41 protein-coding genes, 1 rRNA gene, 1 pseudogene and 2 riboswitches are annotated in these 40998 nt (G+C 40.2%); of the genes and pseudogenes, 9 read left to right on the top strand and 34 right to left on the bottom strand.

Annotated elements, in window-relative coordinates; genetic code table 11:
* The 3 genes from AC3WTL_RS23920 to AC3WTL_RS23910 form a co-directional block, all read right to left on the bottom strand.
* A 16S ribosomal RNA gene (locus tag AC3WTL_RS23920) occupies positions 1–60 on the bottom strand; the annotation flags it as partial.
* A 253-nt stretch (positions 61–313) separates the two neighbouring features.
* Positions 314–1141 carry a hypothetical protein gene (locus AC3WTL_RS23915; RefSeq protein ID WP_492370146.1) on the bottom strand — a complete coding sequence of 276 codons (828 nt, stop codon included), beginning with the start codon at positions 1139–1141 and terminating at the stop codon, positions 314–316.
* A gap of 224 nt (positions 1142–1365) precedes the next feature.
* Positions 1366–1575, bottom strand: coding sequence for a cold-shock protein (locus AC3WTL_RS23910; RefSeq protein WP_048011448.1), 210 nt, complete (start codon positions 1573–1575; stop codon positions 1366–1368).
* A gap of 274 nt (positions 1576–1849) precedes the next feature.
* Between AC3WTL_RS23910 and AC3WTL_RS23905 the strand changes: the two genes are divergently transcribed.
* Positions 1850–2143 (top strand): DUF6509 family protein, encoded by a 294-nt coding sequence (locus tag AC3WTL_RS23905; RefSeq protein WP_048011447.1) that lies wholly within the window; start codon positions 1850–1852, stop codon positions 2141–2143.
* 30 nt (positions 2144–2173) lie between these two features.
* Here the strand turns inward: AC3WTL_RS23905 and AC3WTL_RS23900 are convergent, their stop codons facing one another.
* Positions 2174–2566: a cytosolic protein gene (locus AC3WTL_RS23900; protein WP_248348675.1), complete on the bottom strand. Its 393-nt coding sequence runs from the start codon at positions 2564–2566 to the stop codon at positions 2174–2176.
* A gap of 157 nt (positions 2567–2723) precedes the next feature.
* On the opposite strand from AC3WTL_RS23900, the gene AC3WTL_RS23895 reads away from it, so the two are divergent.
* Positions 2724–3569, top strand: coding sequence for a GNAT family N-acetyltransferase (locus AC3WTL_RS23895; protein WP_248348673.1), 846 nt, complete (start codon positions 2724–2726; stop codon positions 3567–3569).
* A 7-nt stretch (positions 3570–3576) separates the two neighbouring features.
* On the opposite strand, the gene AC3WTL_RS23890 is transcribed toward AC3WTL_RS23895, so the two are convergent.
* The 13 genes and pseudogenes from AC3WTL_RS23890 to ku all read right to left on the bottom strand — a co-directional run bounded on the left by AC3WTL_RS23890 (position 3577) and on the right by ku (position 16811).
* Positions 3577–4074, bottom strand: a complete 498-nt coding sequence (locus AC3WTL_RS23890; protein ID WP_227888333.1) for a metallophosphoesterase family protein — start codon at positions 4072–4074, stop codon at positions 3577–3579.
* Between the two features lie 99 nt (positions 4075–4173).
* On the bottom strand, positions 4174–4374 hold the full coding sequence (locus AC3WTL_RS23885) for a cold-shock protein (protein ID WP_009332506.1): 201 nt from the start codon (positions 4372–4374) through the stop codon (positions 4174–4176).
* Between the two features lie 139 nt (positions 4375–4513).
* The gene (gene cshA, locus AC3WTL_RS23880) at positions 4514–5968 is read right to left on the bottom strand and encodes a degradosome RNA helicase CshA (RefSeq protein WP_048011444.1); all 1455 of its coding nucleotides are present in this window, start codon (positions 5966–5968) and stop codon (positions 4514–4516) included.
* Between the two features lie 297 nt (positions 5969–6265).
* Positions 6266–6466 carry a cold-shock protein gene (locus AC3WTL_RS23875; protein ID WP_009332508.1) on the bottom strand — a complete coding sequence of 67 codons (201 nt, stop codon included), beginning with the start codon at positions 6464–6466 and terminating at the stop codon, positions 6266–6268.
* A 213-nt stretch (positions 6467–6679) separates the two neighbouring features.
* Positions 6680–7561, bottom strand: a complete 882-nt coding sequence (locus AC3WTL_RS23870; protein WP_252219129.1) for a bifunctional 5,10-methylenetetrahydrofolate dehydrogenase/5,10-methenyltetrahydrofolate cyclohydrolase — start codon at positions 7559–7561, stop codon at positions 6680–6682.
* Between the two features lie 83 nt (positions 7562–7644).
* Positions 7645–7727: riboswitch (ZMP/ZTP riboswitch) on the bottom strand.
* A gap of 702 nt (positions 7728–8429) precedes the next feature.
* The gene (locus AC3WTL_RS23865) at positions 8430–9026 is read right to left on the bottom strand and encodes a hypothetical protein (protein ID WP_252219132.1); all 597 of its coding nucleotides are present in this window, start codon (positions 9024–9026) and stop codon (positions 8430–8432) included.
* 75 nt (positions 9027–9101) lie between these two features.
* A pseudogene (locus AC3WTL_RS23860) lies at positions 9102–10060 on the bottom strand (nucleoside hydrolase).
* Positions 10061–10158: 98 nt separating this feature from the next.
* Positions 10159–11823: a glycerol-3-phosphate dehydrogenase/oxidase gene (locus AC3WTL_RS23855; protein ID WP_248348666.1), complete on the bottom strand. Its 1665-nt coding sequence runs from the start codon at positions 11821–11823 to the stop codon at positions 10159–10161.
* Between the two features lie 194 nt (positions 11824–12017).
* Complete coding sequence (gene glpK, locus AC3WTL_RS23850; RefSeq protein WP_248348665.1) at positions 12018–13508, bottom strand: glycerol kinase GlpK; 1491 nt, start codon at positions 13506–13508, stop codon at positions 12018–12020.
* 35 nt (positions 13509–13543) lie between these two features.
* A complete protein-coding gene (locus AC3WTL_RS23845) occupies positions 13544–14368 on the bottom strand; it encodes an MIP/aquaporin family protein (RefSeq protein ID WP_492370145.1) in 825 nt (274 codons plus the stop codon).
* Between the two features lie 172 nt (positions 14369–14540).
* Complete coding sequence (locus AC3WTL_RS23840; protein WP_282956724.1) at positions 14541–15086, bottom strand: glycerol-3-phosphate responsive antiterminator; 546 nt, start codon at positions 15084–15086, stop codon at positions 14541–14543.
* Between the two features lie 66 nt (positions 15087–15152).
* The gene (locus AC3WTL_RS23835) at positions 15153–15812 is read right to left on the bottom strand and encodes a phosphatase PAP2 family protein (protein ID WP_222498066.1); all 660 of its coding nucleotides are present in this window, start codon (positions 15810–15812) and stop codon (positions 15153–15155) included.
* 144 nt (positions 15813–15956) lie between these two features.
* On the bottom strand, positions 15957–16811 hold the full coding sequence (gene ku, locus AC3WTL_RS23830; RefSeq protein WP_048011436.1) for a non-homologous end joining protein Ku: 855 nt from the start codon (positions 16809–16811) through the stop codon (positions 15957–15959).
* A 143-nt stretch (positions 16812–16954) separates the two neighbouring features.
* On the opposite strand from ku, the gene AC3WTL_RS23825 reads away from it, so the two are divergent.
* A complete protein-coding gene (locus AC3WTL_RS23825; protein WP_197247787.1) occupies positions 16955–18793 on the top strand; it encodes a DNA ligase D in 1839 nt (612 codons plus the stop codon).
* 17 nt (positions 18794–18810) lie between these two features.
* Here AC3WTL_RS23825 and dapF read toward each other — a convergent pair whose 3' ends face one another.
* The 7 genes from dapF to ribD form a co-directional block, all read right to left on the bottom strand.
* Positions 18811–19794 (bottom strand): diaminopimelate epimerase, encoded by a 984-nt coding sequence (gene dapF / locus AC3WTL_RS23820; protein ID WP_248348662.1) that lies wholly within the window; start codon positions 19792–19794, stop codon positions 18811–18813.
* Positions 19795–19920: 126 nt separating this feature from the next.
* The gene (locus AC3WTL_RS23815) at positions 19921–21165 is read right to left on the bottom strand and encodes an EAL and HDOD domain-containing protein (RefSeq protein ID WP_248348661.1); all 1245 of its coding nucleotides are present in this window, start codon (positions 21163–21165) and stop codon (positions 19921–19923) included.
* Positions 21166–21464: 299 nt separating this feature from the next.
* Positions 21465–22763 (bottom strand): NCS2 family permease, encoded by a 1299-nt coding sequence (locus AC3WTL_RS23810; RefSeq protein WP_048011431.1) that lies wholly within the window; start codon positions 22761–22763, stop codon positions 21465–21467.
* Positions 22764–23026: 263 nt separating this feature from the next.
* On the bottom strand, positions 23027–23503 hold the full coding sequence (gene ribH / locus AC3WTL_RS23805) for a 6,7-dimethyl-8-ribityllumazine synthase (RefSeq protein WP_197208669.1): 477 nt from the start codon (positions 23501–23503) through the stop codon (positions 23027–23029).
* A 14-nt stretch (positions 23504–23517) separates the two neighbouring features.
* The gene (locus AC3WTL_RS23800; protein ID WP_197213934.1) at positions 23518–24711 is read right to left on the bottom strand and encodes a bifunctional 3,4-dihydroxy-2-butanone-4-phosphate synthase/GTP cyclohydrolase II; all 1194 of its coding nucleotides are present in this window, start codon (positions 24709–24711) and stop codon (positions 23518–23520) included.
* Between the two features lie 25 nt (positions 24712–24736).
* Positions 24737–25390: a riboflavin synthase gene (ribE, locus tag AC3WTL_RS23795; protein ID WP_248348660.1), complete on the bottom strand. Its 654-nt coding sequence runs from the start codon at positions 25388–25390 to the stop codon at positions 24737–24739.
* Positions 25390–26487: a bifunctional diaminohydroxyphosphoribosylaminopyrimidine deaminase/5-amino-6-(5-phosphoribosylamino)uracil reductase RibD gene (ribD, locus tag AC3WTL_RS23790; protein WP_252219134.1), complete on the bottom strand. Its 1098-nt coding sequence runs from the start codon at positions 26485–26487 to the stop codon at positions 25390–25392. Before ribD ends, ribE begins: the two co-directional genes overlap by 1 nt.
* A 143-nt stretch (positions 26488–26630) precedes the next feature.
* Positions 26631–26793, bottom strand: a riboswitch (FMN riboswitch).
* Between the two features lie 132 nt (positions 26794–26925).
* On the opposite strand from ribD, the gene AC3WTL_RS23785 reads away from it, so the two are divergent.
* Positions 26926–27747 carry an EcsC family protein gene (locus AC3WTL_RS23785; protein WP_248348657.1) on the top strand — a complete coding sequence of 274 codons (822 nt, stop codon included), beginning with the start codon at positions 26926–26928 and terminating at the stop codon, positions 27745–27747.
* Between the two features lie 18 nt (positions 27748–27765).
* Here AC3WTL_RS23785 and AC3WTL_RS23780 read toward each other — a convergent pair whose 3' ends face one another.
* From AC3WTL_RS23780 to AC3WTL_RS23740, 9 genes are all read right to left on the bottom strand, one after another.
* Positions 27766–28341, bottom strand: coding sequence for a TlpA disulfide reductase family protein (locus AC3WTL_RS23780; RefSeq protein WP_248348655.1), 576 nt, complete (start codon positions 28339–28341; stop codon positions 27766–27768).
* A gap of 88 nt (positions 28342–28429) precedes the next feature.
* Positions 28430–29215 carry a hypothetical protein gene (locus tag AC3WTL_RS23775; protein ID WP_248348653.1) on the bottom strand — a complete coding sequence of 262 codons (786 nt, stop codon included), beginning with the start codon at positions 29213–29215 and terminating at the stop codon, positions 28430–28432.
* Between the two features lie 162 nt (positions 29216–29377).
* Positions 29378–30718, bottom strand: a complete 1341-nt coding sequence (locus tag AC3WTL_RS23770; RefSeq protein WP_252219136.1) for a S8 family serine peptidase — start codon at positions 30716–30718, stop codon at positions 29378–29380.
* 269 nt (positions 30719–30987) lie between these two features.
* A complete protein-coding gene (locus tag AC3WTL_RS23765; RefSeq protein WP_048011422.1) occupies positions 30988–31833 on the bottom strand; it encodes a patatin-like phospholipase family protein in 846 nt (281 codons plus the stop codon).
* 93 nt (positions 31834–31926) lie between these two features.
* Entirely contained in the window at positions 31927–32703 is a 777-nt protein-coding gene (locus AC3WTL_RS23760; RefSeq protein ID WP_248348649.1) for an ABC transporter permease, read from the bottom strand.
* Positions 32700–33605 (bottom strand): ABC transporter ATP-binding protein, encoded by a 906-nt coding sequence (locus tag AC3WTL_RS23755; RefSeq protein ID WP_048011420.1) that lies wholly within the window; start codon positions 33603–33605, stop codon positions 32700–32702. Before AC3WTL_RS23755 ends, AC3WTL_RS23760 begins: the two co-directional genes overlap by 4 nt.
* 2 nt (positions 33606–33607) lie before the next feature.
* The gene (locus AC3WTL_RS23750; protein ID WP_248348647.1) at positions 33608–33805 is read right to left on the bottom strand and encodes a PLDc N-terminal domain-containing protein; all 198 of its coding nucleotides are present in this window, start codon (positions 33803–33805) and stop codon (positions 33608–33610) included.
* Between the two features lie 132 nt (positions 33806–33937).
* The gene (locus AC3WTL_RS23745; protein ID WP_226618449.1) at positions 33938–34900 is read right to left on the bottom strand and encodes a helix-turn-helix transcriptional regulator; all 963 of its coding nucleotides are present in this window, start codon (positions 34898–34900) and stop codon (positions 33938–33940) included.
* A 132-nt stretch (positions 34901–35032) separates the two neighbouring features.
* Positions 35033–35371, bottom strand: coding sequence for a DUF4870 domain-containing protein (locus AC3WTL_RS23740; protein WP_048011451.1), 339 nt, complete (start codon positions 35369–35371; stop codon positions 35033–35035).
* Positions 35372–35596: 225 nt separating this feature from the next.
* On the opposite strand from AC3WTL_RS23740, the gene AC3WTL_RS23735 reads away from it, so the two are divergent.
* The 4 genes from AC3WTL_RS23735 (at position 35597) to AC3WTL_RS23720 (ending at position 39119) form a co-directional block, all read left to right on the top strand.
* Positions 35597–36376: an undecaprenyl-diphosphate phosphatase gene (locus AC3WTL_RS23735; protein WP_252222462.1), complete on the top strand. Its 780-nt coding sequence runs from the start codon at positions 35597–35599 to the stop codon at positions 36374–36376.
* A 23-nt stretch (positions 36377–36399) separates the two neighbouring features.
* Positions 36400–36984, top strand: coding sequence for an undecaprenyl phosphate transporter UptA (gene uptA, locus AC3WTL_RS23730; RefSeq protein WP_248348645.1), 585 nt, complete (start codon positions 36400–36402; stop codon positions 36982–36984).
* A 139-nt stretch (positions 36985–37123) separates the two neighbouring features.
* Positions 37124–38245, top strand: a complete 1122-nt coding sequence (locus AC3WTL_RS23725) for an amidohydrolase (RefSeq protein ID WP_048011416.1) — start codon at positions 37124–37126, stop codon at positions 38243–38245.
* Positions 38246–38558: 313 nt separating this feature from the next.
* Entirely contained in the window at positions 38559–39119 is a 561-nt protein-coding gene (locus AC3WTL_RS23720; protein ID WP_252219144.1) for a GNAT family N-acetyltransferase, read from the top strand.
* Positions 39120–39185: 66 nt separating this feature from the next.
* Here the strand turns inward: AC3WTL_RS23720 and AC3WTL_RS23715 are convergent, their stop codons facing one another.
* Entirely contained in the window at positions 39186–39344 is a 159-nt protein-coding gene (locus AC3WTL_RS23715; RefSeq protein WP_197087758.1) for a hypothetical protein, read from the bottom strand.
* Positions 39345–39553: 209 nt separating this feature from the next.
* Between AC3WTL_RS23715 and AC3WTL_RS23710 the strand changes: the two genes are divergently transcribed.
* A complete protein-coding gene (locus AC3WTL_RS23710; RefSeq protein WP_222498048.1) occupies positions 39554–40921 on the top strand; it encodes an MATE family efflux transporter in 1368 nt (455 codons plus the stop codon).
* Positions 40922–40998: the final 77 nt, after the last annotated feature.

Here is a 40998-nt window from a genome sequence, read left to right as displayed (position 1 = left end):
TTGCATGTATTAGGCACGCCGCCAGCGTTCGTCCTGAGCCAGGATCAAACTCTCCATATAAGAGTTGATTAAGCTCGAGTTGTCTTTTCGAAAAAGACTAATGATTTAAACGTTGACGTTTCTGTTCGTTCAGTTTTCAAAGATCAATCAGTCACTATCTCTTAAAGCAACTTTATTATAATACTATTTACAACTTCCAATGTCAACAGAATTTAAAAATTACTTTTAAAATATGTTTTGCGAAAGCTGTTCTTAAATAATAGCATCGTCCATGTTCCAGGTCAACCGTTTATGCATGGTACATTATTCCAATTTAAAACGATGGGAACATATAATGATTTAACTTCCTGATGAGCATGAGTAAAAGCATATGTATCACACTAAAGAATACAGGATTCCAATAAGAGTTTATTACTAAGATGTCCATCTTTTCCATTATGATATGGAATGCAAAATCAGCAATAAATAATAATACAAGCCATTTAAACCGATAAAATTTAATTATAACAATGGTCAGCAGCAGGGCATAAATAATCCATATCAAAACACTGAAAGCTACATGGTCCTGATAAGGAGAATCAAACCATCCGACTTTATAATGATGAGAGCCCACGACAGCAGTCAAACCAAAAGAGATTCCTTGAAAGATTGTGGTAATAGCCATATACACAGTAATATATTGAATAAAAAAAGATGGGTCTTCGACTCTATTCCTCCACCATTTTATAACAAAGACAGACGCGAACAATATTACCGGGGTAAACCAGGATTTCCACCAGTTATGTTCATAGATGCCAAGCCACAGAAATAGCTCTTCTATTCCATAAATGGAGGCTATTATTAAAATGATCCACTTGAACGGGATTCTAAAAGCCGCTATAGTCATCAAAACACTGGGAATAAAAAAAGCCTGTGAAATACTTGAACCAAAAACATCATCATACCAACGGATTGAAAAGAAATTCGGATAATAGGAGTAAGCGTCACCTAAAATCAATACGATATATTCCATTAAAAAAGAAAGTCCCATAATAAAGAAATAAACAGCCAGATTAAAACGAAAGTCTGTTTTCTTATAAGTTATATAAATAAGACCCACGCTAATGAGCACTAACCCAAGAAACCAAAGCAAATTTGACATTCTTCCACATCCAGTTTTTTTTCGCTCGTTTCCATTATTTTGTTCATCTCGGACAAACATATACTTCTCCCTGGAACAAGAAAATTGTTAATAAAAAAACGTAATATCCGAATACAAGCGCTGTCTGCGGAACAAATATACAAATGAGAAAGTATTTTAGTCGAGACTTACTCTTAATTTATTATACAAAAAATAAAAGGGCGATTTTTAGATCGCCCTTGCAACTATTTAGAAAATATGCTGTTATTGTTAACGACTTGCAATTCTTTAGTCGTTTCTTTCATTTCACTTTTGCAAATAGGACAAAGAGGCACCTGGCTGCTTTTGAAGTTGTCCCTTACCCAGCAGTTGCAGGACTCAGATGTGCACTCCCAAATTTTCACTTCTTCAACCTTGATTTCTTCCATGTTTTTTCTGCCAAATCCCATTGCCATATACAGGCACCTCCCAAAGAGTAAGACCCTTACCCAAAATAAAAATCACTTGCTATATAAAGTGACGAACCACTGGCTCTATATAACAAGTGTTTAAGGGCAATATTATATTCTTTTAACTAAAAATAGTATAACATATTTAAAAGCTTCTGTCAAAAAGTTCTAAACCCGCAGCTATAATCATTGAAAGATCAAAAAATTGTTAAATACTATTAACCCAATCCGGGAAAAGTGTATAATGACATGTACAGCAGCGATAGAAAGGGTGAAGACCATGAATATTACAAGTTATACTGTTGAGTACATACAGGATCCTACTGGCATTTTAACAGGTGACCGCTACGAATTCTTTTTAGATATTGATGTGGATGAAGAAGATGAGTTATATTCAGAGAATGGCATTAGGCTAAGAGTGCTTTATTTTAAAAATGGAGAAGACGAGAGAATTCTCAATTATCATTTTGTTGAAGGCAGTTCTGGAACAGTTTTGGATTTCGCTTTAGACGAGGATGAAGAAAAAACAATTTCAGCTTTCTGCCGGGACAACCTTTCCCAGGCAGAAGAATAAGAGCAGGGTTCCCCTGCTCTTTTACTATATTTAAATTCCCTTTCCCTCTTCAATAATGTGATACATGAGATGCGCTAAATGCTGTATAGGTGTATAAGATTCTTCCCTGTCCACATTATTTCCTTCATTAAAATCCAGGTCATTCAGATAAAGAGCTGTGAATTGGTAGAAGTCTTTTAATTCAAAAGCATAGCACGCACTGGGTTCTTCCGATTCCCCTTCATATTGCAGAACCATGTAAGACTCTTTACCTTCCTTGTCGACAGCATCAAAAAATATAAAATAGCCCACATTTGAGTTCAATTCAAATAAATGCCTTGTTCCGCCTTCTGTATATTGCTCAAAGTCATTTTCATTCAACTTCTGGACAACCATTTGCTGTATATTGTCTTCCTTTTGGAACTTCACTGTGAAATTTTTCATTCAATCTCCCCCTTAATTCATACAATCCTAACATATTGCTATATTTATTAACATAATTTCAATAAGCACTCAGGACGAATTCAATTTTAGGTCTATTCGTTTGAACCGTTTTCTTATATTATTGGTTTATCAATTTTTTATACAGGAGGCCGCCTGATTGCTGACAAAAAAACAATTAGACGATATTCGTTCTCTACAGCAAATATGCGAAGAGACAGAGAATATCGAATTAAAATTAAATTGGGATACTTTGAGATCGAGACCCGCGGATGAGAAACATGACTATTTCCATTATAATAAAAACGGAAAATTATTGGGGTACCTTGCTCTTTATAGTTTCGGAGGCCCGGTGGAATTATGCGGAATGGTCCATCCGGATCATAGACGCAAGGGCATCTTCTGCAGTCTGTTCAATGAAGCGGTAAAACAATTGACTCACGCAAGCAAATTGCTTATTAATGCACCAGCCTCTTCTGAATCTGCGAAAGGTTTTATAAAGTCATTGCCTTGCAGCTATTCTTTCTCCGAGTATCAAATGAAACGCCATAAAAGCAAGGAAATCAGAACAATAAACCAGGATGTAACCCTGGAGGAAGCAGTGAGCAGTGACCTGGATTTCATTAATCATCTGGATACAGTATGCTTTGATGTTCCAAAAGAAGAGGCAGCGGCGTTTAATAATAATATCTTTAACAGCGAAAATGAGAAAACATTTATAATTGAATACAAAGGCGTAAAGTCCGGCAAAATCAGGATTCAAATAGAAGAAGATGCTGCCTGGATTTACGGCTTTGCTGTCGATCCTTTATTCCAGGGAAAAGGAATCGGCAGGAGCACCCTCACTAATGCTGTTAACCATCAGCACAGCAAGGGAATCAGCTGGGTGCATCTTGAAGTCGCTGCAGAAAATGACCATGCTCTAGCATTATACAAATCATGCGGCTTCGAATCATACGGCACACAGGATTATTATGAATATGACCTTAATACAATTAAGATTTAATGAGGTATTATTCCTTTGAATCGAAAAATACATGATTAAATATTAACTCATCTGTAATTTCCAGGATGCCGAACGAATAGTTCGGCTGCCTGCGCTTGTCAGTTGGAGACCCGGGGTTAAAAAGAATAATCCCATTATGATGTTTCTTAACCGGAATATGTGAATGCCCGAAAATTAGTGCATCAACTTCTTCATCATCGAAAGCCTCAATACTTCTTTTTTCAGTTGTTTTCCCCTTCCCATGCCCATGGACAACACCTATTTTAAAACCTTTTATTTCAAGCAGAATTTTTTCCTTCAAAATAGCGCAAAGTTCATCATTGTCAGTATTTCCATATACTCCCTCAACCGGCGCACGTTTCTTTAATTCCTCATAAAGTTTGATGCTCTGCCAATCCCCTGCATGAATAATTAAGTCACAGCCGTTCAGTTCATCCAGCAATACTCCTGGCAGATGTTTTGATTTCTTTGGCATATGGGTATCGGATAAAATAAGGATTCTAATCACTATCAGCCCTTTCTCCTTACTGTTATACCTTATTTACCCCTTATTTACTCCAAAAATTAAAAGAGAGCCCCCATCAAGGGACTCTCTTTTCAATCATTATAACTTTGTTACATTTACAGCTTGCGGTCCACGCTGGCCCTGCTCTATGTCAAAGTTAACTTCCTGGCCTTCATCAAGGGTTTTGAAACCTTCTGTCTGGATTGCAGAGTAATGAACAAATACATCTTCTCCGCCTTCAACTTCGATAAAACCAAAACCTTTTTCTGAGTTAAACCATTTTACTTTGCCTGTTGCCATGTAAATTTCCTCCTAATATCAATAACTCACAGAGTGATAAATTACCCTGCATTTACTAATATGGGTAAAAACTTCAATTTTTATAATAAAAAATTCAAAAAGCAGTGAAAAAAATCTTTTTTTCGCTATTCAGGCCGCATTACCCCTTATTGCTATTGCTGCGCGGCTTACTGCTCCGTCTGTCCCGGCCGCCTTTAAAATCTCTTCTATCGCGTCCGCCGCCTCTGGATCTGTCGCTGAATCTTCTTCCTCCGCGATCACCTTTAGGTTTTCTGACACGGATAGGTTCGACCGCAGTTAATTTAACCGGTGTTACATCAGGACCTTTAGTCAGCAATTTAAAGGCTGCAGCAAGCAAAGTAACAGAATCTGTATCTTCAAGAAGATTTTCCGCCACTCTCTTGAAGTCTGCATATTCTTCTTTTTCAATAACTTCCATAAGTTTATTAATAGTCGCCTGCTGATTGCCTGCAACAACATCCTTAAAGGAAGGAACAGGCTTTTTCGCCATCTTACTCTTTGTAACATTTTCAATTATTTTCAGGTGGTCAATTTCTCTTGGAGAAACGAATGTAATCGCAAGCCCCTTGTTTCCAGCACGGCCTGTACGTCCAATCCGGTGAACATAGCTTTCAGGATCCTGCGGGATATCGAAGTTATAAACATGGGAGACGCCTGAAATATCAAGGCCTCGGGCAGCAACATCAGTCGCCACCATAATATCGATTGTCTGCTCTTTAAATCGGCGGATTACCTGATCTCTTTTCGCCTGTGGAATATCGCCATGAATTCCTTCAGCCGAATATCCTCTCTTAATGAGTCCTTCCACCACTTCATCCACACGCTTTTTGGTTCTGCCAAATACAATCGCCAGCTCAGGTGATTGGATATCCAGAAGATTGCAAAGCACATCAAATTTTTGTTTTTCATGCGTTTCCATATAATACTGTTCAATATTTTTAACTGTCATTTCTTTCGCTTTCACTTTAACCATTTCAGGCTCCTGCATGAATTTTTCAGCAAGGGTCTGAATTCTTCTCGGCATTGTAGCAGAGAAAAGCAGGGTTTGGCGCTCCCCTTTAATTTCACTTAGAATTCTTTCGATATCCTCGATGAATCCCATATTGAGCATTTCATCCGCTTCATCCAGAACAACCATTTTGATATTGCTTAAGCGTATTGTTTTTCTTTCAATATGGTCAATTAATCTTCCTGGTGTAGCTGCAATGATATGCGGGTGTTTTTTAAGTGCACGTATTTGGCGGCTAATATCCTGACCGCCGTAAACAGGAAGTGTCCGGACACCTTTTACCTGTCCTATACGGTTTAATTCTTCAGCTACCTGTACGGCAAGCTCCCTCGTTGGAGCAAGGACAAGGCCTTGAATTCCTTCGTTTAAATCAATCTGCTCTAAAAGCGGTACACCGAAAGCAGTGGTTTTTCCAGTTCCAGTCTGCGCCTGGCCGATCATGTCCTTCCCCTGCATTCCGATTGGAATCGCCTGTGCCTGAATTGGTGTTGGTTCCTCGAAGCCCATATTGGAAAGAGCTTTTACTATTTCATTACTTAAGCCAAAATCTGAAAAAGTTGTCAAAATATGTGTTCCTCCTTGAATTATATATGTTATTAGGTACTGAAAGACTGTTTTTGTATAAAGACAATGACACTTTACTAGGCTTTCCAGTTTGCATCTCTTTTTTACATTTCCGTTTGCACTAATTTTAAACTTTTTGTAATTGAAGAATTTTAATTGGGTGAAATGAAAAATACATATCCTAAAAGCAGGTGTTGCAGAAGATCTGTTTTGAGGAATGCTGAAGGCTACAAAGTGGATAAGCAAACATAAAAAGGTGATGCATGATTAGACATGCATCACCTCATTTAAGCAAAATTATGCTTTTGTTACGTTAGCAGCTTGAGGTCCACGGTTACCTTCAACGATTTCGAAAGTTACGTCTTGACCTTCTTCTAAAGTTTTGAAACCTTCAGTTTGGATTGCGGAGAAGTGTACGAATACATCTTGGCCTTCTGAAGATTCGATGAATCCGAAACCTTTTTCTGCATTAAACCATTTAACTTTACCTGTGTTCATTTGTGTTGCCTCCCAATAAGTTGTTTTTCACTATAATGTACCATATAAACTTAAACATAAAAAAGCCGCAGCTGCCAGAAATGAGGATGAACGATCGCCTACATTTCTTTGCAGCTACGTCTACTTATCCAAAAAGTATATTACGAACTTTACAGCGTTAACCTAATAATAAACGACACCCATCTATAAGTCAATCCCTTTGGAGATCAATTTTCAATTAGGGATAAATTGACTACTTACGATTTTCTTATTAGATAGTGTCTTTTCCGCAGCCTGTACAGTATGTTTCAAAAGCATGGAAATCGTAACAGGTCCTACTCCACCAGGTACAGGTGTAATAGCAGACGCTTTTTCAAAACAGCTGTCATACTCTGCATCTCCAATATTTCCTTCATTATAACCGGCATCAAGAACAATAGCCCCTTCTTTAATCCATTCACCCTTAACAAAGTTAGGCTTTCCCACAGCTGCAACTACAATATCAGCCTGCTTTACAATCCTGTGCAGGTCTTTGGTATATGAATGGCAGGTTGTGACCGTTGCATTTCGATTGAGTAAAAGGGCAGAAACCGGCTTTCCAAGGATCGGGCTTCTGCCGATGACAACAGCATGCATACCTTCAGCATTCAATTTATAATAATCCATAATTTCCATAATAGCTGCAGGTGTACAAGACGGATATTCACCAAAGCCGAAAGCAGTTTGACCATATCCAAGGCTCGTAACACCGTCAACGTCTTTTTCAATTGCAATAGCTTCAAAAGCTTTGCGTTCATCTATATGTCCAGGTACGGGATGTTGGAGAAGGATTCCATGTACAGAAAGATCATCATTCAGTTCTGCAATTTTCTCCAGCAGTTCTTGTGTTGTTGTATCCTTTGGCATATGGATACGTTTTGATATAATGCCCAGTTTTTCACACGCATTCCCCTTCATTCTTACATACGTTTCAGACGAAGGATCATCTCCCACTAAAATAGTGGCTAAACAAGGCTCAATACCTTTTCCCTTTAAATCTTCAATTCGATTCTTTAATTGGTCTTTTACATGCTTTGCCACAACAGTTCCATCAAGAATAATCTTTTTTTCCGCCATGCATATTCCTCCTATAGGAAAAGCACCTATTCGGCTTGCGGGCTTTTCCATTTTGTTATGAAAAAAGAGACAAGGGTATCCCTTATCTCTGCCCAGACGACCGGCTATACATAGACGCAGCTCCCCAGCGGTTGATTCCGCATTGTCGTCAGTCACTGCGATTTTGAAAAGCTATTCTTATGAGTAGATAATAGCACAAAAACACAAATAATTAAACTTAAATTTATTAAAATGTTCGTGTTTTTTACAAAAAGTTTCCTTGAGTATACGCTGCACGAAGAAAATGTGAATGCATTTACGAGGATTTCGCACCTTTCGCTCCAATCTGCTCAGTAGATAAGATACAAAAAAAGCAACAGACCTTGCGAAAATAGCCTTGTAAAATAAATAAAAAAGGACAGCAAATACTGTCCTTATAAGTGATATATTTGAGTTAATTATTTATTACCTAAAACAATGAAAGCCCTGCCTCTCTTCCATCCTTGCGGCTCCTAGACCGCGCCAGTGGGAATCAGGTCGGTCGGAATCCTTTCCGACTTAGATGCTCTCTGAGATTTTAATATTAAATGGTAAGAAACTTACTGAAGTAAAAATACGGAGAAGTGTCTGGTTTACAGAAGATGATTAAGAAGAACATTCAGCGTTAAGCTGTCCACACAAATTATTCTTAATTACAAACACATACTTACTCTTTCAAAATCCTAAAGAGCATAAAACATAATAAAAAGCCGCAGTTCCACTAAATAGAAGGTTCGGCTGCCGAACATTCCAAGTGGATTAACGACTTCAAAATATACCTCAAATACTTCAATCACTATATTATCTTATAGGCGGTTATCTGTCAAGAAAAAATCTTGTCACCAGCAGATCAGCTTTCTCCTTTGTACTCGGTTACATCAAAATAATCGGTTGTATCTTTATAATCATTAAAGCCTATATCCAGATCATGAAAATACCGGTGCAATTTGATTAATACGTCCTTTTCCTTGGTGCCCGACTGCACAGTTTCTGCCAGACTTGTTATTGTTCCGAGGTCCTTCTGCAGATCCTCATTCTCTGCTGATATTTTTTTTAGGGAGTTTATGATTAGCTCAGCTTGTTTTCTTTGTTTCGGCCAGCTGACTTTCCGGTCTCTTCCCCAGCCAAGTGTTTCATTATAAAAAGTATGATTGGAGGCAATAAAGTCTCCTAAATCTTCGTACATTAAACCCTGTGCGGGCGCCTCCGCATTTGCCGAGGTCTTTTGCATCTTAGATTCATCCTTATTTAAAAAGACAAGCACACTGTAAGCCAGGGCAATGGCTATGACCATTCCAAGAATTGAAAGGGTCATGTTTAATTTTTTATTTTTCAGCAATTTGAAAGCCTCCATTTGATTTTGATTAATGCTGCCGAAGTTAAATGGAATTATTGCCATTTTCACTTTTTCCAGAAGAATCTTCCACTCACTGCAAATGTTTTCCATGTTAGTACATTCTATGTGAACTTCTCATTCCCCTTCAACACAAATAAAAAAGCTTTTAACACAATGTGTCAAAAGCTATTTCTGATTTTTCTGTGAGAGAAAAACCTCCATAAAATCAATGATAAATGGTTCCATGTCAAGCTCCATCGCGATATTATCAATTGTTTCCGGCGGTTCCTCTTCCGGCTTAGGCCTGAAATCAGCTATGCTTTTTCCTTTGGCCTTTCCAAACTGTTCAATTCTCACTCTTCGTTTAACATATTTGACAAGATCGGGATTTGTAAGAACACTTAAAACAAGAACATCATGGAGAGGTGCACCCTGAATTCCCGAACAAGCTTTTGGTAAGCTTCGTAATAATAATCATAAGCAGGTTTGATTAAATCTTTAAAAGGTGACTGGGTATTATTTGCTATAAAATTAATCGTCTCAGGCCGGATAATCGCTTTATTTGTTACATTCAAAGGAAATATATAAATGTTTTTGGCTTTTTCCAGCACTGAATCCGCTGCGATGGGGTCAGCATAAAAGTTGGCTTCTGCCTCTGGCGTTACATTTCCCGGAACCAGAAACGCACCTCCCATTAAATAAAATGCATTTACATCTTGATATGCATCCTTTCCATAAAGAATGAGCGGCAGTGCCAAATCAGTCTGCCTTCCAACACCAACGATCACAAGGTCATTTTTGTATTGATTTACAATTTCAATAATTTTGTCTATATCATATACCTTTATTTTGCTGCTAAAATTCTCCGGAGGCCGAATGGGCCCCAGACCTTCCTCCCCATGAATTTCAGGATAAAAGACAGCAGTCTCACCGGATAATGGACCGCTTGCTCCTGCTATAATGGGAATGTCCTCTCTGCCGGCAAGGTTCAGTAAATAGGCAGTATTATTAATGGATTCTTCTTTGGTTATGTTGCCATAAGCGCTGACTACACCAACTAAATTAATATCAGGATGCTGAAGGGCATACATTAGGGCAAGTGAATCGTCAACCCCAGAGTCAACAAACATGAGAACATTGTACATAACCCATCTCCTCTACCTATTTATAATATAGTATGCCTGCGGAATGTCCCTTTTGTTTAAATTCTCCAAGAAAAAGAAAACTCCCCGTCCGGAGAGTTTTAGTCCTGATCAGCAGGCTTCATTGCAGATCTAAGTTCCTCGTTCAGCTGGTTCTCAAAATTTCTTTCAGCAGCCTTATCCCATTTAAACGCATCAGCCATATATGAAATTACTTGCCTTTGATAATTTCTTACCGTTTCGATATCAAAAAGAAGCGCTCCTGTTCTGCGGTTAAAAAAGTCAACAGGTGCTGCAGCCATTTCATGTTCAATTGCATATTTCAACTTTGCCCACAATACAATCGGCAGGCCGTAATTCTCAGCTTCACTCTTATCCGCTTCAATCATATTAAAAATGATGCCAACGTTAGAACCATATATATTTACAAGGTGTTTGGACTGCTCAGCTGATAAACCAATACTTGTTCCTTTTTCAGTCTGGAACCCAATAAATTCACGGAATTTGGATGATCCCCCCACATTCCCTCCAGAAATGGGCAATGTTTTTGTAATACTGCAGCTAAATGTCCTATTCGATTCCTGCTTGAATTTTTCAGCAAGCATATCAACAATGGTTTCGGCCATTTTCCGGTACCCGGTCAGTTTCCCGCCGGCAATTGTCAGCAATCCAGTATCTGACTCCCAGATTTCATCTTTACGTGATATTTCGGAAGGGTCTTTTCCTTCTTCCCAAATAAGCGGACGAACACCAGCCCAGCTTGATTCAATATCATTTTCCGTTATTTTCACAGAAGGAAACATAAAATTAATGGCGTTTATGATGTATGTTCTGTCACTTGAAGTCATTTTTGGATTTACGGGATCTGAATCATAGAAAGTATCTGTTGTCCCCACATATGTTTTTCCGTTTCTAGGTATGGCAAATACCATCCTTTTGTCAGGAGTATCAAAGTACACAGCCTGTTTTAACGGGAACTTGGATTGGTCAATTACCAAATGAACACCTTTAGTCAGACGCAGGGTCTTTCCTTTCCTGGAACCGTCTTTCTCACGAATAGAATCAACCCAGGGACCAGCAGCGTTGATGACTTTTTCCGCTCTGATTTCATGAATCTTGCCGGTCAGCTGATCTGCAGCAGCAGCTCCGCAAACTTTACCTCGTTCATCATATAAAAGGTTCTCGACCTTCAAATAGTTAACTGGAAGAGCGCCTTTTTCTGCAGCAGCTTTCATTACCTCTATAGTAAGACGGGCATCATCTGTGCGGTATTCAACATAATAGCCGCCGCCTTTTAGTCCATCTTTTTTTATAAGCGGTTCTTTTGATAATGTTTCCGGGACACTGAGCATACTTCTTCGTTCAGATTTTCTGACGCCTGCAAGAAAATCGTAAACTCTAAGGCCGATAGAAGTTGAGAATTTTCCAAATGTGCCTCCTTTATGCATTGGAAGCAGCATCCACTCCGGTGTAGTTACATGTGGCCCATTTTCATATACAATCGCCCGCTCTTTTCCGACTTCAGCTACCATTTTAACTTCGAATTGCTTAAGATACCTTAATCCTCCGTGAACCAGTTTGGTTGAACGGCTGGAGGTTCCCGCTGCAAAATCCTGCATTTCAACGAGGGCCGTTTTCATTCCCCGTGTGGCCGCGTCAAGAGCAATCCCAGCTCCCGTTATGCCGCCGCCAATAATCAGAAGATCAAATTCTCCGGCTGTAAGTGTATTTATCATGTCATTACGATTTAAATTAGAAAATGTCATGGTTGTCTCCTCCTTTTTGAAAAGGCTAGTAGTTGTAACTACCCTTTTAAAGCAGGGAATAAAAAAGAGACCACAAAATACATTATCAATAAAACGATAATGATTTTGTGGTCTCTCCGCATCTCCTGCCGAACTATTAACTTAGGATCATTATAACATACAAGATATGATTTGTGTAAAAAACTTGCTTCTGATTATTTAAATGCAATAGCTGCCTTTACAGCCTTTTTCCAGCCCTGATAAAGATTTTCACGCACTTGATCATCCATCGAAGGATAATATGGTTGGTCAATTGCCCACTGCTCAGCGATTTCCTCCTGTGATTTCCAGAACCCGACAGCCAATCCCGCAAGATAAGCTGCCCCCAGAGCGGTAGTTTCATTAATCACCGGCCTCTCAACAGGAACATCTAAAATATCTGACTGGAACTCCATCAGGAAATTATTTTTCACGGCCCCCCCATCAGCTCTAAGCGTCTTAAGTTCAATGCCAGAGTCCGCTTCCATCGCAGAGAGGACATCTTTTGTCTGATATGCCAGTGCCTCAAGTGTCGCCCTGATAAAATGTTCTTTGGACGTTCCCCGTGTAACTCCGAAAACTGCTCCCCTTACATCACTATCCCAATATGGCGTCCCGAGGCCAACAAAAGCCGGAACTACATAAACTCCATCTGTAGAGTCCACTTTTTTAGCATAGCTTTCACTGTCCTTTGCATCTTTAAGCATTCTCATCCCATCTCGGAGCCATTGAATAGCAGAGCCCGCAACAAAAATGCTGCCCTCCAATGCATATTCAATTTTCCCCTCAAGTCCCCAGGCAATGGTTGTTAGAAGCCCATGTTCAGACTGTACGGCTTTTTCACCTGTATTCATAAGCATGAAACAGCCAGTGCCGTAAGTGTTTTTAGCCATTCCTTTCTCGAAGCATGCTTGTCCAAACAGCGCAGCCTGCTGGTCCCCCGCCGCACCAGCGATAGGTACTTCCTTTCCGAAAAAGTGATAGTCAATGGTCTTAGCATACACCTCGGAAGATGGCTTCACTTCAGGCAGCATCGCTTTCGGGACTCCAAGAATATTTAGGAGCTCTTCATCCCACTTAAGTTCATAGATATTAAACATTAATGTCCGGGAGGCGTTGGAGTAATCGGTCACATGCGCTTTCCCTCCAGATAGCTTCCATATTAGCCATGTATCAATGGTTCCAAACAATAATTTTCCCTGTTCCGCTTTTTCCCTTGCCCCTTCCACATGATCCAATATCCATTTCACCTTTGTTCCTGAGAAATACGCATCAATTAATAGGCCGGTTTTTTCTCTGAACAAGCCGTTATAGCCTTTTTCTTTCAAGTCATCACAAATCTCGCTGGTCTGCCTTGACTGCCATACAATCGCATTATAAATCGGTGCTCCCGTTTCTTTATCCCAAACAACAGTAGTTTCCCTCTGGTTTGTGATGCCAATGCCGGCAATTTGCTCAGGCTTTATGCCGGATTCTGAAAAAACACCTGCAATCACCGATAAAATTGAACCCCATATTTCATTAGCATTATGTTCAACCCAGCCAGGCTTTGGAAAATGCTGTGTGAACTCTTTTTGTGCCGTGTGGACAATTTCGCCTTTTTTATTGAATAGAATAGCTCGTGAACTTGTAGTCCCCTGATCTAATGATAAAATATATTTTTCCATAATGAACTCCTCCCAATCTCGTTCAATACTCTTATTTATGCAGCAACTTTAGAAGAATCAACTTCTCCAGGCTGTTTTTTGCCAAAAATATACGAAAGAATTAATACTATTATATTAACACCCAGCACTGCCCAAACAATACCTGAAGCTTTGCCATCGAACATTACTTGATAGAAGCTTGAGCCCATTAATCCCCCTAGGATTGGTCCAGCTACCGGTATCCATGCATATCCCCAGTTCGATTTCCCTTTGCCTGCAATGGGAAGAAGAAAATGAGCAATACGCGGTCCCAGGTCACGGGCAGGATTAATTGCATAGCCCGTTGTCCCGCCGAGCGACATGCCGATAACAACGATAAGAAGGCCCACAGCAATCGGATTTAACCCTTCAGTAAATTGATTTGCTCCTATAAACATCAAACCCAATACAAGAATGAACGTCCCAATTATTTCACTCAATAAATTTGAAAATGTATGGGGAATGGCAGGACTTGTTGAGAAAACAGAAAGCTTTGCACCCTGGTCTTCTGTTTCTTTCCAATGCGGCAGATAGTGAAGGAACACAATCACCCCTCCCAAGAACCCACCCAGGACCTGAGCCAGAATATACCCGGGCACGTCTTGCCACGGGAAATCACCGCTAAGCGCAAATCCGATGGTTACAGCAGGGTTCAAGTGTGCACCGCTGATCGAGCCAACAGCAAAAACCCCCATCGTTACAGCAAGCCCCCAGGCAATCGTAATAACAATCCATCCTCCATTAATAGAAAAAGTCTTTTTTAAATTCGCCCCGGCAACAACGCCTCCTCCAAAAACAATCAAGATCATCGTTCCAATCATTTCTCCCATAAATGCAGACATCTGAAAATCCCCTTTCCATTTTGGCTGATCGGAAACAAAAAAGGAGATTCACGACAGATTAAGCCTAAAAAGGCTAAACTGTGTGAATCTCCTAATCTCCGACACATAAATTAACTTGTTAAACCGAGTATACAAGTCTATGAAAACGTTGTCAAACGTTTCTAGAACATTTTTATGAAAACCTTTCCCATATTTCTATTTTTGATGTAGTAATGGCAGCTGCTCCTGCTTTAAGCGCATTCTTCACTTCTTCTTCTGAGCGGATGAGTCCTCCGGCAAATATAGGCGTATTCAAACGTTCATTTACCTCTTTTATCATCCATGGCATGGCACCCGGCAACACTTCTATGTAATCCGGTCTGGTTTTCTCGATTAATTTATAACTTTTTTCAAGTGCGTGCGAATCGATAAGGAAAATCCTCTGGACTGCGATCACTCCTTTTTGCTTCGCTTTCAGGATTACGCTGGATTTAGTAGAAATTAACCCGTACGGCTTGTATTCCTGGCAAATATATTCCACAGCATAGTCGTCGCTTTTCAAGCCATGGATCAGGTCAACATGATAAATCATTTTTTTGTTTTGCGCTTTAGCCATCTGCGAAACATTTTTCAGCTGTGAAATATGCATATCGAGAAATACACCAATTTCATAAGGGCTTTTCAGGAACTTTTCAAATTCTTTCATATTGGATGATGCCGGCAAAATTTTTTGATTCATTCGTTCCACTCCTATTTCTGTTATTTCCCTATGTTATTAAGAATGTGCGTATTTCTCAATACCCATTTATAAATCTTTACGGTACTCATAATAGCGGAATCCAATAATCATGATGGTCAGCCAGGCACCCCCGGCTGCAAACCCGGCTATTACATCACTTGGAAAATGAACACCTAAATAAATACGGCTTAATCCAATCATTATGATAAAGCTGCTCAGCATCAATGTCCATGCAGCCTTCCAGCGCTTTCTTTTTGCCAGATGAATGATCATATAGGCAAGTGAGCCATAAAAAATAAAAGATCCCATTGAATGTCCGCTCGGAAAACTGAATCCCTGCTCTTCAATCAGAGGTCTGATATCCGGACGTTCTCTTTTAAAAATCCATTTTAAGAGCAGGTTAAAAAGTGCTCCGAGACCCGATGAAAGAACCATGAACCATGCAAGTGATCTCTTTTTAAACAGGAACAAAAGAACAGCTGCTGCAAGTACCGAAAAAGCCAGCCACTTTACCGACCCCAAAAAAGTAACTACACTCATAAACTCCGTGAGCCGGGGAGAAATAAATGCCTGGACATACTTGATCACAGACTCATCGAAATGAATTAGCTCCTCTTCCTTCAGTTCATCCACTATTTCGATAAATAGCAGCAAAAATCCGGCTATGATAGAGGCGGCAAGCGTTAAGTAAAATATGTTTTTACGTGTTATATTTCTCCAGTTCATTCACTCATATCCTTTTTAGTTAGAATTACCACAAAACATCATGAACGGAACATTTTTTTCGGATCAGAGTGAGCCGCATCCTCGAAATTACGAATCCGCCCAGCAAAAAACCGAGTCTGCATCAGCAAATTCGGTTTCGGTTCATCAAGCTTGCTTTTTAGCCTTTGTTTTTGTTGAAGCACGTTTCTTTTTAGCTGCAGGTTTTTTCTTTGTTTCCGCATCAGCAGGTTTAGTTTTATCAATTGATGCCTGAAGGGCAGCCATGAGGTCGGTAACATTTGCCGCAGGCTCTTTTTCAACAGGCGTGACGATATCTTTGCCAGTCCGTTTTGCTTCTATAAGCTCCAAAAGAGCTGTCCGGTAGTCATCATTATATTTTTCAGGTTTAAATTCTGTGGTTAATTGATCAATCAGCATGATGGCAGTATCGATCTCCTTATCTGTCACTTTGTCTTCTGCAGGCACATTTGGCACATCCGCAGCCTTGCGTACTTCATCAGGATAATGGATCGTCTCCATGACAAGAGTATTTTCATATACACGGACAACAGCCAGCTGTTCTTTGGAGCGGATAATGATTTTTGCCAAACCTACTTTTTCAGACGTCTCGAGCGCTTTTCTTAAAAGGGAGTAAGCTTTCCCTCCCCCGTCCCCTGGAGACATATAATAGGTGCGATTGTAGTAAATTGGATCAATTTCCTGTATTTTTACAAAGTCCATAATTTCTACAGCTTTATCCTCATTTTCCTGTTTAAGCTTTTCTAAATCCTCATCCTCTAAAACAACAAACTTTCCTTTTGTGTATTCATAAGCTTTTACAATATCCTCGTTCTTAATTTCCTTTTCACAAACAGGACATGTTTTCTCATACTTAATTGGCGAATGACATTCCTTATGAAGATTTCTCAGCTTGATATCCTTATCTTCTGTAGCCGAATGCAGCTTAATTGGTATATTCACCAGCCCAAAACTGATGCTTCCTTTCCACATTGTATGCATAGTCAGACTCCCATTCATTTTGATGTAATAGTCATAATTTGTGTATTAATAAAAAAGGAGATACGCAAAAAGAATTGGAAACTGAGTAGTTTTAGCGGCAACTGCCAAAACTATAATGACGATTGTAAAGGAGGCCAAATAGTATGAGACCTATGCTTCCTACATTAACTTTCGATGTTCCGGAAGAGAAAGAATGGCTGTTTGAAGCAAAATATGATGGTTTTAGAGGGATCCTGCACTGGGACAAGGAACCCAGACTGACAAGCAGAAACGATAAACCTTTATTAAACCTTTTCCCGGAGATTAATGCTTTTTTGGAACAGCACAAAGATAAATTTGAACAATACCTTCCGCTTATATTAGATGGAGAGGTAGTCTTGCTGGAAAATGCCTATAAAGCTCATTTTGGGTCGATTCAGGTCAGGGGGAGAATGAGATCTGAAAAAAAGATTCTTGAGAAAGCCAAAACAGCTCCCTGCCGTTTTCTTGTTTTTGACATCCTGATGATAAATGGCAGAAAAATTGCCGATAAAGAGTACTCTGCCAGAAAATCAGAGCTTGAAGCTTTGTTTAAAAGCTGTGATTTGCCCTTAAAACCTGACGAGAAGGACTCCAGGCTGATTCAATTAGTTCCCCCATACCCCAGTTTTAAGGAGCTATGGGAAAAAATCGTTCTTCATGACGGTGAAGGAATTGTGGCCAAGCAGATGAAGAATAAATGGGAAGAAGGAAAGAGAACCTCTTTATGGCTGAAATTCAAAAACTGGAAATACGTTTCCTGTTTTATCACTGCTTATGAAAAATCTAATGGATACTTTTATGCCGGGGTATATCAGGGGGATACTGTCATAGGAATCGGACAGTTTCTTTTTGGCTTGAAGCCTGATGAAAAACAAGCCTTATTTCAAATAATTAAAGAAAATAAAGCAGATGAAAACAGCCAATTCATATATGTAGAACCTGCAATCTGTGTGGATGTTAAATACCTCGAGATCTATGAGGAGCAAATGCGGGAGCCGCACTTTCACCAGTTTCGTTTCGATTTGAAGCCTGATGCCTGTACATATGATCAATTTATACAGCAGCAGAAAAACCTGCCTCCAGAAATAGAAATCACCCATCCGGAAAAACCATTATGGGAAACTCCGGCTATTCAAAAGATTGATTACATTCATTTTTTAAGAGAAGTTGCACCCTATATGCTGCCATTTTTAAAAAACAGGCTTTTAACCGTTATCCGGTATCCGCATGGGATTTTTGCAGAGCCCTTCTACCAGAAAAATTGCCCGGATTACGCACCGGATTTTGTCGAAACGGAAATGTCAGAAGGTATTGATTATATTGTCTGCAATAATCTAAAAACATTGTTGTGGCTTGGCAACCAGCTTGCTTTTGAATATCATATACCGTTCAAAACGATCGCAAGCTCCGGACCAAGTGAAATCGTTTTTGATTTGGACCCGCCGTCCCGGGAGGCTTTTCCTCTCGCCATTAAAGCCGCTGTTTATATTAAAGAGGTGCTGGATCAGCTTAAATTAATCAGCTTCGTTAAAACATCAGGCAATAAAGGGCTGCAAGTTTATATTCCTTTGCCGGAAAATGCTTATACCTTTGATGATACACGGCTTTTCACTGAGTTCATTGCCCAGTATCTCCTAAACAAAGACCCGGATTCTTTTACAATTGAAAGGTTGAAGAAACACCGGGGTGGGCGGCTTTATGTGGACTATATCCAGCATGCAGAAGGTAAGACGATTATAGCCCCTTATTCACCCAGAGGAAATAAATCGGCGACTGTTGCAGCTCCGCTTTTTTGGGAGGAAGTTAACGAAAAGCTCACTATGGAAAGGTTTCAAATAACCAATATGATTAAAAGAATAAACAGTGATGGCGATCCTTTTAACACTTATTTTCAAACAAAGGAAATTCAGCCGTTTTCACCAGTGCTGGAGTTTTTAAAGGAACATAATAAAAAAGGATAAGGCCTTGATGCCTTATCCTACAACCACTCTTTAAGTACTGCCTGAGCAAATTCCTGAAGTTTAGCATACTGCTTAATTTCTCCAGTATATTCCTCTTTCGGGGAAAGGGAAAACTCTGCAGGGTTATCCATGTCAGTCTCTGCTTCACAGCGGTAAACATAGCTTGCATTTCCAATTAAGTCAATGGATTGCCTGCCATTCTCTTCATGGACTACACAGCGCACCTTTCCGCCATTATTATATACCTCTACAGGCTCTTCGATTTTATTAAGCCCATTCATGCAAGTGACAAGTGTCGAAGCGGACATGGCAGTACCGCAAGCATTGGTAAATCCTACTCCCCGTTCAAATGTTCGTACATAAATCTGCCCTTTTTCTAGCGGCTTTACAAAGCTGACATTTACTCCATCAGGAAAGAATTCATTCGGTCCATTCAAATATTCGCTGATCTCTTTTTGCAGGTCTGATGCTATTTGCTCTTTCTCCACAATGGAAACAAAATGAGGATTAGGGACTGCTAAGGCTGTAAAAGCTAATTCATCTGAAATCCCGCTCACTTTTTCATTAATTACAGTATCTTTATCAAGAACTAAAGGAAGATCCTTCAAATCGAATGAAACAGGTGAGATTTCAACAAGATAAGTCGGAATGTCCTCAAATATATCTTCTTGCTTTTTCACCTGTAAATCAGCTTTCATGGTCTCAATGATAGCTTCTTTCAGCCCAAGAAGTTCACAAACATAACGGGCGACGCATCTTAACCCATTTCCGCACATTGAGGCTTCAGATCCATCCGGATTAAAAACACGCATCCGGGCATCTGCTTTATCGCTTTTTAGTACGAAAAGAATTCCATCTGAGCCCAGCTCGGTGCTGCGGTCGCATATAGCTCTGGCAAGCTCTGCACGATTCTCTTCTGTAAAATGATACGTATTGGATATCTCATCTATAATAAAGAAATCATTTCCTGATCCATGACATTTCAAAAGTTCAATATTCAATGTAATACCTCCAGATCAATAGTAATTCAACTTATAGATAAGAGTGCCATAAAAGCTTTTATTATTCAATATTTGTTTTCTATATAATATAGACTCGGAGAATATAGTTCTACAAACCTTAAGGCTTTAGTTTGTGATCTTTTCAGGGTTCAGCAGCTGACTGGACCAGGCTAATGCTTCTGAATAGATCTTAAAAATGGTTTTTTCATCAACATTCAGCTTCTCGCACATTTCACTGATTCTGCACCATTGTGCTTTCTCGACTGCAACAGCAAGATCGAGTATCTCCTTAAGATTATTATTTTCTCCGCGGAGGGCTTCACAAATATCATCCTGCAGGGGAAGCTCATTAAGAATTTGCTTCATCGGGATCTTAAGCAATGAGTCCATTAATGAAAACATTCCAGTCATAAAATAGCTTGATGAAACGCTTTTTCCGGTCCTGAGTCTGCCAATTTCCTCACACATTTTTGCACGGGTCATTGATAACCTGACGGTCTCTTCAGCCATTTGGGAATGATGAACGATATTTTCCCTTACTGCCAGTACATAGATCCACTTTTCAAGCTCTATCAGACCCAGGAGAACGATGGCCTGCCGGATCGAATTTATCTTTTGCTTAGGACGGTAAGCCGGTGAATTTATTAGTTTCAGCAATTTATAAGACAGTGATATGTCACGTTCTATTAACTCGGTTATACGGTCAAGACTTGGCTCCTCTTTTGACAGGTTTTGGATCATCTCATAATAGGATTGAAAATATGCTGGTACATCATGTGTAGACATAATGACAGGCTTTTCAAAAAAGTACCCCTGAAAATAATCATACCCCTTGTTTTTGGCTTCCTCGTATTCCTCTCTGGTCTCAACCTTTTCTGCTACTGTTTTTATTCTGAGCTGGTTAACAAGCAATTCTATTTTTTCCCGCATCTCCTTTGGGGTATTTAGAAAATCCACCTTAATGATGTCTGCATATTTCAGCAATTGCCTTGCAAAGGGGTTGGTTTCATTAAATACATAATCATCCAGCGCTATCTGATAGCCAAGCTCCTTTAAATCCTTGCATATCCTGACAAGTTCCGCGCTCGGCTCTACCGTTTCAAGGATTTCGACAACAATCTCCCTGGGCCTAAAATAAGCAGGCACCCTTAGCTTTAGTAATTTTTCCGTAAAATTTATAAAACATGGTTTCCCTTCAGATAGCTGATCGATTCCTATATTTAAAAAACTATTAATAATAACTTCAGCTGTAGCCTGATCTTCATCTATATCAGGGAAAGCGTTCACCTGATTATTTCTATACAGAAGTTCATAAGCGAATACTTCTTCCTTTGAGTTGAAAATCGGCTGTCTAGCTACAAACACTTCCATTGACATACCTCCGAAAACACCTAATACTATAGTCCTATTTTAACTCAGGTTAGTTATTACGCGTGTCGAAACTTGTTGAATAAATAGAAATTTTTATAGTTTTAATTAAAATTTCCCTTTTTTTGCAGGCTCCTTTTTTATTTTTTTTCAGCTATTAAAGTTGTCCGTTGATTTCCGCTCCAGGCTGCTCGCTCCAATCAACTCAGCAAATAATATATATAAAGCAGCAAACCTTGCGAAAACAGCATTTCCGTAAAAAGAAAAAGGATGCCCGATATAAAGGCATCCCATAATCTATATTAACTAATCACATGAAAAACAAAGTTGAATAAAAACAAAGCAGCTATGACATATAAAGCAAATGAAACTTCCTTTGCTTTACCTATCGAAATCTTTAAGATTGGATAAAGAATAAATCCAATGGCAATGCCGTCCGCAATACTGTAAGTGAACGGAATCATGGCAATGATAAAGATAGCCGGAAAGCTTTCGCTCATATCCTTTAAATCAAGATTGCGGATGTTTTGAAGCATCAGTCCGCCAATAATGATCAGAATAGGGGCAATCGCGCTGTTGGGGATCAACTTAATAACAGGAATAAAGAATGCGGATAGCACAAACAGCATCCCGGTTGTAACTGCTGTCAATCCTGTACGTCCCCCGGCAGCCATACTTGCTGCACTTTCAACCGTTGCAACAGTCGGGCTTGTCCCAAAAATACCGGACAATAATGCTGAAACAGAATTTGCCTGAAAAGCACGCTTAAACTGTTCCGGCCTGTTAATAAAACCAACATGACCATGGACTAATCCGATATTTTCAAATACCAGAACCATTGTCAAAGAAAAAATGGCAATCCAAAAAGTGACGGAAAGCAAGTTATCAAATGACATTGCTCCAAATACTTCCATATAATCAGAGAGCGCGAACGACTTTTCATCAGTCTTCTGCACATCTATCAGCCCAAAAGCCCATGCGATCAGTGTTCCTGCTACAACAGTAATTAAAAAGTTTCCAGGCACATTCCGCATGAATAAAATGATGGCCAGCAGGAACGTTAAGATGGTTGCAAGCACTTGCGGGTCTCCCAGCTCACCTAAAGCAATAATGGAGTTTGTCCCTTTTTCAACGATTCCGCCTTTTTCAAGTCCAATCAGCATCAGGAAAAGCCCCAGTCCCACTGTTATCGCTTCTTTAAGTGAATGTGGGATTGATTCACTTAATGTCTGTGCAAATCGCGAAAAAGCCACGAAAACAAAGATCAGACCGGATATGAACACTACAGCCAATGCTTCCTGCCAGGATAAGCCCATGGACTGGACCATAGTATAGGAGAATAAAGCATTGATTCCCATTCCAGGCACAAGGAGGATCGGTACATTTGCCCAAAACCCCATAATCAAACAGCCGACCACCGAGGTTATAATGGTTGCAAAAATAGCTGCTTCCAATGGTATTCCTGCTTCAGAGAGAATAAGAGAGTTAACTGCGATAATATAAACAATCGTAAAAAAGCCGATTGCCCCAGCCATAACCTCCCTTTTAACAGTTGTTCCATTTGAATTCAGCTGAAAAAGCCGGTTAAACCACTTATTCATAAATACTACCTATCTATTCAATTAGCCCTCTCCCTACCCGCTCTCCCCGCAGAAGTAAACACGGGTGAGCCACAAGCAGTATTTTAACAAAAAAAATTCATTCTGCCAATAGAAAGGTCAGACGTCTGTTCAGATATACCTAAAAAAACCGGCGGGAATTGTCCCGCCGATTTTGATAGAAACAGGTCAGCATAACTGCACCTGCATAATTATATGATCAAGTCGATCGTAGTAAGCGTTCCGTTTGAATAAAAAATGATACCTTATTCACCATCGGATAACTGTCTATACAAATTGCCCATTTCAATTGCTCCGACAGCTGCTTCCCATCCTTTGTTTCCAGCTTTAGTGCCGGCACGCTCAATAGCCTGTTCAATCGTGTCAGTTGTTAGAACTCCGAAGATAACAGGGACACCGCTCTGCAATGCTGTCGCTGAGACCCCTTTAGCCACTTCGCCGCTGACATAATCAAAATGCGGAGTTGCTCCGCGGATAACTGTGCCAAGTGTAATAACTGCATCAAATTTTCCGGACTGGGATAGCTTTTTAGCTGCAAGCGGGATTTCAAATGCTCCAGGAACCCATACTACTGTCACGTCTTCTTCACTCACTCCATGGCGCTTAAGTGCATCTTCCGCTCCACTTAAAAGCTTGCCCGTAATGAATTCATTAAAACGCGACACGACAATTGCCATTTTTAATCCTGTTCCTACTAAATGTCCTTCGATTACCTTTTTCATCTTAAATCGCTCCCTTAAAATTGTAATAAATGTCCAAGTTTCGTTTTCTTCGTTTTTAAGTAATTCTCATTTTCAGATTTGGCAGGCATTTGAAGAGGAACCCGTTCTGCTACCTCCAGCCCATAGCCGCCCAAACCTGCAATCTTGCGGGGATTATTGGTTAACAGGCGCATTTTTTTCACTCCCAGATCCCTTAGGATTTGTGCACCTACCCCATAGTCGCGAAGATCATCCTTAAACCCGAGCTTATGATTTGCCTCAACGGTATCATATCCCTCTTCCTGCAGCTTATAGGCTTTCAATTTATTAATCAGGCCGATGCCGCGTCCTTCCTGTCTCATGTATAAAAGAATTCCCCGGCCTTCTGCCTCAATCTGTGCCAATGCTGCTTCAAGCTGCGGTCCGCAGTCACAGCGGTTAGACCCGAATACATCTCCGGTCAGGCACTCTGAATGAACACGAAGCAATACGGGTTCATTTTCATCAATTTCTCCTTTTACAAGAGCAACATGGTCTTTTCCATCGACAGTGTTTGTATAGCCTACTGCTTTAAAATCTCCAAATTCTGTTGGAAGCTGAATCTCCACTTCCCTTTTTACAATGGAGTCATGTTTTAAGCGATACTCTATCAATTGCTGAATCGTAATCATTTTCAAATTGAACTTTTCCGCTACTATTTCAAGGTCATCCACACGCGCCATTGTTCCATCATCTTTCATGATTTCACAGATAACCCCGGCTGGTGCAGCACCGGCAAGGCGAGCAAGATCTACCGCAGCTTCTGTATGTCCTGCCCTTCTAAGGACTCCTCCTTTTTTCGCAACGAGCGGAAAAACATGTCCCGGACGGGAAAAGTCTGAAGGCTTAGCATCACTCTCGAGCATTTCCTTTATCGTGAAAGCACGCTCAAAGGCACTGATGCCTGTAGTGGTTTTCACATGGTCAATACTGACTGTGAAAGCTGTTCCATGGCTGTCAGTGTTCACCTCTACCATCGGATTCAGTTCCAGCTTTTCAGCCAGCTCCTCAGTGATAGGTGTACAGATCAGGCCTCTGCCTTCTTTGGCCATAAAGTTGATGGTGTCCGGTTTAGCATATTCCGCGATTGCCAGGAAATCTCCTTCATTTTCCCTGTCTTCATCATCACAGACAATGATGACTTTCCCCGCTTTTAAATCTTCCAATGCCTCATGTATTTCACTAAACATGGTTTATTGCCCCTCCTTTTGCTATTTATAAGAAGCCGTTTTCCTTAAGGAAACCTTCTGATATTCCTTCTTTAGGCGGTGTGGTCTCCTGCCGCCTGTTCATGAAGGAAAATAGATATTTGGCAAGCATATCGAATTCGAGATTAACAATGTCTCCAGCTGTTTTGAAGCCCAGTACCGTTTCACTCGCTGTATGTGGAATGATCGAGACGGTAACGGTATTGTCTTCATTGCCGAAAACAGTAAGGGAAATCCCATCTACTGCAATAGAGCCTTTCATGATAAGCAAATGGCTTAAGGCAGGCGGCACAGATATTTGTATATAAATAGCATTCTCACTCGCTGCCTTTTTGATGATTTGACCTGTACCATCCACATGCCCTGTCACAAAATGCCCGCCAAATCGGCCATTTGCAGACATTGCCCTCTCCAGATTGACTTTTGTTCGTTCTTTAATGGCAGAAAGCGAAGTGCTTTTGAATGTTTCGGGCATGACATCTGCTGAAAATTCATTTTTTGCAAATTCCGTAACTGTAAGACACACGCCATTAACCGAAATGCTGTCCCCCAATTGAACATCTGATAAAACTTTGGAGGCCTGAATCGTCAGTTTCATCGCCTTGCCTTGCTGAACTACTTTTTTTACTGTTCCAAGCTCCTCAATAATTCCTGTAAACATTATTGCGTGGCCTCCCTCAGCGGTTTTGCGGTAATTCTAAGGTCTCCGCCAATCCTTTTGATTTCTGTGAATTCCAGTACAGGGGAGTCTTTTACATAGTCGGCACCATCCCCGCCAATAAATGGAATCGCCTTATTGCCTCCAATAATTTTAGGAGCCATATAGAGGATCATCTGCTGAAAGAAACCTTCTTTAATAAATGAAGCATGGATCTCAGACCCGCCTTCAACAAATAAAGTCATGATGTTTCTTTCACCTAAGTTTTTTAATACTTCTTTAATCGGCACCTCATTTGCAGGAAAAGAAAAAACTTCTGCATTATACTTCCTTATTTCCTCTGCTTTTGTCGAATCTATTTCGCAGCCGGTAAAGATGATGGTCTTAACAGACTGATCTCGGATGACATTTGCGTCAGCCGGAATTCTGAGATTTGTATCTAAAACAATTCGAATGGGATTTTTTCCGCCTTGGGGCAGCCTGGCGGTTAAAAGGGGATTATCGTGAATGATCGTATTTACACCTGTAAGTATTGCGTCATGTTCATGCCGTAGACGGTGTACATCCTGCCTGGATTCTGGAGAGGTAATCCATTTGCTGTCACCGGTTTTTGCAGCTGTTTTCCCATCAAACGATGAAGCTGCTTTAATGGTTACGTATGGTGTCTTTGTTTTTATAAAATGGAAAAATGGTTCGTTTAGGGCATCTGCTTCCTTTTTCAACAGACCGGTCACCACGTCAATACCGGCATCCTGCATCCTTTCGATTCCTTTGCCTGAAACCAGAGGATTTGGATCGGCAGAAGCAATAAAAACCCTATTAATTCCTGAATTAATAATTAAGTCTGCGCATGGCGGAGTCCTGCCAAAATGGCTGCACGGTTCAAGAGTGACATAAATATCAGCCCCTTTAACCTCATCGCCAGCTGCAGCAATCGCATGGACTTCTGCATGGGGAGTTCCCGCCTTCAGGTGAGCACCCATCCCAAGAATTTCACCATTTTTAACAACAACCGCACCCACCTGCGGGTTAGGACTTGTTTGTCCTTTGGCTGCCGCTGCCAGACTGATGGCTAACTTCATATATTCCTGGTGGTTCAAATTATGTGAATCCTCCTTTCCTTACAATTTCTCCAATTTAAGTATGAAACGGCAAAACCCCGTACACCAGCTAGGTGAAACGGGGCAAAAACACATGACGAAATAAGCGTTTAAAAAAAGAAATTTTGAACGCGTTACTATACTCATTCCTTCTCCCATCCAGACTTTCACTGTCGGCTTTGGAATTTCACCAAATCCACCGCTATTATTAAGCACCTATCTCTGCTAATAAAACCGGGTCACGGACTAAGAGGGCGTACCCTCATCACCGCCGGTTGGGAATTTCACCCTGCCCCGAAGGAAATCCTATTCTATTATAAGAATCTTATCATGAATAGCCGAAATATACAAAGAGAATTGGTTGTGAAAGAAGTGAAACTTTTGCTTTAAACAGCCGTATAGTTAAAATATAGAAGAAGGAATGAAAGGGCGATACTAATGATTGAACCGAAAGAACAGCTGATAAATGAATTAAAGAAATGCGAAGAATGGGAAAAAGACCAAGGTGATTTGTGGTTTTGGGAGAAGCTCGGGAGGCTTCCTTTCAAACTTATTGATAGATTCACACCGGAGTTCATACAAAAAAAGGTTGGAGTGATTCTTGATGAACTTGGCACGTATATTCAATCAGGAGGAAGATATTTAAGTTCAGCAGCAGCGTTAAAGAATTATTATCCTGGACAGAATATCCATACCTTGCAGGATGTAGAAGCCCTGCCCATAGTAAAGATGGATGAAGCCGCGGAAAAGCTAACCTCAAACAGAAAAAGAACCGCTGCATTGCAGGGTGCGGGAACTGGAGTCGGAGGGATTTTCACCCTGACCATTGATATCCCTCTTCTCCTCGGCATTCAATTAAAAACACTGCAGGATATTGCGATTTGCTATGGCTTCGATCCCGCAGATAAAAATGAAAGAATGTTCATCGTCAAAATCCTTCAATTTGTTTCCAGTGATATTGTTGGAAAAAAAGCTATTCTGCAGCAGCTTACCATGTTTGGCGCTAAAGAAGAAGGACCAAAAAGGGAAGTCGTTTCTGAGCTTCAAGGCTGGAGAGAGGTTGTGTTTTCGTACAGGGACCAAATAGGCTGGAAAAAACTTTTCCAAATGATCCCTATTGCCGGATTGCTTTTTGGGGCATTCATAAATCGCTCTGCCGTTAATGATATTGCAGAAGCCGGCATAATGCTATACAGAAAAAGGGTAATCGTTAATCGCCTTCACCAGGATATGATTGCAGATATAAAGCCGGAGAGCTAATATGGCTCTCCGGTTTGTTTATGGAAGCTTTTTGATTTCCTTCTCCATATATTCTTCATTTAAGGCTCCCAAAACTTTTTCTCTAATAACTCCATCAGAGTCAATAAAATAGCTTGTAGGATAAGCCATAATATTATAATCCGCACCAACAGCGCCCTTTACATCCATAGGGATTGTAAAAGTCAGACCCAGCTCTTTCACGAACTTCTCAGCGTCTCCGTTATTCTTTTCAGTGTTTGTTAGATTTACGGCAAGAATATCGAATTTTTTATCTTTGTACTTTTTATAAAGCTTCTCCATATGCGGCATTTCCGCGCGGCATGGAGGACACCAGCTTGCCCAAAAATTCAGAAGCACAGCTTTGCCCCTGTAGTCACTGAGTTTCACCGGATTTCCTTCCATATCTGTCAGTTCAAAATCTGGAGCAATGCTGCCTTTCTCCAAACCAATAGGCAAATCCTCAGGATCTTCAATTTTATCGTATTTTTGCATTTGTCCAGCTTGCTCTACTACTCCCTTTTCCTTAAGAATGGTCTTGTCAACAATGAACAGCAAAAGGACAATAACTGCAGCTGCCAGTAAAAACTTTTTCATTCCAACACCTCTATACTGATTTCCCTATACTTAAACTGAATTTATCATACTATATGGGGAATCCAGAATCTATAAATGTGCACATGTTTTAATGATTGCGATAAAGAAATAGAGCCGCAAAAATTGCATAAATTCTGCGCTTTTCTTTTGCATCCAGACTAATATTAAAAGAAAGGACAGGTGTGTTTGGATCCTTAAAGCGCTTCCCCCACTCAAATGGCATCCACCCTTTGCGAAAACGGGCAATTCTATTCGATTGATCATCTAGTACCTGCAGATCTGTGTGTAAAAAGGTTTTAGGAACGGCATACTGCATATCTCCATTCTGAAACAGCAGAGTGCTTCCTTCCTTTTTAAATTCGATTATTTCCCTGCAGTGGCAACCTGAAGACAAGACTTCGATTCCCTTTCTACGGATGATGATTGATGCCTCAAGATTATCAGTATAGTCATAAATTCCCAGCCTTTTTGGAATGAATCGGTCGATAAAATAAGGCAGGAACCAGCGAAGCTTCCGCATTTTCATATCTCTTATTTCACCTATCACCCTTCCTTCGGGATCAAAAATAACCATTCTTAGAGAAGGGGCCGGCAGAAAAGCGATCAGCACTTTTGACTGCTGCAAAAAAGGCAGAGGGGCTTGTCTAATAGAATAAAAGTTACTTGCCGCTGCCTCGGCTGCCCTTTGTTTATTCAGAAGATACATTTGATGACACAAAAAGCTATAAATAATAAAAGGGAACAAGATAATAATGAAATTCCCTGGAAATTTGTTAAAGAATATCAATAGGAAGAAAAATGGCGGCATAAGTGCAGTTAGGCTTGCATTCAAAGAGATGTCAGCTGTTTTCAGGTAATAGTGCTGGATATTCATCAGTAAGTCTCCCCTGCTATTTTTATTCTCTCTATATTCTATTAATCAGGTCCAATAAAAATGAATTTTAAGAGGATTTTATTAGCGGAGCTCTTTTGATTTTGCAAAATTCACTTATAAAAATAAGCTGACGGAAAATTTCCGCCAGCCTGATTAATAGGATTATTTTAGCGCATTAACTGCATTTATTAGCCCGTGGCCAGATTGCTCGTCATACCCAGGCTTAAAGATGTCTTCTGATGAAGTTTGAATGATATGCTTAACTTGTGCGGGAGAGATGTTGTCTTTACCATGTTTTGCAATGATCACACCTGCAAGTGCCGCTACTTTCGGAGCAGCCATTGAAGTTCCTCCCTTATAGCCATAGCCTCCGCCAGGGATTGTTGCTAATGCTAAGTAAGTATTATCCCTGCCCGCTCCAGTATTTGGATCATAGTTTGGTCCCAAGTCTCCACCTGGAGCCATAACATCAATTTTGCCGACACCATAATTGGAATAGAAAGCAAGATTCTTTAAAGCTCCTCCAGCAGACACCCGAATCATCAGTTGACTGCTTGGACTTCTGTGTGTGGCACCATTATCTGAACCGGAAAGCTGCCCCGGACTTTTTAAATCAACTGCATTATTGCCTGCTGAACCAACTACAGTAACACCTTTTTGAATAGCATATTTGATGGCTCTGTTAAACATTTGCACGTCCGCTACAGTATCCTTTGTTGCATACTCAGGATTCTGGAACCAGTCATATCCGCCAAGAGACATATTAACAACATCAACATTATCATCAGCAGCGGTCATTAAAGCTTCGGCAATATGGGAAGTAGCTGCTCCGCCTTCAGGACCGAATACACGGTAAGCCGCTACCTTCAAGTCTGGTCCAACCCCCATCGTTCTTCCTTTTGCTGCAATAGATCCCGCAACATGTGTTCCATGGCTGTTTTCATCCATTGGATCTGGATAACCGGGGACAAATGATTTACCATATGCGTAATTTTCCTTTAGATCCGGGTGATTATAGTCGATACCTGTATCGATTACCCCAACAACAATATCTTTGCCATCAGCGGCCTTTCCAGTTCCTCCTGGAAGATTCCACGATGCCCCATCATTTGTTACTTGTTTGATGTCCCATTGCAGACTGTTATATAAATCCGCACCATCTAATGGAAGATCTGCTTCCACTGCAGGAGCTTCGGGATATATGACATTTTCAGCGCCGGCAGCCGATACAAGTGAAGACTTTCTGATTTCATTAAGAAAGTTAGGATTTGCTGAAGAAACTTCAACTGCTCCTAATTTGTTCAGCTGATTCTCTACTTGCCCTCCAGCCTTTTTCACTAAATCTGCATACCCTGCAGGAAGCCTTGCTTCATCTTTAAAAACGACTAAATAGTTTTTTTCTGCCGTTTGGGCTTGTCCAACACCGGCAGAACCCGCAAAAACAGCTGAGGCACATAATGCCAAACTTAATGCACCCGTTACGATGCCCTTTTTCATATTCATTTTGTAATTGACCCCCCTTATATTTCCTAATTTTCATTATATTCAAAATAAACACACCGGCAATCTTTGTTATTCGACATATCCTTCTGCTCCAAGAACAAAAGCTGCAACTTAGAACTCATATTATTTACATTAAAATCCATGGTTTTAAACAAACACAGGCATATTAGCCTTATATTCTACAAAACATTTTTTCTTTCCATTTCCTTAATGTCGAAAAGATAAGAGTTTTGTCCTAATAAAAATAAACCGCATCCTGATAGATACGGTTAGAATTGATTAATTCTTTCAAATGATTTTCTGGCATCATTATATCCCTGGAGATATAACTTATCCAATTTTTGAGGATTCCGTTCCATCCGTCCCACTGTTAACGGCTCCTGCGGCTGGACGACAAGAACTGTCCCCTTCTTTTCTTCCTGCTCTACATAGCGAAGGGTCTCGTTATAGGTCAGGTACCGTTCTGCCAGTGCTTTTTGCAGCCCGGTATAATGCGGATATTTCCTTTTTACCATAAATGCAAATTTTGAGGGCTTTTTGGAATAACCCCGATTTCTTGTCAGGATTACTATATTTTTTTTGAATCCATCCTGCTGTGCTTTTTTGATTGGTATAGGATCGCTGATTCCTCCATCAAGGAGGACCCTTTTATTAAAATCGACCTCAGGTGCAATAAAAGGCAGGGAACTGGATGCTTTTAAAACCTTCAGCATATCTTTCCCATAGTCTTTTCTATTGAAATAAACAGGCTTTCCTGTATGGCAATCTGTTGTTCCAATTACAAATTCAGACTGGTTTTTATAAAACTCTTCGTAGTGATACGGGACCAGCTTATTCGGTATTTCATCAAAAATAAAATCCATTCCGAAAAACTGACGCGATTTAAAGAAATTGCGCCATGAGATATATCGCGGATCTGTTACATAATCCACGTTTACAATTCTGTTTCTGCCCTTCTGTTTGGACAAATAAGAAGCGGCATTGCATGCCCCTGCAGAAACACCAATAACATAAGGAAAGCTGAGGTCCTGTTCAAGAAAATATTCTAGAACACCGGCTGTATACACTCCACGCATTCCTCCGCCTTCAAGCACCAGACCCGTTTCACTGATCACCTTTCATCTTCCTTTCTATCTTTTAAAGCTATACTACCAAAATAGCACCCTCCGATATACAAATATGCCCAAAAGGAAGGAACTTGCATGAAATCAGGCAAGTTCCCTTCGTTTAAAAATTGCAATTGATGCAATCATGGAAATCGTAATGGCAATCACAGAAATAATAATACTCGGCAATAATTCATCAGGGAAGTTACCGCCCATGATAAAAGCATTCGTATAAGCAGACAAAAGGGCCGGACTCCACTCCAGCAGATGAGAAAGCGAAGTGCTCAATAGAGTTGCTATGACTATAATGCCAATTGATATAAATCCAACTGCCCCAGGCGATTTTATAAAAGTATTGAAGAGGATGACTATAGTGATTATAAGGGTAAGCCAGATACCATAAACAAAGAAGGATTGAAGAAAATCCGCAAAAGGAATAAATTCAAATAATATACCCACATAGTACCAGGAGAGGAAGTAACCTAGAAAATATGATAACCATATGAGCACCATCAAACTGGTCCACTTAGCTGTTACAAACCCGGCGTACGATACGGGTTTTACGAGGATTAGTCCCGCAACTCCGCTTTTCCTTTCACCGGCAATGCTTCCCATTGTAATTAATACAACAATAAGCACACCAAACGTATTGAACTGGCTAAGACTTGCAGCGAGTGCTTCACCTGCAGAAGGAACAGGAAGCTCGATGACTGCCCCTTCCGGAAGACCGCCTAAAGAATCAATAATCTGAGGCATATAATATAATGTCAGCGGCTCTTTTACAGCTATCAAAATAAAAGTAAGAGGCACCCAGATCCATTTGTAATTTCTGGCCATTTCAAGCATTTCTTTTTTAAATAAAGTTAACCATTGGTTCATTTTCGCACCACCTTCATGAAGACATCCTCCAGACTTGTTCTGCTGATTTCAAACTTAACCAGCGGCAAGTTCCGTTTCATAATCTCAGTTAAAAATAGTTTTCTGGCATATTCTATATCCTCAACCAAAAAACTCGCACACTCTCCATCCAATTTCATTGAAGAAACAGGCTGAAGCAGAGATAATTCTTCGGCAAATTGCGGAGTATTCTGCTTAAAAGCTAAGTCAATCTTTGCCTGCTGATGTTTAGCTCTCAGGTCTGCCATTGTTCCAGACTCAACCAGTTCACCATTATGGAGAAATAGTATTTCATCACAGATTTCTTCGGCATCATTTAAGATATGTGTTGAAAACAGGATGGCAGTTTCATTTTTCAGCTTATCCATCATTTCCAGCACTTCTCTGCGTCCAAAGGGATCAAGGGCAGAAACTGGTTCATCAAGCATGACGAGCTTCGGACGATGGATTATAGCCTGAGCGATGCCAAGCCGCTGCTTCATACCTCCAGAGTATTTTCCAATCCGGCGGTTTTTAGCTTCGGATATACCGGTAAGTTCAAGAAGCTCCGCTGCTCTGTCTTTTGCTTCTGCTTTGGGAAGGCCTGCAAGCTGCCCTGCGTATTCAAGAAATTCCCTGCCTGTCATCCATTCATAAAAAACAGGAAATTGAGGAAGATAGCCTATTAATCTTCGGAAATCCGCTTTTTCTCCCCCTTCATACACGATTGTACCGGAATCTGGCTTCACCAGGCCGGCAAGCATCTTAAGTGTAGTTGTTTTTCCTGCTCCATTTGCTCCCAGCAATGCAATACATTTTCCTTCAGATAATTGAAAATCCAGACCTTTTATGACCTCTTGTTCCTTAAACCGCTTTTTAAGATTTGTTATGCTTACAACCGGCATATTCAGCTTCTCCTTCCGAAAATAAAGTAAATGATTGGCCCTAGCAGATTAATAAATAAAATGACGAGAGCCCATACCCATTTTGGACCATTTACTTTTTCTATTTTTACGAGATCAATAATGGCTATAGCCATTAATATTAGCTGAATGATGACAATAGGTGCAAGAATCGCCCAGTTAATGCTTTCTAAAATTTCCATTTCGATGTCCTCCCTTTTTGTACTGTCATTCATATGACGTTTAAGTACAAAAATCGTTCAAAGGGATTTCAACTATTTTTCTAAAGAAAAGACACCCCAATATTGGAGTGTCTATTAGTTTAATTGCTAAGGTTAATCCATTTCTTTTTCATACACAGCCATCATATTTTTAATTTCGTTTGTTACCTGATCAATAAGTGAGGATGGTGAAAGCACTTTGGCCTGGTTACCCCAGTTGAGGAGCCATTTGACAAGTCCATCACTCACAATAGCTTTTGCTGATAGAACGAAATGGTTCTCATCCAGTTTTCTTATGTCTGCATCCCGTCCAAATTTATCAATTATCACGTTGATCAAATCGTTGTGAAATTGGATTTTTATCCACTCTTCAGATCCGGCATACATATGAAAGGTTGAACTCACATACTTGGATACATCAAAGGGTTCATATGCGAATTGTTCTTCCGTTATGTTAACATTGCGGAGACGGTCAATCCGATAATGGCGGATTTCTTCTTTCGCAAAATAGTAGGCTATTAAATAATAAAAGTCATTTACCCATGTGAGCGCCAGCGGCTTGACCCTGTATTGCCCTCCATTGTGGCTTAATACAAATTCCTTATTGAGATTATATCTTCCGTATTGAAATGTGACGATTCTCCTCTCGGAGATGGCTTCATGCAAATCATTGATAGCCAGCCGAACCAGTTTACTTTCACTTTTCACAGAGGAATCGATCAAAATTTCATTATGCAGCTTTTTGGCATGATGAATGCTTGTCAGCTTTTTAATTTTCCGTATCAGCTGTTTAGTCTCATCTTTGGTGATGAAGCGTGCAGAAGCAACAGCATCAATCAGCATGCGCAATTCATAAAGCTCGAATAGACGGTATTGATGGCTGTAGAACTTTGGCATTCCCTCTTTTTCCTGGTTAATGGTAATATCAAATTTTGCTTCAATCAGATGTTCAATATCGTCTCTCAATGAATTTTTGTTTAATTTCACATCCGGTCCATATTCCTTTTTAAAGCATTCAGTTATATCGTCCAGTGTATATTCATTTTCTTCATCGGTCTGCTCTCTCAAAATTTCCATAAGCTTGAGCATCCTTTGTTTGTTATCGAGTCTATTCATTACTTCACCCCATGTACTTTATAACTAAAAGCTCTGCAGAGTTAATTATCCATTTAAAAAAGCCCAGTGGCAACTAGCCCTGGACTGTGTTCATCATTTTAAAATCCTGAAAACTAAAGGTATTCTGTATTCCTTGCCTTCATAAGCTTTGACAGCAGCTACTATTGTAAAGATAAAAGCAAGGATTCCCACGATCCAAATCGTAATGACCCCAATTAATATGATCATTAGCACTACGCTGATTGCGCTGTAGATCGAATAGGAAATTAAAAAATTTAAATATTCCTTTCCATGGTAATCTACAAACTCCGAGTCATTCTTTTTCAATAGCCAAATGATCAGTGGTCCGACAAAAACGGTAAAAAAGCTGGTTACATAGATTGCTGCTGCTATAAGCCTTTCATCATTGGAAGGCATTTTATAATCATTCATCCTGTTTCCTCCTAAGCTAACCTCAAATATAAATGATGTTTCTTTTATATTATTTACGATATTCACTGTAAAAGGTTTCATGTATTTTTATATTTTTTTATACCCCCTCTGCAGCCTTAATTTCCGGTTCTCGATTGGGACAACTCGAATACACATGTTAAAGACAGGCATTGCGCATATACCTTTGCCTATTCTTAAACCGCCTAGGAAGGTGATATACAGATGATGTCAAAACTTGAGGCTTTCATTCTGGGAATCATCCAGGGGCTTACCGAGTTCCTGCCTATTTCCAGTACTGGACATTTATATTTGGGGAGACATCTATTTGGCCTTGATGAAGCAGGCCTCTTCCTTGATACAATGCTGCACATAGGAACTTTACTGGCAGTCCTTGTCGTATACAAAAATGAATTGCTTCAAATTATTAATAAGCCCTTCGGCAAGCTATCGATGCTTCTGATAGTTGGGACGATTCCGGCCGTAATCGTGGGACTCCTGCTGAGTGACATGTTCGATTCAATTTCGAAATCCGGTGTTACAATCGGCTGGGAATTTCTATTTACCGGGTTCATACTCTGGATTGCTGATGGTGTTAAGAAAGGCGCAAAAAAAATGGACAGCATCACGTACGGAGATGCCTTGTTTATCGGCACCTTTCAGGCTGCTGCCATTTTTCCGGCAGTTTCTAGATCCGGCTTAACCATTGCAGCAGGCCTCTTCAGGAAGCTTGACAGGGAAACAGCTGCCTATTTTTCATTCCTGTTATCCATACCTGCCATCGCTGGCGGCATTGTCATGCAATTTGGCGAATTGATGTCCGGTCACACAGAAGCCATAACCCTTGGCAGCATGTTAATGGCGACATTGTCATCAGCGATTTTCGGTTATGCAGCAGTCGTGTGGATGATTAATTTTCTAAAAAGAAAATCCCTGAAGATATTTGCTGTATACGTTTGGATATTAGGGTTCATCATTATATTCCTTCAAATGACCGGGACTTTTTAATTTTCAGATGGGGAGGTATCAGAATGGAAGAGATAATTGCCGGCATTTTTGAATTACTCTCCCAGCTGGGTTATGTCGGCATTGCACTTGGGTTAATGGTTGAAGTGATCCCAAGCGAAATTGTCCTGAGCTATGGCGGCTTTTTAGTCAGCACCGGAAATATCCATTTTATAGGAGCTCTCCTTGCAGGGATTGCAGGCGGAACACTTGCCCAGCTGTTTCTTTACTGGCTGGGCGCATATGGAGGAAGGCCTGTTCTTGACAAATATGGAAAATATCTTCTAATTCAAAAAAAGCATTTGGATGCATCAGAGAAATGGTTCGAAAAGTATGGGACTGGAGTAATTTTTACGGCCAGATTTATACCTGTAATACGGCATGCCATTTCAATCCCAGCCGGAATTGCTAAGATGCCTTTATCGGTCTTTACTGTTTACACACTGGCAGCTATGGTGCCTTGGACGGTTCTCTTTCTATTATTGGGGATGGAGCTTGGTGATCACTGGAGAGACATCAAAGAATATGCAAAACCATTTATCTTGCCGATCATAGTTATTGCTTTGGTCTCCGGCGCTATTTATTTGTTTTATATGAAGAGGAGAAGTTAACATAGCAAATTTACCAAAAGTGTAGAATTCCAATTTTACACTTTTTTTATTTGAGCTAGTGATGTTGAGAAAATTCTTCACACTTTCTAATCATTTTTGTAAAATAAAGCAAATACTTAGGATCAAAGGACGAAAAAAGATGAAAATTTTATTAAAAAATGCAGTCATATATCCTGTGACTTCCCCCACCTTCCATGGGGATGTAATAGTAGAAAACGGAAAAATACTAAAGATGGGCAAGAACTTAAAGTCTGATTCAAATGTAAAAATTATAGACTGCCATAGCCACCACCTTCTTCCGGGCTTCATAGATGTCCATACTCATCTGGGTCTTTATGATGAAGGCACCGGATGGGCAGGCAATGATGCCAACGAAACAATTGAACCCTTAAGCCCGCATATTAGAGCGATGGATGGTGTATACCCTCTTGATCCCGCCTTTTCTGATGCAGTGAAATATGGCATTACAACTGCCCACATCATGCCGGGAAGCGCCAATGTAATTGGAGGAACAACCTCTGTTATTAAGACATCCGGGAAAAACATCAGCAAGATGATTATCCAGGAAACAGCCGGCCTTAAAATTGCACTTGGTGAAAATCCAAAACGGATTCATAGTCATGGCAACAAGGATTCCATTACAAGAATGGGGATTATGGGAATGCTGAGGGAAGCTTTTTATGAGGCTTTACAGTGCGATAATCCCGACTCTCTAAGATTTGCACCGCTTGTCAGGGCGCTCAAAAGAGAAATTCCCGTCAGAATACATGCACACAGGGCAGATGATATTATTTCTGCCATCCGCTTTGCAGAGGAGTTCAATCTCGATCTTCGAATCGAACATTGCACAGAAGGCCATCTAATTGCTGACGAATTGGAAGGCTTAAATTTAAAGGTATCAGTGGGTCCTACTCTAACAAGAAGATCGAAAGTGGAACTGAAAAATAAAACCTGGAAAACGTATCAGCAGCTGACAGAGCATGGAGTGGAAGTCTCCATCACTACCGATCATCCATACACACCTGTGCAATATTTGAATATGTGTGCAGCTATTGCAGTCCGGGAAGGCCTTTCCGAGCAAAAAGCCTTAGAAGGAATCACCATTTTACCAGCAAGAAACCTCAGAATCGATCATCAGCTTGGAAGCATCGAGGAAGGAAAAGATGCTGATTTAGTTCTATGGAATCATCATCCATTTCACTTTCTTTCCAAGCCAAAATGGACAATGATAGGTGGAGATTTTGTGTTTAGGGAGTCTTAGAACCGTGTCGAATATTGCTGGTGATATTTGACATAAAATCGCAAAAAAAATAATCAAAAAACCTATTTCCTTTTTGAAATTTTTTTAGTATTATACCTAAAGTGAAGTGTAATTTTGCTTCCTACAGGACAGACAATCAAATATCGGAAACGATAGTAATAGGGAAGGCAAATGGTGCGCCACCAGTTATCTGGTTCTAGTGGGTTCGATTCCCACCCCGAAATTTTTTAGCAGCATAATAAAAAATTTCGAGGGTGGACCGAAGGCTCTATTTGGCATGGAGTAGGACTGCCCTCAATTGGAGGGATAACCTATGCTCAAGAAACGTGATCTTCACGACTGCCATGCTTTATTTGATTTAATGACGCACCCTGATGTCTTCCCTTTTGTTCGCCAAAAAGCCAATTGTTATGATGAGTTTATATTTATTACAAAGCAGACAATCGAATCTGAAGAGCGCGGTGAATTGATTTCACGCACAATTCTTGATGAATGGGGCGCTCCGATTGGGACGATTAATTTGTATGACATCCAGGACAATGCCGGCTTTCTCGGTACATGGCTTGGCAAACCTTATCATGGCAAGGGGTATAACAATTTAGCAAAAGATGCTTTCTTTGAAGAGCTCTTTTTTGAAACAGGCATTGAAACCATTTTTATGAGGATCCGCAAGGAAAATATCCGCTCGCAAAAAGCTGCAGAAAAGCTGCCTTATGTCATTCTTGCAAATGAAACGAGAAAGTCTGTATATGATCAGCTGAATGCAAATGGTGATATTTACAATCTATTTGAGATCCCAAAAGATTTATATACTCTTCATGTAATGCGTCATGGAGCAGCAGTCCAAGAATCGTCCCAATTATTGGAGGCTTAAAGAAAAGCAGCTCTCGAAGTACAAAAACGCTAAGCACTTGCATAGAGCAAGTGCTTTTTATTTTTTTCAATTAATAATATTGGTTTCCGATTCATCTGTTTTTTCTCTTATTCCGTAATGGGACAGCAATTCATCCAGCTCTTCATTGGTAAGAGTCTCAAAACGCCCGTCCACAAATGAAACTTGTGTCTGATTGGGATTAATCCTATTTATATTGAAGCTCATCTTTCTGCCTCCCTCAAGCTATTTTTTGGAAATGGCTGTTTACTATTTATACTCGCCGATTGAAGGATTTTTATTCCCGTTATGCAAAAGTTCACATAATTGAAATATTTATCAGCAAATTACTATACTGAATAACAGACCCGCTTGGGGCCGGCTTCTCTTTAGTATGATATAATTCTCTAGTCACATTATAGAAAGAGGAAAGATTCATGAATCAGACATACAGCAAAAAACAAAAACTGCATCAGCTGCTGGTTATTTTAGTTCCAATACTAGTAACCCAGCTGGCGATGTACTCTATGACATTTATTGATACTTTAATGACCGGCCGCTATGATTCACAGGACCTGGCAGGTGTAGCGATTGGATCTTCTCTATGGGTTCCTGTATTCACCGGGCTCAGCGGAATACTCCTAGCTGTTACCCCGATTGTGTCCCACCTCGTGGGAGCAGGGGAACAGCGTGAGGAAGTTTCTTTTTCTGTTATTCAGGGTGTTTATCTGTCCATCATTATGGCCGTCATTGTTTTTGGCGGAGGAGCACTTTCCTTAAATCCAATCTTAAGTGGAATGAATCTCGAGAACAGGGTTGAGGATACAGCTTTCAACTACCTCTCAGCATTAAGCACAGGAATGATTCCCCTGTTTGTCTACAATGTATTAAGGTCGTTTATTGATGCTCTTGGAAAGACCAGAGTCAGTATGATCATCACCCTTCTAACACTGCCAATCAATGCTTTTTTTAACTATATACTTATATATGGCAAATTGGGTTTTCCGGAACTCGGCGGAGCAGGTGCAGGCTATGCTTCATCTATTACTTACTGGCTGATAATGGTTATTTCGATTATTATTATTCATAAAAATTCTCCGTTCTCGAACTATGGAATTTTCAGAAGAATGCATGCTGTTTCTATCGGCAAATGGAAAGAAATCCTTCTTATCGGAATCCCAATCGGCTTATCGATTTTTTTCGAAACCAGTATCTTTTCAGCAGTTACTTTATTAATGAGCACATTTGAAACAGCCGTAATCGCAGCTCATCAGATTGCCCTCAATTTCGCATCACTTCTTTATATGATCCCCCTAAGCATTTCAATGGCATTAACAATCGTTGTGGGCTTTGAAGCGGGGGCTAAGAGATTCAGGGATGCTAAAGAGTACAGCTGGATCGGTGTCGGTATTGCTGTATTTATGGCATTAATTTGTGCAGCTGTTCTTTTGGCTTTCCCAAAAGAAGTGGCATCGATTTATACAAAAGACGACCATGTATTACAATTAACAGCCGCTTTTTTAATTTATGCCATGTTCTTTCAGCTTTCAGATGCCATTCAGGCACCCGTCCAGGGAGCGCTGCGGGGATATAAGGACGTGAATGTCACCTTCATTATGTCGCTTATTTCTTATTGGATCATCGGGCTGCCGTTTGGCTATTACCTGGCCAATCATACGGATTGGGGAGCCTATGGTTATTGGATCGGTTTAATTACAGGACTTGCAGCTGGCGCCATTACTTTAACAAGCCGGCTGATCTATCTGCAAAACAGAAAATACCCTGCATATATGGAAGCGAAGTAAATATAAAGTGAAACTTCAATCAGTGGGGGTTTTCCTTATCCCCCACTGATTGTTAGTCGCGTTCTAGTGTCGCTAAG

Source organism: Cytobacillus sp. EB106-05-05-XG126 (assembly GCF_058791715.1).
The sequence above is the reverse complement of the archived record's forward strand: the minus strand, read 5'-3'. Positions and strand labels throughout refer to the sequence as shown.

Coding starts and splice junctions, on each gene's coding strand:
- AC3WTL_RS23755 (WP_048011420.1), bottom strand. CDS start 33,605: ATGCCGGTTGTAAGCATAACAAATCTTAAAAAGCGGTTTAAGGAACAA.
- AC3WTL_RS23825 (WP_197247787.1), top strand. CDS start 16,955: ATGAGACCTATGCTTCCTACATTAACTTTCGATGTTCCGGAAGAGAAA.
- AC3WTL_RS23720 (WP_252219144.1), top strand. CDS start 38,559: ATGCTCAAGAAACGTGATCTTCACGACTGCCATGCTTTATTTGATTTA.
- AC3WTL_RS23725 (WP_048011416.1), top strand. CDS start 37,124: ATGAAAATTTTATTAAAAAATGCAGTCATATATCCTGTGACTTCCCCC.
- glpK (WP_248348665.1), bottom strand. CDS start 13,508: ATGGAAAAATATATTTTATCATTAGATCAGGGGACTACAAGTTCACGA.
- AC3WTL_RS23840 (WP_282956724.1), bottom strand. CDS start 15,086: ATGAATCAAAAAATTTTGCCGGCATCATCCAATATGAAAGAATTTGAA.
- AC3WTL_RS23780 (WP_248348655.1), bottom strand. CDS start 28,341: ATGAAAAAGTTTTTACTGGCAGCTGCAGTTATTGTCCTTTTGCTGTTC.
- AC3WTL_RS23875 (WP_009332508.1), bottom strand. CDS start 6,466: ATGAACACAGGTAAAGTTAAATGGTTTAATGCAGAAAAAGGTTTCGGA.
- AC3WTL_RS23885 (WP_009332506.1), bottom strand. CDS start 4,374: ATGGCAACAGGCAAAGTAAAATGGTTTAACTCAGAAAAAGGTTTTGGT.
- ribH (WP_197208669.1), bottom strand. CDS start 23,503: ATGAAAAAGGTAATCGAAGGACATTTAGTAGGAACAGGATTAAAAATG.
- AC3WTL_RS23910 (WP_048011448.1), bottom strand. CDS start 1,575: ATGGCAATGGGATTTGGCAGAAAAAACATGGAAGAAATCAAGGTTGAA.
- AC3WTL_RS23915 (WP_492370146.1), bottom strand. CDS start 1,141: ATGTCAAATTTGCTTTGGTTTCTTGGGTTAGTGCTCATTAGCGTGGGT.
- AC3WTL_RS23870 (WP_252219129.1), bottom strand. CDS start 7,561: ATGGCGGAAAAAAAGATTATTCTTGATGGAACTGTTGTGGCAAAGCAT.
- AC3WTL_RS23735 (WP_252222462.1), top strand. CDS start 35,597: ATGTCAAAACTTGAGGCTTTCATTCTGGGAATCATCCAGGGGCTTACC.
- AC3WTL_RS23800 (WP_197213934.1), bottom strand. CDS start 24,711: ATGTTTAGTGAAATACATGAGGCATTGGAAGATTTAAAAGCGGGGAAA.
- AC3WTL_RS23715 (WP_197087758.1), bottom strand. CDS start 39,344: ATGAGCTTCAATATAAATAGGATTAATCCCAATCAGACACAAGTTTCA.
- AC3WTL_RS23775 (WP_248348653.1), bottom strand. CDS start 29,215: ATGAATATCCAGCACTATTACCTGAAAACAGCTGACATCTCTTTGAAT.
- AC3WTL_RS23835 (WP_222498066.1), bottom strand. CDS start 15,812: ATGAACTGGAGAAATATAACACGTAAAAACATATTTTACTTAACGCTT.
- uptA (WP_248348645.1), top strand. CDS start 36,400: ATGGAAGAGATAATTGCCGGCATTTTTGAATTACTCTCCCAGCTGGGT.
- AC3WTL_RS23745 (WP_226618449.1), bottom strand. CDS start 34,900: ATGGAAATTTTGAGAGAGCAGACCGATGAAGAAAATGAATATACACTG.
- AC3WTL_RS23815 (WP_248348661.1), bottom strand. CDS start 21,165: ATGGAAGTGTTTGTAGCTAGACAGCCGATTTTCAACTCAAAGGAAGAA.
- AC3WTL_RS23865 (WP_252219132.1), bottom strand. CDS start 9,026: ATGGAAAACATTTGCAGTGAGTGGAAGATTCTTCTGGAAAAAGTGAAA.
- ribE (WP_248348660.1), bottom strand. CDS start 25,390: ATGTTTACAGGAATTATTGAGGAGCTTGGAACAGTAAAAAAAGTAGTT.
- AC3WTL_RS23855 (WP_248348666.1), bottom strand. CDS start 11,823: ATGACATTTTCTAATTTAAATCGTAATGACATGATAAATACACTTACA.
- AC3WTL_RS23905 (WP_048011447.1), top strand. CDS start 1,850: ATGAATATTACAAGTTATACTGTTGAGTACATACAGGATCCTACTGGC.
- AC3WTL_RS23785 (WP_248348657.1), top strand. CDS start 26,926: ATGATTGAACCGAAAGAACAGCTGATAAATGAATTAAAGAAATGCGAA.
- AC3WTL_RS23740 (WP_048011451.1), bottom strand. CDS start 35,371: ATGAATGATTATAAAATGCCTTCCAATGATGAAAGGCTTATAGCAGCA.
- AC3WTL_RS23770 (WP_252219136.1), bottom strand. CDS start 30,718: ATGAATATGAAAAAGGGCATCGTAACGGGTGCATTAAGTTTGGCATTA.
- AC3WTL_RS23750 (WP_248348647.1), bottom strand. CDS start 33,805: ATGGAAATTTTAGAAAGCATTAACTGGGCGATTCTTGCACCTATTGTC.
- AC3WTL_RS23760 (WP_248348649.1), bottom strand. CDS start 32,703: ATGAACCAATGGTTAACTTTATTTAAAAAAGAAATGCTTGAAATGGCC.
- AC3WTL_RS23710 (WP_222498048.1), top strand. CDS start 39,554: ATGAATCAGACATACAGCAAAAAACAAAAACTGCATCAGCTGCTGGTT.
- AC3WTL_RS23810 (WP_048011431.1), bottom strand. CDS start 22,763: ATGAATAAGTGGTTTAACCGGCTTTTTCAGCTGAATTCAAATGGAACA.
- AC3WTL_RS23845 (WP_492370145.1), bottom strand. CDS start 14,368: ATGTCTGCATTTATGGGAGAAATGATTGGAACGATGATCTTGATTGTT.
- AC3WTL_RS23900 (WP_248348675.1), bottom strand. CDS start 2,566: ATGAAAAATTTCACAGTGAAGTTCCAAAAGGAAGACAATATACAGCAA.
- ku (WP_048011436.1), bottom strand. CDS start 16,811: ATGCATACAATGTGGAAAGGAAGCATCAGTTTTGGGCTGGTGAATATA.